Origin of the sequence: Nocardia sp. NPDC004568, from assembly GCF_040609955.1 — a bacterium.
GTDB lineage: Bacteria > Actinomycetota > Actinomycetes > Mycobacteriales > Mycobacteriaceae > Nocardia.
In genome coordinates this window covers 1-46,585 of sequence record NZ_JBEXLL010000058.1, presented here as the reverse complement: position 1 = coordinate 46,585, position 46,585 = coordinate 1, and the positions used below count along the sequence as shown (strand labels likewise).

The window sequence follows — 46,585 nt, the reverse complement described above, 5'->3', positions numbered from 1 at the left end:
ACGCCGTCCTGTGTTTTTTGCTGGGTCTTCCCGCGGGGCTCCCTCCGTACCCCCCCGGCGTGGGGCCCGCCCCCTACCCGCCCCCCCCCCCTCTCATTGCTCGATGCTCGGTGCGAGTCGCACCCGGAGGTGCGGCGCCGATCCCGCTCTCCGCGTCTCTGAGGAGCGAAGAGCGGGCCGACCGCTAGCTCGTCCGGATGCGCAGGCCCGGGTTGTCGGAGAGCACCACGCTCACCGGCTGCGCGAACAGCTGCGGGGCGTTACCGGTGAGCACACCCAGGATGTTGGGGATCTCGCAGATCGGATAGTCGGCCACCGAGGAGGCGCTGGAGATGCCCAGGGCCTGGCGTCCGGTCACGATCGGGCCGCCGCTGTCGCCGGGGAGGGCGCAGATATTGGCGGAGAAGCTCTGGGTGAGCTGCCGGTCGCCGACCTGGACGGTCTGGTCCACGGCGTTGACCACACCGCAGCTGAAGCCGGTCCGCGAACCCGACTTGCAGACCGGCGCGCCGACCACGGGGGTGGCGACGCCGTCGATCGCAATCGGCGCGGCGCCGGGCACCTTCACCTGGTTGTTCTGGAAGCGGCCCGCGGCCCCGTCCTCGATGCTCATGATCGAGTAGTCCTGGGCGCCGAGTACCGACTTCTGGTAGGTGGCGATCTGCGGGCCCACCTTGTTGCCGCCGAGGGATTCGTGCACGGTGGCGGCACCGACATCGTCCAGGTTGGGGTTGCAGTGCCCGGCGGTGATGTTCACGGTGTTACCGGCCGGGCCGGTCGCGTTGAAGCCGAAGGAGCAGCGCAGCGAGCTGTCTCCGGCGATGGCGGCGAAACCGTCACCGCCGCCCACCGCGGTGGTGGCCGCGTCGGCGACCGTGGCCGCCTGGGGCAGCGTTTCCGCCGCGACCGGCGGGGCCGTGACGATGACGCGGGCCGGATCGATGAAGTTCGGCATGGGCAGGCCGACCTTGTCGACCCGCACCGCGATGCTGTTGTTGACGGTATCGATCACGACACCGCGTACCAGTGCGGACACCGCTTCGGGCTGACCGTCGAGCCAGCGTTCGAAGGCGCTCTTCTCGCCGCGCAGTGTCGTTTCGCTCTTGGCGACATTGCGGACCACGAATCCACTCGATTCGGCCGCGCCGCGCGCCTCGTCGCCGCCGGGGCCGTTGGCCAGGGCCACCACTCCGCGGCCCTGCTCGTCGAGCCAGGCGCCACCGAACACCTGGGGGAACTGACGCTGGGCCGTGGTGGCGAACGCCGCCACCTGCTGCGCGGTATCGGCGCGCGCCAGGTACTCCTCGGGGGAGATGTGCAGATCCCGGTTCAGTGCCGCGACGAGGTCGGCGGGGAGGCCGATACCCGGGTCGGGGGCAGCCGAGGAGACCGCTGCGATCGGGCCGAACAGCAGGGCGGCCGCCGAGGCGGCGACCGCGGCACGTTGCATGCGTTTTCTGGTCGGCGCCGACCTTCGTTTACCTATGCGTGGCATGAGCATGGAGAGACTATATCGGGCTCAGCCGGCATTCGGCCTGGTTCGTACCGCGATACCGCTGCCGATGCCGCCTCCGGCGGCCGCGTCGGCGTGCGCGAGGATGCCGCGGATGGGAATGCCCAGCGTAGCGGTGCCGCCGTACTGCGCGAGGGCGATATTGGCCTTCTCGCAATCGGGCGCGTCGGCGGCATTGGAGCCGCTGGTGATACCCAGTGCCAGGGTGCCGCTGACGATGGCCCCGCCGCTGTCACCGCCCAGCGTGCAGGCCGAGCTGGCGAACCCCCGGATGACCTTCGCGTCGCCTTCGGTGGTGAACAGCTGGGTCTCGACCCGGTCGGCGACCACGAATCCGCAGGTGAAGGTGGAGGACTGTCCGGATTTGCAGACCGGGGCGCCGACCACCGGGTCGGCGGTGCCGGTGATGGTCAGGGTGGTGCCGTTGGCGCCGCGCACCGACGGCTGGTCCATGCCCGCGCCCACCGCGCGCTCGTTCAACTGGATCACCGAATAGTCCAGCGTGCTGGGGCCGCCCAGTTCCGACTGGACGAAGGTGCCGAGCTGCGGGCTCGCCGGGATATTGCGGATATTCGGCCCGTATACGGCGGCCCGTTCGTCGCCTTTGTCGATATTCGGATTGCAGTGGCCGGCACTGATGTTCAGCGCGTTACCGGCGGAATCGACACTGTTGAAGCCGAAGGAGCAGACGTCGACGCTCTTGAGTTCCGCGTCGTCGAGTGGGCCGGGGGCGCTGATGTAGGTGTCGCCGCCCATCGGGCGGTGTTCCACCGGGCCGCCGCCCTCGGGGGAAAGGACGACCTTGATGTTGGCGATCAGGGTCGGCAGGTTGATCATATGCGCCAGTGGCGTATTTGCGACGTTGACGACCAGCTGGCTGTTGAGGAAGTCGATCGCAATGGAGTTGATCACCTGCGAGATATCCCGGGGCTGCGCGGCGACCCATTGATTCATCTGGGTGAGCGAGGTTTCCAGCGCGGCCGCCGAGACCGGGGCCAGGCGCGTGGAATATCCGTCGTCGCTGGCCACCTTGGCGGCGTCCGGCGAGGTCACGGCGACGGTGGGCTTACCCTCCGGGGTCATCCACGCGCCGGCGAAGACGTCCGGGCGTTCGGCGCGGAATTCGGCCGCGTAGGTCTGCAACTGCTGGGCGCGCGCGGCGCGGTCCAGATATTCGGTCGGGGTCATATTCAGATCGCGGGACAGCGCTTGGACCAGTTCGGCCGGCAGGTCCTCGGCTTTTAGTTGTTCCGGTTCCGGCGCGGCGATCGCCGCGGTCGCGCCGAACAGGGGAGCCAGGAGAACGGTCGAGCCGATAACGGCAGCTTTGACCGCGGCGCGACGCGCCACCGACTTGCGCATGAAGTCCCTTCGTCGGCACTGTGTGCCGGATAATCCGTGGCCACGAGATCGAATCCATTGGCGCACAAGTTTGCTCGAGCTTCGACCGAGTTGCCGGGGTGGCCGGAATAACACCGGTCAGCGGATCACTCTAAGGCACAAAACGCTATCTGGCCTCTTCTTGACGACCTTCCTTGGATCCGGTGTCGGGAAGGTCCATATCCGGGTCCTCGGTACGGAACGGAACGGGGAAGGGGAAGATCCGCGGCCGGGTCCGGGTGGTCGTCGTCTCGGTCCCGGTGGTCGGCTCGGTGAGGGTCGGGCCGCTGGGCTCGGTGGTGGACGTCGAAGGGACCGTGGTGGGCGCCGGGGTCGTCTCGGTGACGGTGACCGGAGGCGGGGCGGGCAGCGGTTCCTCGGTGTAGGTCGGTTCCGGCTCGTAGGTCGGCTCGGGTGTGTAGGACGGGATCTCGGGGGCGGGGGCGACCGGCTGCGGCTGTACCGGGGGCGGCGGCGGAGGCGTCTCGGCCACCGATGTGGTGACCGGTTCGCCCGGCTCCGCCGCCCCGGGCCGCAGAATCGCGGTGACACCGAGGGCGCCGATCAACAGGCCGCCGAACGCCGCGGCCGCCACCAGCGCGGCCGTCCGCCGGTGGCCGCGCTCACGAGTGCCGCCGGTCGCCGTCGCTCCGGCCGCGGGCTTCTTCCCCTTGGTGGCGGTGGACACCGCGGCCGCGGTGCCGGTCGCGGGCCGGGGGGCGGCCGCGGGGCCGGAGCCGGTGGCCGGATGCGATCCGGTGGCGGGGGCCGGCCCGGCGGCTATGGCCGCCAGACTCGGTCCGCCGTAGGTGGCTTCGGGATCCAGGGCGGGCACCAGGGCGGAGTACGCCTTGGCCGGAGTGTCGCCGTCCCGCAGTTTCGGCATGACGACGGTGTCCAGCGCGGAGTTCTGCGCGGTCGAGGGGTCGGGCGGGGTGGCTCCGGCCGGGGTCTCCAGCACGACCGCGAGCGCCGCCCGGCCGGCGCTCTCGGCGAAATACCGGCTCGTATCCGCGGGGGTGAGATGGGCGGGTCCCGCCGGGAGTTCGTCCTCGCCGACCAGGGCCACCGATTTCAGGCCCAGGTAGTCGAGTGCGTCGCGCAGGGCCATCACCTGTCCGGGCGCCCAACCGGCGGGATGGGCGGCATAGAACTCAGCGGGGCCGTTGAGGTGTTCGGCAGTGAGGTTGATCAGGCAGAACAGGGCGGTGGCGAGCAGATCTTCACCGCGGTAGGCCTCGCCGTCGTCCACGGCGACACCCGCCGGATCGCCTACGGCCGCCACGAAACCGGTGATCGTGTGGGTGTGCCCGGGTGGGGCGACAGCGCCGCCGAGGACCGCGTCCCCGTCCTCGGACATGTGCAGCACCGGCTCACGGAGGACGAAATGCGGGTCTCCGTCGTCGTCGACGACCGCCGCGGTGCACGCGTACTCGGCGATGTGCAGGCCCACCCCAGTGGCCATTCTCGGATCCTCGCTTCGACTTCCTCATCCAAAAACAACGGTACGGGTTCACCCGCACGTCGCCGTACCGCGTCGCGGGGCGCCGCGGTCACCATGGGCGGAGCTTCGACAATAGCGCCGGCGAGCGGGTTGTGGGGATCGGGGAGCAGCCCGTAGTCGGGGCGCCGGCGCGATACAGCTGGGTCACGATGTCGCGTCGACCCGGTCGCCGCGGCGGGGCGCGGGAAGAATGGGGCGGGGCCCGGTATGAGGGGGCGGGAATACATCGCCGGTGCCGGGGGTTGAGCTGATCGACAATGTTGAGTGACATCGGCTCAAGTTTGACTTGACGACCTCTCCGAGGCGGGGCAGGATTGAGCCGACCACGCTCAGTATTGCTGGGACCGTGCTCTATGTTCTGCCTGGAGCTGGTCCACGCGGTGGGTCCCACAGACCCGCGGCGCAATGGGCACAGCGCCCGGACAGACACAAGCAGTCGAAAATGAGGAGGAAACAAATGGCTCGTGCGGTCGGAATCGACCTCGGGACCACGAACTCGGTCGTCGCCGTTCTCGAAGGTGGGGAGCCGGTCGTCGTCGCCAACTCCGAGGGTTCGCGCACTACGCCCTCTGTCGTCGCGTTCGCGAAGAACGGTGAAGTACTGGTCGGGCAGCCGGCCAAGAACCAGGCCGTGACCAACGTCGACCGCACGATCCGCTCGGTGAAACGGCATATCGGCACCGACTGGACCGTGGAGATCGACGGTAAGAAGTACACCTCGCAGGAGATCAGCGCGCGCACGCTGATGAAGCTGAAGCGCGACGCCGAGGCATACCTGGGCGAGGAGATCACCGACGCGGTGATCACCGTGCCCGCCTACTTCGAGGACGCGCAGCGTCAGGCCACCAAGGAAGCCGGCCAGATCGCCGGCCTCAATGTGCTGCGCATCGTCAACGAACCCACCGCCGCGGCCCTGGCCTACGGCCTGGACAAGGGCGACAAGGAACAGACCATCCTGGTCTTCGACCTCGGTGGCGGTACCTTCGACGTCTCGCTGCTGGAAATCGGCGAGGGTGTCGTGGAGGTCCGCGCGACCTCCGGTGACAACCACCTCGGTGGTGACGACTGGGACGAGCGGGTCGTGAAGTGGCTGGTCGACAAGTTCAAGTCCAGCTCGGGCATCGACCTGACCAAGGACAAGATGGCCATGCAGCGGCTGCGCGAGGCCGCCGAGAAGGCCAAGATCGAGCTCAGCTCCTCGCAGAGCACCTCGATCAACCTGCCCTACATCACCGTCGACGCGGACAAGAACCCGCTGTTCCTCGACGAGCAGCTGACCCGCGCCGAGTTCCAGAAGATCACCTCGGACCTGCTCGACCGCACCCGCGCGCCGTTCCAGTCCGTGGTGAAGGACGCCGGGATCAAGGTCTCCGATATCGACCACGTCGTGCTCGTCGGTGGCTCCACCCGTATGCCCGCGGTCTCCGAGCTGGTCAAGGAACTGACCGGTGGTAAGGAGCCCAACAAGGGTGTGAACCCGGACGAGGTCGTCGCCGTCGGCGCCGCCCTGCAGGCCGGTGTGCTCAAGGGTGAGGTCAAGGACGTCCTGCTGCTCGATGTGACCCCGCTGTCGCTGGGCATCGAGACCAAGGGTGGCGTGATGACCAATCTCATCGAGCGCAACACCACCATCCCGACCAAGCGTTCGGAAACCTTCACCACGGCCAACGACAACCAGCCGTCGGTGCAGATCCAGGTGTTCCAGGGTGAGCGCGAGATCGCCGCGCACAACAAGTTGCTCGGCTCCTTCGAGCTGACCGGTATCCCGCCGGCCCCGCGCGGGGTGCCGCAGATCGAGGTCACCTTCGATATCGACGCCAACGGCATCGTGCATGTGACCGCGAAGGACAAGGGCACCGGTAAAGAGAACACGATCAAGATCCAGGACGGCTCCGGTCTGTCCAAGGAGGAGATCGACCGGATGATCAAGGACGCCGAGGCGCACGCCGCCGAGGACAAGGCGCGCCGGGAGGAAGCGGAGACCCGTAACCAGGCCGAATCGCTGGTACACCAGACCGAGAAGTTCATCTCCGACAACGAGGACAAGGTTCCGGCGGATGTGAAGTCCAAGGTCGAGTCCGCGATCAACGAGGCCAAGGAGGCGCTGAAGGGCACCGACACCGCCGCGGTGAAGGCCGCGGTGGAGAAGCTGGCCACCGAATCGCAGGCGCTGGGTCAGGCGATCTACGAGGCCCAGGCATCCGAGAGCGCGGCCTCCGGTAACGGCGCCGCGGGCGCGGACGCCGGCGACGACCAGGTGGTCGACGCCGAGGTCGTGGACGAGCCGGTCGACACGGAGAAGAAGTGACGAATTCGGGAAACAAAGGAAATTCCGAGGAGCCGGTCAGCTTCGTCGACAAGCGCAAGATCGATCCGGAGACCGGTGAGGTCCGGGAACAGGCCGGGGCGGCCAACGGTGCCGCCCCGGCCGGGGCCGAGGAGGGTGTGGCCCCCCAGGCGCCCCAGGCCGGCCTCGAAGGTGACGGCGCCGACGCGGCACCCGCCGCGGCCCCGGGCTCGGACGAACTCGCCGAGCGCACCGCCGATCTGCAGCGGCTGACGGCCGAGTACACCAACTACCGGCGCCGGGTCGAACGCGATCGCAAGACCGCGATCGATTCCGCCAAGGCCGCCGTGGTCACCGAACTGCTCGGTGTCCTCGACGACCTGGACCGGGCCAAGGCGCACGGCGACCTGGAGTCCGGCCCGCTGCGCTCGGTGGCCGACAAGCTGATCGAGGCCCTGCGCAAGCAGGGGCTCGAGGAGTTCGGGTCCGAGGGCGAGCCGTTCGATCCGAATCTGCACGAGGCCGTGCAGCACGAGGGCTCCGGGCACGATCCGGTGATCGGCGTGGTGATGCGCAAGGGGTATCGCTTCGGGGAGCGGGTGCTGCGGCACGCGCTGGTCGGCGTCACCGACGGTGTCGGCGATCTCGGGGCGGACCAGGGTGCCGCGGATACCGCGGAACCCGCTCGGGCGGAGGCATCGGATGCTGATGCCGGCTCGGACAAGTAACGACTCCGCGGCGAAAGCCACGGACCGGGTGGTGCGGCGCGCGCACGGAGCGATCCGCGCGCGCCGCGCTCCCCTCACGCCGCGCGCGAGAGGCCCGGAGGCGGTAGGAAAGTACGACCACGCAGGGCCCCGCGCGGGCCGCGGAACAGTATCGAGAGGAGGAGATGCCCGGTGAGCCAGCGGGAGTGGATCGAGAAGGACTTCTACAAGGAGCTGGGTGTCTCCGCCGGCGCCTCCACCGAGGAGATCAAGAAGGCCTACCGCAAGCTGGCCCGTGATCTGCATCCGGACGCCAACCCCGGCGATGCCAAGGCCGAGGAACGGTTCAAGGCGGTCAGCGAGGCGCACACCGTCCTGTCGGATCCCGCCAAACGCGCGGAGTACGACGAGACCCGCCGGCTGTTCTCCGGCGGCGGGTACGGGCGGGGCGGCGGTTTCACCCCGGGCGCCGGCGGCGGGTTCTCCCAGAGCTTCGATCTGGGCGATATCTTCGGCCAGGCCGGTGGGGGCGCCGATGGTGGGCTCGGTGACCTGTTCGGCGGCCTGTTCAACCGGGGCGGCGGGGCCACCCGTGCCGGCGGCCGGCCGCGCCGAGGCGCCGATGTGGAGGCCGAGACGACCCTCGGGTTCCGCGAGGCGGCCAAGGGCGTCACGGTGCCGCTGCACCTCACCAGCCCGTCGCCCTGCACAACATGTCACGGCAGCGGGGCCAAACCGGGTACCAGCCCGCGGGTGTGCCCGATCTGCAACGGCAGCGGTGTGGTGAGCCGCAATCAGGGCGCGTTCGGCTTCAGCGAACCGTGCGACGAGTGCCGCGGCACCGGATCGATCATCGACGACCCGTGCGTGGACTGCCACGGCAGCGGTATCCAGAATCGCACCCGCTCCATCAACGTCCGGATACCCCCCGGTATCGCGGACGGGCAACGGATCCGGCTCGCCGGACAGGGTGAGGCGGGTCTGCGGGGCGCGCCCTCGGGCGACCTGTTCGTCACGGTCCACGTCAGCCAGGACAAGGTCTTCGGCCGGGCCGGCGACGACCTGACCCTGGCACTGCCGGTCAGCTACAGTGAATTGGTGCTCGGTACGACCGTATCGGTGCCCACTCTGGAGGGCCGGGTCGGCGTGAAGGTGCCGCCGGGTACCGCGGACGGACGGATTCTGCGGGTGCGTGGCCGCGGAGTGCCCAAACGTGGTGGCGGAGCCGGTGATCTGCTGGTCACCGTGAAGGTCGCCGTGCCGCCGAAGCTGGACGACGATGCCGTCGCGGCGCTGCGCGCGCTGCAGGAGGCGGAGAAGGCCAGCGGCTTCGATCCGAGAGCGGGATGGGCAGGTGCGTGATGGACCCGAAACGAGGACCCGAGGCACAATCGGCGCGCCCGGCGGCCCGAGCGATGGGCCCGGAGGCGGCAGCGCAGCGTGACCACGTAGGGCCCCGGGCGGGGCGCCAATCGAGCACCGAATATTTCGTGATCTCGGTGGCCGCCCAGCTGGCCGGTATGCACGCGCAGACGCTGCGTACCTACGACCGGCTGGGTCTGGTGACACCGCAGCGCACATCGGGCGGCGGCCGGCGCTATTCGGAACGGGATGTGGAGCTGCTGCGCGAAGTGCAGCGGCTCTCTCAGGACGAAGGCGTCAATCTCGCGGGTATCAAACGGATCATCGAACTCACCAATCAGGTGACCGAACTCCAGCAGCGGGTGGTCGAATTGTCCGCGGAGCTGGAACGGGAACGGGCCCGGCCGGATTACCGGCCGGAATTGATACCGCAGCAGCGCAATACCGCCTTGGTGGTGTGGCAGCCCCGTAACCGGCGGCAGCGTTGACGGCGGCAGTGTTCATTGGCCCCGCCTTCGGCGGGGCGGGTCGGGGGCCCTGTGACCCCGATTCTTCCCTCCTGCGCTCAGTCGCTGCGCTTCTCCGCTTCGTCGGTCCGGAATCGGGGGCGGGCCCCCGACCACTGAGGTAGACCATCCGGAATAGACACAGGTGCCTGCCGGCCGTGCGGCCGGACCGGCCTGGGAAGCCTCACGTCACTGTCGGTGCTGGTTGGTCCCCGTTCTCTGGACTGTCTGCTGCACATGCTCGGTCGCTCCAGAACGGGGACGGCCCCGATATCGACAGCGGCGCCTCCACCACGGTCGGGGCCGTCCTGACTCCGGCTCGATCGACCGGCGCCGGTTCAGGCTCCTTCGAACTGGATACGTTCGGCCGGAGTGCCCGCGTCGAGCAGCCGTTCCACGGTGGACCTGGTCATCGCGGGCGAACCGCAGACCAGTACCTGGCGCCGGTCGAACGAGCCGTAGGAGCCGACCACTTCGGCGAGGGTGCCCTGGAGCAGGTCGTCCTCGTCGAAACCTATGTCCACCCGGTGGCTCTCGTACCACCTGTCCGGCCAGGACGGATCGTCGAGCCGTTCCACCACCGGCACCACGGTGAGCCAGGGCAGATCGGCGGCGAGCAGGACGAGCATATCGGCGGCGTACAGGTCGCGCGGGGCTGAGCCGCCGAAGAACAGGTAGGTGGTGGGTGGGTTCGGATGGCGGGCCAGTTCCAGGATCTGGGCGCGCAGCGGGGCCAGCCCGGTGCCGCCCGCGATCATCACCACCTCGTCACCGTCGGGATCGACAGTGAACAGGCCCTCGGGCGCGGACAGCTTCCACCGGTCTCCGACCGCGGTATCGGCGACGATGCCGCCGCTGCACCAGCCGCCCGGCACGGTTTTCACATGGAATTCGAGCTTGCCGTCCAGCGACGGCGGCAGCGCGGGGGAGAACCGGCGGCGCATGCCCGGGAACTGCGGGACCTCGACCTGCACCGACTGCCCCGCATGGAACGGTACGTATTCGCCGATCAAACGGACGACCGCCATATCGTGGCGCAATCGGTGATGTTCGACGACATCGGCCAGCCAGTACGACCGCTGGGACGAATGGGCGGGGGACGCGCTCGGGTCGTTCGTCATACCTCACTCCGCTGACAGGCCGGGCCGGACGCCCATGCGTCCGGTGTCGATGTGCCGATACCGATCAGACCGGATCGGTACTGATGATCTCCTCCGGGGTGCCGACCGCGAGCAGCGCGCGCCGGGTGTCGGCGATCATCTTCGCCGAACCGGCGATCTGGATCTGCCGATCCTCCCATGCGCCGAAACTGGCCACCACGGCGCCGAGGTTGCCGACCAGGCGCCGGTGCATCCCGTAGGGCGCGTCCTCGGTGGGGTGCGGGTACCACCACGGGTTGGTCTTGTGTTCGCAGACCGGGACGATGGTGAGCCACGGGTTGCTCTGCGAAAGCTGCCACATGTTCTCCACGTCGTACAGGTCGCAGGGGTAGACCCCGCCGATGAAGAAATGTACCCGGGGGTTGATACCGCGCCGGCCCATCTCGATCAGCTGGGCGCGCAGCGGCGCGACACCGGTGCCGGATCCGATCATCAGCACATCGCGGCCGCTGTCCGGGTCGACCTGTAGGCCGCCGAGCGGTCCGCCGATGAGCCAGCGGTCGCCGACCTTGGTCTCGTTGACGATGGAAGGGCTCACCCATCCGCCGCGGACCTTGCGGACGTGGAATTCGATCTCGCCGTAGGGGTTCGACGGGATGGCGGGGGAGAGGTAGCGCCACATCCGTGGCCGCTGCGGGACGGAGACGGGGACGTACTGCCCGGCCAGGTAGGGGATCGGGTCGTCGGACTGCAATCGGACGATGGCGAGATCCTCGAGGACGTGCCGGTGCCCGACGACGGTGGCCTCCCAGTAGGGCGGCGAATCATCGGAGTTGGCCCCGATGGCCATGGCGGCGGAGATGAGCAGGCACACGTCGCGCCAACCCTCGGCGAGTTCTCTGGTCCAGTAGGGGCCGTTATAGGTCTGGAAGGCGGCGTAGAGGGCGGGGCCGGCCTGGTCGTAGTGGGCGGCCTCGACGCCGTACTTGCGGTGATCGCGAGCCAGTTGCTCGAGGAACTTCTGGGCGCGATCCCAGTCCTCGAGGTGATCGAGCATGTACTGGACCGCGGTGACGATCCGCTTCGCCTGCATATCCATGGCGGGCGGGAACAGCTCCCGCAGTCGCGGGTTCTCCGCGAACAGGTGACCGTAAAACGCGCTGACCAACCGCTCGGGACCACTCGGCGCATCGATCACCGACTGGAAATTGGCGCGGACCAGCGCTGCCGAACGCGCATCCACGGCGTGGAGCTTCCTTTCCCTGAATTCCGACCCGGAGGGACGTAGCCGTTACCGGCGGTCCTTCACCCGACCAGTATCCCCGAAAAAAGAGATGATGGTGGGTGTGAAATACGGTTACCGGGTTTGGCCGATCTTGTTCGCGGGTAACGACGCGTCGTTATGAGCCGTGACCCAGCACTTTCCTGGCAACCCGGTGGGTGGCGACAGTCGCAGAAAATTTCAAAGTTGAGCGGAACAGACTCAACCTTTCGAACGTTGAATCGGGCAGGACGGCACGAGACACCGGGATCGGTGCGGATGCCGGATGAGATATCGACTAGCAGGAAGGTGCTTCGTGGACTCGTTCAATCCCACCACCAAGACCCAGGCCGCGCTGACCGCCGCGCTGCAGGCGGCCTCGTCCGCCGGTAACCCGGAGATCCGGCCGGCCCATCTGCTGGTGGCGCTGCTGGACCAGACCGACGGTATCGCCGCGCCCCTGCTGAAAGCGGTGGGCACCGACCCCGCGACAGTGCGGCGCGAGGCCCAGGACATCGTCGACCGGCTCCCGCGCGCCACCGGCGCCACCACGACCCCGCAACTGGGCCGCGAAGCGCTGGCCGCGATCACCGCGGCCCAGCATCTGGCCACCGAACTCGGCGACGAGTACGTCTCCACCGAGCACGTCATGGTCGGTCTGGCCTCCGGCGACTCCGACGTGACGATGCTGCTGGAGAAATACGGCGCCACGGCCACGGCACTGCGCGAGGCGTTCACCACCGTGCGCGGCAACACCCGCGTGAGCAGCCCGGATCCGGAAGGCAGCTACCAGGCGCTGGAAAAGTACTCCACCGACCTCACCGACGCCGCGCGCGCCGGAAAACTGGACCCGGTGATCGGTCGTGATACCGAGATCCGCCGGGTGGTGCAGGTGCTGTCCCGGCGCACCAAGAACAACCCGGTGCTCATCGGCGAGCCGGGTGTCGGCAAAACCGCGATCGTCGAGGGCCTGGCCCAGCGCATCGTCGCCGGCGACGTTCCGGAATCGCTGCGTGGCAAGACCGTCATCTCCCTCGATCTGGGTGCGATGGTCGCGGGCGCGAAGTACCGCGGCGAATTCGAGGAACGGCTCAAGGCCGTCCTCGAGGAGATCAAATCCAGTGCCGGGCAGATCATCACCTTCATCGACGAACTGCACACCATCGTGGGCGCCGGCGCGACCGGTGAATCCGCGATGGACGCCGGAAACATGATCAAGCCGATGCTGGCCCGCGGCGAACTGCGGCTCGTCGGCGCGACCACCCTCGACGAGTACCGGCAGCACATCGAGAAGGACGCCGCGCTCGAGCGTCGCTTCCAGCAGGTGATGGTGGGCGAACCCTCGGTGGAGGACACCGTCGGCATCCTGCGCGGCATCAAGGAACGCTACGAGGTGCACCACGGTGTGCGGATCACCGACTCCGCCCTGGTATCGGCGGCCGCGCTGTCGGACCGCTACATCACCTCGCGATTCCTGCCCGACAAGGCGATCGACCTGGTGGACGAGGCGGCGTCGCGGCTGCGGATGGAGATCGATTCCCGGCCGGTGGAGATCGACGAGGTCGAACGTGCGGTGCGGCGGCTCGAGATCGAAGAGGTCGCGCTGACGAAGGAGACCGACGAGGCGTCCAAGCAGCGCCTGGAGCGGCTGCGCGCCGAACTCGCCGACGACCGGGAGAAACTCAACCAGCTCACCACCCGCTGGCAGAACGAGAAAACCGCGATCGACCAGGTCCGGGTGCTCAAAGAGCAGCTGGAGAATCTGCGCGGTGAATCCGAGCGCGCCGAACGCGACGGTGACCTGGGTAAGGCCGCCGAACTGCGATACGGCCGGATCCCGACGCTGGAGAAGGAACTCGCCGAGGCCGAGAAGGCCTCCGGTGCGGCGGCCGACGGTGAGGTCATGCTCAAGGAAGAGGTCGGGCCGGACGATATCGCCGAGGTGATCTCGGCGTGGACCGGTATTCCGGTGGGCCGGCTGCTCGAGGGCGAGACCGAGAAGCTGCTGCGGATGGAATCCGAACTCGGCCGGCGGGTTGTCGGGCAGCACGACGCGGTGCGCGCGGTGTCCGACGCGGTGCGGCGGGCGCGGGCCGGAGTCGCCGACCCCAACCGGCCGACCGGCTCGTTCCTGTTCGTCGGTCCCACCGGTGTCGGTAAGACCGAGCTGGCCAAGGCGCTCGCGGACTTCCTGTTCGACGACGAACGCGCCATGGTCCGCATCGATATGAGCGAGTACAGCGAGAAGCACGCGGTCGCCCGCCTGGTCGGCGCCCCGCCCGGTTACGTCGGCTACGACCAGGGAGGCCAGCTCACCGAGGCGGTGCGCCGGCGGCCGTACACGGTGGTGCTGTTCGACGAGATCGAGAAGGCGCATCCGGATGTCTTCGACATCCTGCTCGCCGTCCTCGACGAGGGCCGGCTCACCGATGGGCAGGGCCGGACGGTGGACTTCCGCAACACCATCCTGATCCTGACCTCCAACCTGGGCGCCGGCGCCGACGCCGAATTCGTGATGAACGCGGTGCGGGCCGCCTTCAAACCGGAGTTCCTGAACCGGCTCGACGATGTGGTCATGTTCCAGGCCCTCGACGAGGACCAGCTCGCCCATGTCGTGGACATCCAGCTCGATCAGTTGCAGCGGCGGCTCGCGCAGCGGCGGCTGACCCTCGAGGTGAGCGATTCGGCCCGCTTCTGGCTGGCGGTCCGCGGATACGACCCGGTCTACGGCGCCCGCCCGCTGCGGCGCCTCATCCAGCAGTCCATCGGCGACACACTGGCCAAGGAACTGCTGGCCGGGAAGGTCACCGACGGCGACACGGTCGAGGTGGGCGTCAGCCCGGACGGTGACGGGCTCGTCGTCGGGCCGCGCGATCGTGATCCCGCCGCGGTCACCGCGGGCCCGTAACCCCGTAACCGCACACCGGGTGCACCGCGAATGCGGCGCCGACCTCGCCGTCGGCGCCGCATTCCGGCATCGGTCCCGGACGCCCGCGCGAGCCCAGGGGTCGGTTCGGTCGAGGCCGGGGTCCGGGGCCGTGTTGTGGCGGATCGTTCTGTATCGGGGCGGATCGGCCGCATGTCGGCGCACATGGCCGGAGCGGGTGCGGAGGTACGCCTAGTCTGGGTGACATGACCAACCCGAACGATCCCTGGGCGAGGCGGCCGGACGACGATCCGACCCAGCACCTGGGTCAGCCGGGGGAATCGGCCACCGAGAAGCTGTCCACGGGTTACGGCTCGTCGGGTTACGGGGAGTCGACCACGGCCTATCCGGGCAACGATCCCTACGGGGGCTGGGGGGCGGGACCGAACCCGACCCGGGAGATGCCGCTCTATCCGGAGCCCTACCAGAACCAGTGGGGTGGCTATGGTCCGCCGGGCCAGGTGCCGCCGGGCCAGCTGCCGCCGGAACCGCCGCGGCCGCCGAAGAAGACCGGGATGTGGGTCGGTATCGCGCTCGCGGTCATCGTGTTGATCGGGCTCGCCGGTATCGCCGCCGGGATGCTCTTCGGCGGTGACTCGGGCACCACCGCGAGCGACACCACGACGAGTGCTCGTCCGACGAGTCGCGGCCTACCGGCCGATCCGGGCGACTCGGGTCCCGCGCTCCCCAGCCTGCCCGGACTACCGGATATGCCGGATACCGGCGATCCCGAGGCCGGTGGCACCACCATGGGCACCATCAGCGCGAATTCCGGCGGTACGCTTACGATCAGTACACTCACCGGCGCCGAGGTCACCGTGCACACCAGCCCGTCCACTCAGGTGATATCGCTGGCCGGGGCCACCGTCGACGCGCTGCCGACCGGTGACCTGGTGATCGTGCAGGGTCAGAAGAGTCCGGACGGATCAATTCAGGCCGATGTCATCATCAGCACCGCCCTCGAAGGGGGCGGGCGATGAGAAAACCGCGGCGCGCAGTGTGGGTGCCCGGCATTACGCCGGGCGGGTCGATAGGCTAGGCGACGATGACGGCAATGTGGTTCGGGCTGGCGGCAATCACCCTCGCGGGTGCGATAGTGCTGCTCTACTTCGACCGGCGCCAGCGGCAGCGGACCGGTCACGCGCGCCAGGTGTGGGCGAAAGCCCAGGGATACACCTATGTGTCGGTGGAACCGGCGCTCGCTTCGACGTGGCGGCGCGGTGCGCTGGCCAAGCTCGGGTACCTCACCGCGGTGGACGTGGTGACGGGTATCCGCAAGGGCGAGAAATTCGTGCTACTGGATCTGGAGGACTCCGCGACCCTGGTCGCTGTCCGCCGGCAGATCGGCTCGGATATCGACGTCGATATGCGGTTGAAGACGATGAATCCGCCCAAGGACGCCGATCTCGAACTGCTCGGCGCCATCGGCGACCGCGTCGTGTTCGCGACCAACCCCGAGATCGCGCGGCACGCGGTCGATCAGCGGATGGTCGCCTTCATCGAATCGCTGGCCGATACCGTGCAGATGCTGTGGAGTGAGGGCAACTGGACCCTCGGCATGCTTCCGGTCGGGTCCGCCGCCAAGGACTGGGAGACCGGTATCGATGCCGTCCTGCGGCTGTCGGGCCTGCTGCACGTGCTGCCCCCGGTCACCGAACCCCGCTCCGACGATCCCGAATCCGGTGCCCCGCACCCCCGCGCCCGGATCCGTTCGGCGGAATACGACGACCGGGACGAGGACTACGACGATTTCGCCGACGACCGCGAGGACGGTCGTTACGGGCGGTCGGCGCCCAATGTCCGGTACCGGCAGGACGAACCCGAGGATCTCGATGATCCGGGCCGGCGCGACTCCGATGCCGGTGACGTCCCGCCGCGGCGGCCGAGTCTGGCCGTGGTGCCCGACTCCCGGCCGGCGAACCGGCCCGCGCGGCCGGACTCCGACCGCGATTCCGGCCCGCGCGAGCGCCGTGAATCCGCCTCCGGTGACGATCAGGACCCGCCCCGGCCGGGTGGCCCGTTCCACCCGGGATTCCGCCCCTACCAGGGTCCGGTCCCGCAGTAGTTTTCCCCGATACGCACTCCGCGCGACCTGCGACAACTCCGCGCGGAGTGCCCCCGTATCCTGCTTCGCAGGGCGCCGCAGCGGGCGCCGGGACATTACTGCCGTGACTCGCCTACGTGGGCGGAAGGACACCGATGATCGACCAGGCAACGACCGACCGGGACGTTTTGGCCGGACTGGTGCGCGATTTAGCCGTCGTGCACGGCAAGGTGACGCTGTCCTCCGGTAAGGAGGCCGACTACTACGTCGACCTGCGCCGGGCGACCCTGCACCACCGGGCCGGTCCGCTGATCGGCAAACTGCTGCGTGACCTCGTCGCCGACTGGGACTTCGACGCCGTCGGCGGCCTCACCATGGGCGCCGACCCGGTCGCACTCGCGGTGATGCACGCTCCGGGCCGCCCGATCGACGCGTTCGTGGTGCGCAAGGCGGCGAAAACCCACGGGATGCAACGGCAGATCGAGGGCCCCGATGTGGTGGGCAGACGGGTGCTGGTGGTCGAGGACACGACCACGACCGGTAATTCTCCGCTGACCGCGGTGCGCGCGCTGCGCGACGCGGGCGCGACAGTGGTCGGGGTGGCCACCGTGGTGGACCGGGAGACCGGCGCCGACCGGGTCATCGCCGACGAGGGTCTCGAGTACCGTTCCATCCTGAGCCTCGGGGACCTCGAGCTCGGCTGAACACCGCTGCCGAAACACGGCGGCTGTTCACCGGTCCGTCCCGCTCGGTTAGCCTGAGAATCCGACAGTACTGCAAGTGAAGGGTCGTGGAGTCGTGGTGAGCATTGCCGGAAAGAAGGGGCACGACAACGTAGCAATGCTCGGCATCGGTGCCTACCGGCCGACGCGCGTGGTCAGCAATGACGAGGTGTGCGAGGTCCTGGATTCCTCCGATGAATGGATCTTCGAACGCAGCGGTATCCGGAACCGGCGCTGGATCAGCGGCGACGAGTCGCTGCGGTCCATCTCGGTGGCCGCGGGCCGGCGCGCGCTACGCAACAGCGGAGTGGACCCCTCGCGGATCGGCGCTCTCATCCTGGCCACCTCCAGCTGGCCGATGCTCACCCCGCACGGCGCCCCGATCGTCGCCAGCGACCTCGGTATGAACGGCATCGCCGCCTTCGACCTGACTTCCGGGTGCGGTGGTTTCGGGTACGGACTCGGGGTCGCCAGCGATATGATTCGCGCCGGTTCGGCCGAATACGTGCTGCTCATCGGCGCCGAGACCATGACCATCGGGATCGACCCGACCGACCGCGGTACGGCCTTCATCTTCGGTGACGGCGCGGGCGCGGTGGTGATCGGTCCGAGCGAGGAGAACGGGATCTCCCCGACGGTCTGGGGCAGTGACGGCGAGAACGCCGAAGCCATCAAACAGGACGTCAACTTCGTCGACTACATGCAGCGGGCCCAAGACCTGCAGGGCACCGATCCCAAGGTGGAGCCGGTGGGCCGGATGGCGCTGCGGATGGAGGGGCCGCGGGTGTTCCGGTGGGCCGCCGTGACACTGCCGCGGGCGCTGTCCACCGCGCTCGATGTGGCCGGGGTGTCCAAGGACGATATCGAGGTCTTCATCCCGCACCAGGCCAATGCCCGGATCAACGAGCTGATGAAGAAGAACCTGGGTCTGGCCGACGACATACCCATGGCGGGCGATATCGAGAACACCGGCAATACGTCCGCGGCCTCGATCCCGCTGGCCATGGAGGAGATGCTGGCCACCGGTAAGGCCAAGGGTGGTCAGCTGGGGCTGCTGCTCGGTTTCGGCGCGGGGCTCAGCTACGCGGGGCAGGTCGTCATCCTGCCGCCGGCGCCCGCCGAGTCGAGTCTCTGATATGCGCCCGCTGCGGGCCGGGTTCCTGGCCGCCACGGCGGTGACCGTGGCGGGTGCGCTGACCGGTCGGCAGCGGTGGCAGTGGGCCGCCAAACCACTGATGATGCCGCTGCTCGCGGCCGATATCGCCACCAGCAGAGCCGATATCGCGCCCGCCGACCGGACCTTGCTGCTGAGTTCGCTGGGTGCCGCGACCGTCGGAGATGTGCTGCTCATCGAGCCCGACGACGATCGCCGGCTCATCGCCGGCGCGTCCTCGTTCGCCGTGATGCAGACCGGATACGCCACGTTGTGGTGGCGCTACGGTGCGCGACCGTCTCCGGCTGTCGCCGTACCGAGGGTGCTGGCCTGGGCCGGCGCCGCCGTGTTGCTCCGCGCGAAGGCGCCCGCGCTCGCCGCACCACTGACCGCGTACGGCGCGACGCTGGGCACCGCGGCCGTACTCGCCTCCGATCCGGCCCTGTCCGCGGACGCGGACAATATTGCGGGCCTCAATATTCCGAACGCCGACCCGCGCAGCCGGCTCGGGCTGGGTGCGCTGCTGTTCACGGTCTCGGACGGTCTCATCGTGTTGCGGCGGCTCTTCGCGCGCGGTGAACGGTCGCGGTGGGTGCTCGAAGGGGTGATCCTGGCGACCTACGGCGCCGCGCAGTTCCTCCTCGCCGACCCGGCCGCGCACACCCGCACACCGCTCGGCGCCGATGCGCCCGAACGGATTTCCGCTGGTAGCGCCTAGGCTCTGCCCGATACGATCCACGCATGAGCTACCCGCCGCCCGCGTACGGCTATCCGGCGTACGGTCCGCCGCCGCCCGACCACCCGCAAGCGACCACCGTACTGATCCTGGGTATCGTCGGGATGATGTTCTGCCAGGTCTGCGCCCCGGTCGCGTGGATCATGGGCCGCCGGGCGCTCGCCGAGATCGATGCTTCCGGCGGCACCGTCGGCGGCCGCAGCAATGTGATGGTGGGCTACATTCTCGGCATCATCGGATCCGTGCTGCTGATCCTGGCAGTACTCGCGGTCATCGCCTACATCGTCTTCATGGTCGTGCTGATCAACTCCGCCTGATCGGGAACTTCGACCGGCCCGAGGGGTTGACGTCACTGTAAGTGCGCACTGGCCCCACTCTATGGACGGCAGACCGCACATCTCACCACGCGGCGGTGAGATCCGCGTGCTGGCGGATCCAGGCGTGCATGGCGATTCCCGCCGCCACTCCCGCGTTGATACTGCGGGTGGAGCCGAACTGGGCGATGGACACCGTGAGTACCGCTGCGTCCCGGGCGCTTTCGGTGACCCCCGGTCCCTCCTGCCCGAAGAGCAACAGGCAGCGCCGCGGCAGCCGGACGGTTTCCAGCGGTACCGAGCCCGGGACATTGTCCACCGCGACCACGCTCAAGTCCTCGGACCGGGCGAATTCGAGCAGGGCCTCGATATCCGGGTGGTGGGTGATGTGCTGGTAGCGGTCGGTGACCATGGCGCCGCGCCGGTTCCAGCGGCGGCGGCCGACTATGTGCACCGCGCCGGCGGCGAAGGCGTTGGCGGTGCGCACGACCGTGCCGATGTTGGCGTCGTGTCCGAAGTTCTCGATGGCGATATGGAACGGGTGGCGGCGGCGGTCGATATCGGCCACGATCGCTTCCCGGGTCCAGTAGCGGTAGGCGTCGACGACATTGCGGCGGTCGCCTTCGGCGAGCAGGGCCGGGTCGAGCCGGTCGTCGTCCGGTGGTGGCACGTCGTGCTCGGCCGCCCACGGCCCGACCCCGTTCGGGTTCTCACCCCATTCGGTCGGGCCGGGTTCGGGGTCCGGGTCGGGGTCGTCGGATTCCTGTCGCGCTGCCGGCTCCGGGTCCGGTGTACGCGCTGTGGCGACTCCGGATGTCCGGAGTCGGGCGGGGCCCGGATCGGCCCCTAGCGCTGGGTTGGTCACGGCATGATCGTAGTGGGGGCCCGAGCGGGGTGGTCCGGCTCGGTCCGGTCGCCCCGAAACATATTGTGCGCCCCCGAGTTCTGGCGTGAAGGCATTCATGCGCCGTGGCGCAGCCGTCGGAAGGTCGCGCGACACGCCCGGGCGTAAACCGGGCTATACGCGATGCGGGTTCCCGATCCGGGCGTTGTTCGGCAGTAATTCCACGAGGTCCGGACCGAATCCCGGCGGAGTCGAACGGTTGCGCGTCGAGTCGATAACAATTGAGCGGCGGAAAAGCCGATTCGCCTGGCAATATGGGTTTCATGACCCCGCCCAGCGACGATCTCGACGTTCCCCGGCGCTCGGCCGGGCAACAGCGCGGACCGCTGGGCGACCCCGCGACACGCTGGTCCGAGCGGGCCGACCGGGCCGAGGCCGCGATCCTGTCCCGTCATCTGCGGCCGGTGTGGCTGCTGCCGGGCACCGCGCTCGGCGTGGTGGGCTGGCCGTCCGTCCGGCGCGAGCGATTCTTCCTCACCTGGCACTACTGGTGGCAGGCCCATCTCATTGATTGCGCGGTCGACGCCGCGAACCGGGCACCGACCATCGAACGCCGCAAACGGGTGGCCACCCTGGTCCGGTCACATCGGCTCCGCAATATCTCCGGCTGGACCAACCGCTACTACGACGATATGGCCTGGCTGGCCATCGCCCTGGAACGCGCGGCCCGGATCCACGACAACGGGGAGGCGGTCGGCGCGCTCGGACCGCTCGAGCAGAAGCTGTACACGGCGTGGAACCCGGCGGTCGGGGGTGGCATCCCTTGGCGGGTGGGGGCGGATTTCTACAACGCTCCGGCCAACGGTCCCGCCGGTATCGCCCTGGCCCGGCTCGGCCGCCACGAGCGGGCAGCCGAGATAGCGGGCTGGATGGACGAGACGTTGCGCCATCCGGAGACGGGTCTGATCTTCGACGGTATCCACCTCCCCGCCCGGGAATCGGAACGCTCGATCTATACCTACTGCCAGGGTGTCGTCCTCGGTCTGGAGACCGAGCTCGCGGTCCACACCGGCGACTATGAGCATCTCGATCGGGTGCACCGCCTCCTGGACGCGGTGGAGGACCACCTGACCGTCGAGTGCGTGGTGCGCGGTGGTACCGGCGGCGACGGCGGCCTGTTCAACGGTATCCTCATCCGCTATCTCGCCCAGGTCGCGTTGATGCTGCCCGGCAACGAACACGAACAAATCGCCGACCGGCGCACGGCCGCGCGCATCGTGAAGGAGTCCGCGGCCGCGGCCTGGGAGAACCGGCTCGATCTGGAGGGCGAACCGCTCTTCGGGCATGACTGGTCGGTGTCTGCGCAATTGCCCAGCGGTAGCGGCGGCGCCGGCGGGCTCACCTCCAACGGCGCGGTCAGCTCCTCCCGGGTTCCCGAACGGGACCTATCGGTACAGCTGTCGGGATGGATGCTCATGGAAGCCGCCCATATGGTCACCGCGGCCGGCCTGTAGTTCGCGCCGGTCGTAACCGTGGCCGGGGTGATGACCCGCTCGCTCCGCCCGTCCCAGGTCGGGCAGCGGCATGGTGTCGGCCTCGGCGGACGCGGAATCGATATCGAAGTCCTCGATCGGCTGGGCCATCTCCTGCCGGTACTGCCTGACGCCGATGACGGTGCCCACGATCAGGCAAACCACCAGCGAACCGATTACGAGGGGCATGAGCCAGGAGATCCGCTGGATGAAACCGCCGGCGTAATACCCCATGAGCAGCAGGACCGGAGCCCAGATGACGGCGCCGATGGTGCTGGCGACGGTGTAGCGGCGATGGTCCATTCCGGCGGCGCCGGCCACCATCGGGCACAGAGTGCGCACCCACGGAATCCAGCGGGCGAGCAGGACCGCCACGAAGCCGTGCCGTTGCAGCATCTCGGCGACCCGGGCGAGGTTGCGGGTATTGATATAGCGCCCGTTCTTGCGGGCGACGAGCCGGTGGCCGGTTCGTTTCCCGACCATATAGCCCACCTGGTTGCCGGCGATGGCGGCGACCATCGCGCCCACCGCGAGCAGCCACACCTGGGTTTCGCCCGTGGCGTGCGAGGCCATCACGATTCCCGCGGTGAGCAGCATCGAATCGCCGGGCAGGAACAGTCCCAGAATGAACGCGCATTCCAGGAACACGAAGGTCAGGACCACGGTCCAGACAAGTGCCGGACCGGCGGAGATCAGGGGTTCGAAGCTGCCCATCGCATGGGGCACGACCTGGGCGCTCACCAGTTACCGAACAGGAGAATCGTTCGCGCCGGCCGGTCCGGCGTGGTGCACCACCGGCAGGGGCATGGTGCTGTCGACCTGGCCGGGCTGATCCATGGCCGGAAGCTCCGCGGTCGAGGTCAGGGCGCCGTCCGCGACCGCTTTGTCTGCTTTGCGGCCGAGCAGTTTCTTGGCGACCGCACTGATGCCCGGCAGGATCGAGATGAACACGATGAGCAGGAAGATGGCCTCGACGTGGTCGCGGATGAAGGCGACATTGCCGAGGAAGTATCCGAGTACCGTCACCCCGCCGCCCCAGGCGATGGCGCCGACGATATCGAAGGCGACATAGCGCTGGTAGCTCATTTTGGAAACCCCGGCCAGCACTGGCATGAAGGTCCGGACGATCGGGACGAATCGGGCCAGGATGATCGTTTTGGGGCCGTGCTTCTCGAAGAATTCGTGTGTTTCGGTGACATAGCTCTTCTTGAAGAAGCGCGTGTCCTCTTTGCTGAACAGCGCGGGACCGATGGCCCGGCCGATCCAGTACCCGCATTGATCACCGGCGAAAGCGATGAAGACGACGGCCGGGACCAGCACCCAGATCGATACCGGCGGATTCGGCTGGGCGGCCAGTAGACCACCGGTGAACAGCAGCGAATCACCGGGAAGCAGCGGGAACAGCAAACCCGTCTCGATGAAGATGATCACCAGGATGGCCGGTAGCACCGCGTTCTTCAGCCAGGTCTCGGTCAACAGGTGCATCGGGTCGAGCAGTTCGGTCAGAGCCAGATTGCTCGTCACCGCGTCGGTAGCTGCCAGCGCAATCACCCGGCCCACAGTACCGGTTACATCGACCGCTGTAGGGTGCGGCGGCGCAAACAATCCCCTTATACCGGAGGAAACCCGCCTGCCTTAGGGTATGTGCAGAAACAGACAATCCCACGTCTGCCGCACAACACGGAGGTCTTCACAGTGCCGATCGCGACTCCGGAGGTCTACGCCGAGATGCTCGGTCAGGCCAAGGCGAACTCTTTTGCCTTCCCGGCCATCAACTGCACATCATCGGAGACGATCAACGCGGCGATCAAGGGTTTCGCCGAGGCGGGTAGTGACGGGATCATCCAGTTCTCCACCGGTGGCGCGGAGTTCGGTTCCGGCCAGGGAGTGAAGGATATGGTCACCGGAGCGGTCGCGCTGGCCGAATTCGCCCACGTGGTGGCCGCGAAGTATGACATCACCATCGCCCTGCATACCGACCACTGTCCCAAGGACAAGCTGGACGGGTTCGTCCGGCCGCTGCTGGCCATCTCGCAGGAGCGGGTGGACGCCGGGCAGAATCCGCTGTTCCAGTCGCATATGTGGGACGGTTCGGTCGTGCCGATCGACGAGAACCTCTCCATCGCGCAGGAGCTGCTGTCCGCCGCGGCCGCCGCGAAGATCATCCTCGAGGTCGAGATCGGCGTCGTCGGCGGTGAAGAGGACGGTGTCGAGGCCGAGATCAACGAGAAGCTCTACACCTCGCCCGCCGACTTCGAGAAGACCATCGACGCGCTCGGCGCCGGCGAGAAGGGCAAGTACCTGCTCGCCGCCACCTTCGGCAATGTGCACGGTGTATACAAGCCGGGCAACGTGGTGCTCAAGCCCGAGGTGCTGGCCGAGGGCCAGCGGGTGGCCGCGGCCAAGCTGGGCTTGGCCAACGACGCCCAGCCGTTCGATTTCGTGTTCCACGGCGGTTCCGGGTCGCTGAAGTCGGAGATCGACGATTCGCTGCGCTACGGCGTGGTGAAGATGAACGTCGACACCGACACCCAGTACGCGTTCACCCGTCCGGTCGCCGCCCATATGTTCAGCAACTACGACGGTGTGCTGAAGATCGACGGCGAGGTCGGCAACAAGAAGGCCTACGATCCGCGCAGCTACCTGAAGAAGGCCGAGCTGTCGATGGCCGAGCGGGTCGTGCAGGCGTGCAACGACCTGCGGTCCGCCGGGCGCTCCATCAGTGCCTGATTCCCTCGTACCGTTCGTAGCCAGATGACACTCGATCTCCGGGTGCTGGGGCCCGTGCGTCTACTGGTCGGCGGTGAGCCGGTGCCGGTCGGCGGCCCCAAACCCCGGGCGCTGCTGGCCGCACTCGCGGTGAACCGGCGCCGGGCCGTGTCCTCGGCCACCCTGGCCGATATGGTCTGGAACGAGGAGCCGCCGGATGCCTACGCGGCCAGCTTGCAGGTGTTCGTCTCGAATATCCGCAAGGCGCTGCGCAATGCCGGTGTCGACCCGGCAGGTGTCCTGCGCACCGAATCCTCGGGCTACCGGCTCGAGATCACCGACGATGCCTGCGACCTGGGCCGGTTCGAAGCCGCCCGGGACGCGGGCGCCCGGGCCTCGGGGGCCGGCGATCACGCCTCGGCGTCCCGGCTGTTCGCCACCGCCCTGCGCGAATGGAACGGCCGGGCGCTGTCCGATCTGGTCGGGGTCGGTTTCGCCGACAGTTTCGCCACCGCCATGGAGGAGGAGCGGCTGCTGGCGGTATCGGCGCGGTTCGACGCGGAGATCGCGTGTGGCCGGGCCGCGGCCGTGATCGGCGAACTGGTCGCGCTCACCGGCGAGCACCCGCTGCGGGAGCCGCTGTGGGGTCAGCTCATCACCGCGCTCTACCTGTCCGAACGCCATGCCGACGCGCTGGAGGCGTGCCGGCGGGTGCGGGCGGTGCTGGCCGAGGAACTCGGTATCGACCCCGGGCCGGCGTTGGTGGAACTGGAACGACGGGTGCTGCGCCAGGAGCCGCTGAGCACCGTCGAGATGAAGAGCGTCGAGCGGATGGCCGCGGCGATGACCGATACGGTCACCGAGGTGCCCCGCACCGTGCGCAGCGGTCAGCTGCGGCTACCGGACGGGCGGACGGTGGTGGTCGCCCACGGTGGCTTCCGGATCGGCCGGATGACCGACAACGATCTGATCCTCGACGATCCGAAGGCCAGCCGGTACCACGCCCAGATCAAATTGGGCCGGGCCGGTCTGCTGATCGAAGATCTCGACTCGGCCAACGGGGTCTTCGTCAACGAGCAGCCGATCGATTCCGCGCTACTGACCGACGGCGACGCGATCCGGATCGGCAACACCGTGCTGGCCTTCCAGGCCGTGCGCTGAGGGCTCAGCCCAGGACTTCGCGGTGGACAACGGTTCATTCGCGGCCCGGCCCGCTGCCGTTGAAAAGCCATTTGGACTGGGCATGGTGTTGTGGTGCCCAACAGAACCGAGCTCCTCATGTCGTTCGATGGCACCAACCCGGCCCGCAACGCGTCGGTAACCACCTCGTCCCGCACACTCGAATTATGTTGAATGTGTTGCGGCTCAACGCAAGCCCTGTCGAACTTCAGCGCGAACCGATTCTGAGTAAGCGAATTTCTCTGGGCGACCACGGTTTCGGCCACGCATTGCAGCAATTCACATGTTCCATCAATGGAAAGTCAATGGAGTCAATATATTTCACGGCTGGGCGTCGCTGAATAGCCGCGAGTGCCTGTACATGCACCGGCGCAATGGCAGAATCGCCGGGGCGGGGCGTCGCATCGGGAGTTCATTGCATGGGCGCTCTCCAATCGGATTGATGGTGTAAGAAATCTTCTGGAAAAGGCTTGCACGGCCATGGGTGGCAGGCTATCGTTCTCGACACGAAATCATCTCCTCGGTGGCGGGGAGGTACTTGGATGAGGATTGCAGCACCTTTCCCGGGCTTCCCCGAGCAGGACGTCAGGGAGAATGTCCTTTCGGAGGGGTTACTGTGTCTTCCGATACCTCCGAAGGGAGAATTCAGCCATTTGCTCGGCTCTCGATATCGCGCCGTATGATCCCCAGTGCATCTTCTCGAGCCGAGACCGGCCAGCGTGAAGCTCAAGAGTATACGAATTTCACGTGCACACGACATGCGGCCGACGGGGGAGAGACTCGATCTTGAAATAGTGATCGAGGACCGCCCAGCGATGGATTCGACGAGAACGTAACTTATACGTTCTCTGTCCGGATCGGTCTGCTGCGGCGAGTGTCGCGCAACGTTCCCCGCACATGTGCAGCGGCGAAATGCGGCCGAATGCCTTCGGGCCGTGCACCCGGTAGTCACCACTTCGGGACGAGAAAAGCTTTGCGCTGCGCTCATACGCTGCCCGCGATTCCAAGATCAGGCAATCCAGGAACCAGGGCCTTGGTGACGAAAGAAAGAAATTGAAGGAAGTATCCGGACGCCGAGCCCGACCCGCAGTGAAGCACAGTTCATCTGAAAGTTATCGGTACACCACTCTGGCGCATATTCTACGCAAGGTCATATCGTCGATTCCAGACGTCGCGGAAATGTCAAACGATGCAAATGCCGCGACGAATATGGTCGATATGGCGATATGCGCATCGGGACTTTGCTTGCGGCGGGGAAGGGAATCGCTCGCTCTCGAGATCTTGAAAGAAGTTGTCGCCTTGAATTGTGACGAGTTGCCGGCTCGCTTTCTTGCCTGGCAGGCCGGTGGCGTATCTGCGTTGAAATATGTGGATACAGAAATTTCTGCACCACAGACAAAAGAATTCGTCAGGCGGCTGGAGTCCGGATACTACAAAACGCCCATGGAGGATCTGTCGCGGTTTCCCACAACACCGGAGGGGAAGCCTCGCCTGGTCGTAGTATTGTGCGAAAACCTACTTTATATGGACTTTTTCACCCTCCTGGAGGGTACGGTATACTTCCTCGGCAGAATCAACGAACCAGAACTGGCCGTATCCCTGGGGCAGGCGCGAAAAGAGTTTCTCCCGAGCGCATATGCGATGCTGGAGCATCTTGTAAAGCTGGGCAAGTCCATCCGATCTTTCTACTATAAAGATATCAAAATTCAGGTCTTCAACGATCTCGTCTTCGGGCCTGCGATCGACACCTTTTTCTTCATCAAGGTACTGCACAAATTCATCGACCGTCATGGGGGTTTGCCCCGGTCCGACTGTGTCCTTGAACTCGGCGCCGGGAGCGGTGCGATTCTCTACACGCTCACTCGTCGCCTCTCTAATGGCATTTCGCGGCAGAGAATACATGCTATTGCCACAGATATATCCAGTCACGCAATAGCCCACAGTCAAGAGTTGTTCTCCGATGTCGTCGAGAGCGGTCGAGCTCTGTTGACGACCATCACGGATCCCGACTCACTCAGGCGAGTGCTCGAGCAGTACGGACCAGGCTCGGTCGACATTTTGACAGTGAATCCTCCGTATATACCCAGGACGCTCGTCGAGCAACTGATCGCGGAGGGAAAGGACCTCATGAGCCCGCTCTTCGACGATGCGCTCGAAGAATATGTCCTTTCCGTTCGCCCCAACCCCCGACCGCCCAATAGTTCGGAGGACATTGCCCATCGCGCAACAGAAGATTTGGAGCTCTATGTCCAAGCATTGCTGACCGCAGGTCCCGAGTTGCTCGACTCACGAATGGGCATCATGTTCCTGCTGGTCAGTTCGACGTCGGAAGAGGTGGTCCGCTTGCTTTTCGATAAATCGCCGTTATGCGCTGTGAAGCTCGACCGCCGGGCTCGAGTGCCCTTGGAGATACCGGAGCTGACCAGCGGAGCGCTTCGGGCCGAGCTATTGGATCTTCCGGGCGTCGACTTCGACGTCACGGACGGCCGTTATCCGCTCCGGCACACGCTGACCGTCTACGCGCTGTTTCACCCACAGAGCGTTTGGTCCGAAGAACTCAATGGTTGAAGCGCGTTCCATGACAGGCGTTTGAAAACGTGGATTCAATCGTCCGTACTCCGAATCGAGCCGATGCATGTACGTCCATCCGGTTCATTTCCGGTTGCGAAGCCATTCAGGCAGGAAGGGGCCTCGTCGTGCAGGCACATCTAATTTGGGATTGGAATGGAACGCTCATGGACGATAGTGGTCTCGTACTCGCGGCAACCAACGAGGCTTTCACCCGCTTGCATTTCCCCGATTTCGCCCACGATTCACCTGCCGAGATCGCACCCGGTGTACTCCCCCTCACGCCGGCACGTTACCAAGAACTTTTCGATCGTCCGCTGAGAAAATTCTTCTACGCGGTCACGAGACGCAACATCACCGAGTCGGAATTTCATCGCTGGACCGCGCTGTATCTCGACGCCTACCAACGTATGTCACCCAACGCACGGCTCAACACCGAAGCACGTGCCGCATTACAGGAATGGCACAAGACAGGTGGGTCGCAATCTGTGCTGTCGTTGCACGAGCACGACAAGTTGATCCAGCAGGTCGAACGATCGGCGCTTACGCAGTACTTCGTACGAATCGACGGTCGATCCGGGGCTCACGGGAACCACGACGACAGTAAGCGCCGCCCGCTACAAAGGCATCTGAAGTTTCTCGTCGAATGCGGATTACCGCAGATATCCGCCGCAATCGCCGACAGGAAAGTGATAATGATCGGCGATACGTCCGATGACATATCCGCAGCGCACGCCGCAGGTGTGACATGCATTCTGTACAACAAATCACCGCAAATTCCGGGCCGGCCGCAGACCACGGGCGTCCCCACGGCGGCCACACTGCGTCGAGCGGTAGAGCTGGCAAAAGTCCTTGTGCAATAGTTCGGCTCGCCACCACGAACTCAGGAAGCGCCTACCGCAGGAATTGAACAACCGCCCCGGGGCACGGGTATTGCGGGAACCAGCGCGCACTCGCGTAATCGCGGAGAGCGATATCGCCGAGCAGGAAGGCAGCACGCTGGACTGCGGTTCCAGGTGGGAACGCGCGCTGGAACAGCAAAAAATCCCGCTGACCGAACATGCCGAGCGGCGCGCGCATCGACCCGATCTTGCCAGCGGGGAACGCGAGCTTATCGACCGGGGGCACAGTAGGCGGCCGGGAGCTGTCGCAGTAGCTCGGCACGGCCCGGATCGGTCTGGAGCTGGCACGCGAGACTCCACGGAATGGCGAAGGCCCTCGGGAGACCAGGACCCGGAACGCCGGCCCGAACGAGACGCCGTCGCGCGCAGCCGGGCCGGCGGAGAAATCGCCGTAACCTGCACGATCGGGAATCCGCCGCACTCGTAGCGAAGCGAGCCGGCCGACGCGGCGGAAGCCGGCGTGCTCGCCCGGCTGTCCTGACCTGCCGACGAACTCCGATCGATTCGTGAACGGCCTGCCGACGGCGATTCGATCCGGATCGGCACCACCGGGCTGGCCTTCCACGCCGTGCGCTGGGTCTCAGCCCAGGACGTCGTGACGGACGATGGTCTCCTCGCGGCCCGGTCCGACCCCGATACAGGAGATCCGGGCGCCCGAGAGCTCCTCCAGCCGCAGCACATAGGCCCGAGCGTTGGCGGGCAGCTCCTCGAAGGTCCGCGCGCCCGAGATGTCCTCCCACCATCCCGGCATCTCCTCGAAGATGGGCTTGGCGTGATGGAAACCGGTCTGGGTGGCCGGCATCTGCTCGACCCGTTCGCCGTCCACCTCGTAGGCCACGCAGATCGGCACCCGGTCCAGGCTCGACAGCACGTCGAGTTTGGTGAGGAAGTAGTCGGTGATGCCGTTGACCCGGGTCGCGTAGCGGGCGATGACCGCGTCGAACCAGCCGCAGCGGCGCGCCCTGCCGGTGGTGACCCCGACCTCGCCGCCGGTCTTGGCCAGATAGGCGCCCGATTCGTCGAACAGCTCGGTCGGGAACGGACCCGAGCCGACGCGGGTGGTGTAGCACTTCAGGATGCCCAGCACCGTGCCGATCTGGTTGGGTCCGATTCCCGCGCCCACCGCGGCGCCGCCGGCGGTCGGGTTGGACGAAGTGACGTAGGGATAGGTGCCGTGATCCACGTCCAGCAGGGTGCCCTGGGATCCCTCGAGCAGCACGGTCTCGCCGCGTTCGAGGGCCAGGTTCAGTTCCAGCCGGGTATCGCTGATGCGGTGCGCGAACCGCTCGGCCTGGCCGAGCACCTCCTCGACCACCTGCTGAGGGTCCAGCGCGCGCCGGTTGTAGATCTTGACCAGCACCTGATTCTTGAACTCGAGCGCCGCCTCCACCTTCTGGGTGAGGATCTTCTCGTCCAGTACATCGGCGACGCGGACCCCGACGCGCGCTACCTTGTCCTGGTAGCAGGGGCCGATGCCGCGGCCCGTGGTGCCGATCTTGTTGTTGCCGAGGAACCGTTCGGTGACCTTATCGATGGCCACGTGGTACGGCATGATCAGATGCGCGTCGGCGGAGAGCATCAGACCAGAGGTGTCGACATCGCGATCCTCCAGCCCGGCGAGTTCGTCGAGCAACACACCGGGGTCCACGACCACGCCGTTGCCGATGACGTTCTTGACGCCGGGCGTCAGGATGCCGGATGGAATGAGGTGCAGCGCGAAGTTGTCGCCGCCCGGCAGCACCACGGTATGGCCGGCATTGTTACCGCCCTGGTACCGCACCACCCACTGCACGCGGCCCCCGAGTAGATCGGTGGCTTTGCCCTTGCCCTCGTCACCCCATTGGGCGCCGATGAGGACGATTGCCGGCATGGTCGTGTCTCCTACGGTTCGACGCGCAACACGTGAGTGCTGCAGCTACCTGCCGTAATGCGGAGGAAGCCGGGAGCACAGTCTAGCCGAGACCGCGCGGGCGCCGGGGAACGGTCGCTGGGGCCGGGCCGTTGCGCGGGTTGTCACCGGGCACCCTTTACACTCATGGGTGACCGGTCCGAGGGAGGGTGTTGGGCGTTTGAGTACCCAGGTTCTCCGCTGTGCCGACGCACCGGTACCTATCGCCCTCGCTGCGCAGCCCACCGCGCAGACCGGGGCCATACCGGCCACCGGGCTGATCGACGAGCTCCTGCCGGTGTTGGCGGCCGACAGCCTGCCGCGTCTGATCGTGCTGGGTGGCGACGCGGCGCTCGCCGCTGTGCTCACCCACCTGATGCGCACCGAGCGGTTGCACGTGGAAGTCGGCTATGTACCCCTCGAGCGGACCTATGCCGCCCAGGCCTATGACCTCGACACCGGAAACGCCGCGGCGAAACGCGCGCTGGAGGGTTCGGCCTCGGAGACCCCGCTGGTACGCGACGACACCGGTACCGTCCTGGTGGGCCGTGCCAAGATCACCGGCCCGGAGGGCGGCCAGCTGACGGGTGAGGCCTACGTCGACGACACCCGCCTGTTCTCCGGCACGGTCCGGGCCATGTTCGTCACCCCCACGCTGGAGTTGCCGGGAGTCCGGGCGAGTTACCCGCGTCGGTTCCGGCGCCGCCGCTGGACCCCCGGGCGCGCCGCGCAGCTCGGCACGCCGGGCGCGGTGATCAACCGCGACGGTATCCAGAGCGACCGGGTGGTGCCGCGGTCGACGTTCTACCGGCATCACGAACCCTGGCTGCTGGTCCGCTGATGCGATACCCCCGCTCGCGCGCCGGCCTCCGCCGTTCGGGGGCTACCCGGTTCGGGCCGACTGTGCTCATGGGGCATGGACGACGCCCCCGCCGACGCTCCGGCCTCCGCTGTGCGGGGGTCGCTCGGCCGGGCCGGTTCGAGCCTGCTGCGGCGGAGTGGGAACGGTGCGTGCGTCGTCGGCGGGCCGGGTTCGGAGTAGCTGAGGGTGGGCGGCCGTGACCCGCGGCGTCCCGGCCCTGAGGCGCGGTGCGATACGTCCCAGCCCGGTGTTCCTGCTGGTCGTGGCCCTCGCGGTGGTCGGCGGCGTGCTCTCCTGGGGCGCGGACCTGGATTCGGTCCGGGCAAAGGCCGGGGTTTTCGTGCTGGTGGTGTTCGGTTGGGTGGTGAGCCTGTGCCTGCACGAGTTCGCCCACGCCTATATCGCCTGGCGGGCCGGGGACCGTGAGGTGGAACTGCGCGGCTACCTGACCTTGAATCCGCTCAAATACAGTCATCCGCTGCTGTCGATCGTGCTGCCCATGGTGTTCATCGCGCTCGGCGGTATCGGCTTACCCGGCGGGGCGGTGTATGTGCACACCCATCAGGTGCCGCCTCGGACGCAGCGGCTGATCAGTGTGGCGGGCCCGGCCGTGAACGCGGTATGCGCGGTGATACTGCTGCTGGTCGTGCGATTCTTCGGCAGCGCGCAGGAGCATCCGGCGTTCTGGTTCGGGCTCAGCTTCCTGGCCTTCCTGCAGGTGACCGCGACCCTGCTGAACCTGCTGCCCATACCGGGCCTGGACGGCTACGGCGTCGTGGAGCCCTCCCTGAGCTACCAGACCCGGCGCGGGCTGGAGCAGTTCAAACCCTTCGGCATGCTCATCCTGTTCGCCCTGCTCTTCACCCCCGCGATCAATCAGGTCTTCTTCGATGCCGTGTACGCGCTCTACGACCTGTCCGGGGTATCGGAGCAGTGGTCGCGCTACGGCGGATATCTGACGAGGTTCTGGGCTTAGCCGCGGGGCGGCCGATCCGAGAGGGCCCGCCCGGCGCGGCGCCGGCCGGACGGGCCCGGATTCCCCGCCCGGGCCGGCGTCCGGGTATCCGAAACATTCGGCGCTGACGCGCCGTCCGTCGGCGACGTGGCGCACGAGAGGGGTCCGACCGAACCGGCTGTGGGCCGGTGCGGTCACGTTTCACATTAGTGGAGACCGGCCACCGCGGTACAGGTAGTCGACTACTCGAATAGCGGCTGTGGCCGGGCGGCGAGGTGTCCGCGACCCGCGATCGCGAGTATGGGCGGCTCGGCCAACCCGGCAGCGAACGATACGCGCCTGCGGTACCTAACCGACCGTGTCGGCGGGCCGATCGGTCGGTGTCACGTAGGGATTGGGCACGGTGGGCGGGAGCAGGGCCAGTGCGGAAACGCGCTGGACGCCGCACACCTGCAACAGGTCTACCAGCGTGGACCGGATCTGGGCGAAGACCACATGCGCCGACAGCCCGGCCCCCGCAACCAATTCCGGGCGCGCCTGTTTGGCCACCGAACGCAGCACGCGGGCGGCCTCCGCGCGGTCGGGTTGTTCGCCCGGATCGGTGAGTATCATCCGCCGGACCACCTCGACCGCGGCGGCCAGCTGCTCCACTTCCTCGATCAGGCCCGGATTGAGGATCTCGTCGTCGCGCACCAGCGTCAGCGAGCGGCGCAGCAGAACCCGGATGTTGCGGACGGCGTTGTCCAGCGGGTCGGCCGCGGCGCGCAGGCGTTCCAACCGGCCGCGCGAATTCCAGTACAGCGGAGAGATCCGGCTCACCTCGCGGCCGCCTTCGAGCGATTTGCGCAGTGAATCCAGCTGTCCCTGGGTAGCCCGGACCGAGGTGAGCGCGGTGTGCACTTTGCCGGGATCCTGTTCGAGCAGTCCGTGGGCGCCGTCGGTGAGAGATTTCGCCATCACGCCCAGAATCGCCGCCGCCTGCTCCCGGGCCCGGCGCACCGGATGCAACGGCAGCGCGGCGACGACCACCACGCCGACCAGCCCGCCGATCAGCGCGTCCACCATGCGCGACAGACCGGCGCCGGTGTCCGGCGGCATGAGGGTGGCCACCAGCACGGCCGAACCCGAGGCCTGGATACCGATGATGGCCCCGCCGTCGAGGAATACCGCCAAGGCCATGGCCACCGCCACCACCAGGGCGATCTGCCAGACCCCCGTGCCCACTCGTGAGATGAAAAGATCGCCGACGCCGATGCCGACCGCGACTCCGACCACCAGTTCCAGCGAGCGGCGCAGCCGCGCGCCGAAGGCGGTGCCGATGGACACCACCGCGGCGGTCGGCGCGAAGAAGGGCAGTGCGTGGCCGACCACGTCCTTGGCCAGGAACCAGGCCAGTGCCGCCGCCAGAGAACACTGCAGGATCGGGATCGCCGAGAGGCGGAGCCGCTTCCAGGACCGCCGCATCCGGTCGGTACCCCTGGCCCGGGCCCGGCCCATCGGGGATTTCTGGTCGATCAATGCTCAGGGTTCGTTCAGCCCAGACCCAGTTCCCCGGCCGCTCGGGGATCACAGTCCTCGAGCAGGTCCAGGCAGCGGGCGTATTCGTCGGATTCCCCGATGGCCTTGGCCGCCCGGGCCAGTGCGGCGACACTGCGCAGGAAGCCGCGGTTCGGTTCGTGCTCCCACGGGACCGGACCGAAGCCCTTCCAGCCGTTGCGGCGCAGCAGGTCCAGTCCGCGGTGGTAGCCGGTACGGGCGAACGCGTAGGCGGCGACGACATCGTGGTTGACCGGTTCCGCGGCCTGTTCCGCGCGTTCCAGCGCGGCTTCGGCCAGGGTCGCCCAGGCTATCGACGCGGCAGGATTGTCGGCGGCGACGCGCACCGGATCGGTGCCGGCGTCGAGCGCGTCCTCCGCGTCGTGTAGTTCAGGAAGGAGTACCGGTTGCGGGCCGAGCAGATCACCGAACGAGGTCATGGGCTTCATTGTGCACGGGTATCGGGAATGCTCGATAGGCTGGCCATCTACGTCACATTCTGTTAGCCAGCAACGAGGGGTATAGGTGTCGCACCCGACCGACGACAAGGAACCGATCCGCTCCGAATCCGACTCCGGTGCCGGGGGCGGGGGCGACTCCCGCGCGGGTTCTGCCGCCGGGGAGAAGCCGCAGCCGTCCGACGCCGGATCGCAGCCGTCGCGGGCAGCGGATACGGCGAGCGGTGGGGACGCGACCGAGAACGCGGAGGCGACCGGCGAAGCGGACTCCGGCGGGAACGCCACCGCGCCGACGGAGGCGCTCGCGCGTACCCCGCGGGATTCGGGCGGGGAGCCGGCCGACGGTGACGCGAAGGTCGCGGAGAGTCCGGTGGCGGAGGACGGCGGCCCGGACCGCGCGGACGCCGCTCCCGTGGCGGCGACGGCTCGGGCCGCGGACACCGAGCCCGCGGCGCCGGTCGCGGACGGCGGGGCGGGCTCGGACGAGGAGACCACGCCCGGCGAAGATGCCGGAGACGAGACGGTGGCCCCCGCCGCGGCCGATCCGGGCGCCGAAGCGGCTTCCGCCGACCGAGCCGGTACGCAGGCACCCGTGACCGGCACGGCACCGGAACAGACGGCTGCCGACAGTCGGCCCGGGGTCGATTCCGGGCAGGCCGGCGACAGCGCTCCCGACGACGCGACCACCGAGGTCGCGGCGCCGCCGACCGAGGAGGATGCCGAAGCGACACCCGGCGTGACGGTACCGACCTCCGAGAAGGGCAGTGACGGGCCCGACGGCGCGGACGCTTCCACCGAGACGACCGAGCAGACCACCCGGGCCACGGCGGTCGACGCCGAGGGCGGCCCTTCCGCGGTAACCGCTGCGGAGAAGGCGGATTCGGCCGGCACGGCCGCATCGTCGGAGACCGACGCCGAGGTCGCCGAACCGGTCGACGGCGCGGCGGAGGCACCGGTCGCATCCACCGGGGACGCGGAGAAGGCTGCCACGTCGACCGGTGGAGCGGAGGATGTCGCCGCGTCGACCGGTGCCGCCACGCCGGCGGGAGACGCGGAAGCAACCGACACCCCGGCCGGTGACGGCGCGGAGATCGCTCCGTCGGACGATATTGCCGGTGTCGTGGAGGATGCTGCCGCCTCGTCCGGTGTCGCGGAGGAGACCGCCGCGCCGGTCGGTGACGTGGAGAAGCCTGCCGTCTCGGCCGGTACCGCGGGGGAAACCGCCGCGTCGGCCGATCGTGCGAAGACGGCTGCCCGGTCCGACGCGGCGGTCGGCGCCGGCGAGGATGCCACCACCGAGATCACCGCGCGCGCAGACGAGCCGGGCTCCGACGCAGCGGAGGCGCCCGCCGGCCCGGGCCGGGATGCCACCGCCGCGGAAAGGGCCCCGGCCGAATCCGCGGCGCCGGAAAGCGACGAGAGCGCGGTCACCGACCCCACGGTCGAATTCGAGACGCCGACCGGCGCCGAGGCGAAGACAGTGGTGATCCCCCGGCCGCAGCGGCCGGAGGAGGCGCCGACGGAGTCCATCTCGGTGCGCAAGCCCGACCCGAACGCCACCGAGCGCATCGATATGAGCCAGGTGCGCACCCCTGGCCGGCCGGGGACGAAACCGCCGAGCGGTCCGCAGGGCCCGGCCCGCACCGACCGGGTCGGGCCGGGTATGGCGGGGCCGCTGTCGAAACCGCCGAACACGCCGCGTCCGCAGCCGGGGCCGAAGCGGCCCGGTACGCAGGCCCCGAGCCGGCCGGACCAGTCCGCGCCGCAGCGGCCGGGCGGACCGGCACCCGCACCGCAGGGCGCCGGCGGGCCGCAGGGCGCTCCCGATCCGGCCGGTGGCCCGGGGCGGCCGCACTCCGCGGGGCAGCGTCCGGCCGGCGCGCCGTCACCGGCCGATATGAAACCGACTGTGGCCGAACACCGGATCGCACCGCAGCCGCAGTACGGTGCGCCGGGGCAGATCGCGCAACCGCAGCGGGTGGAGCCGGCGGCCGCACCGGCGGGGTCCACCGGTAACCGGAAATGGCTGATCGCCGCGGGCGCGGCCGTGGTGGTTGTGATCGCGCTCATCGCGATCGTGGCCGGCCTCGGTTCCGGTGACGATTCCCCGCAGGCCCGGATCCGTACGGCCATCGGCGATTACACCGGTGCGCTGGAGAGCGGCGATCTGGCCGGCCTGCGTGACACCACGTGCGGTGGTCTGCACGACTACTACCAGAGGTTGTCGGAGGAGCAGTTCGCCGCGGTGCACCAGCAGGCCGTGGACGGGGGCACCATTCCCGACGTGACCGGCGTCGACGCCGTGCAGATCACCGACCGGACCGCGCTGGCCCAGGTGACCGTGCAGACCGAGGCGGACGCGGAGCAGACCACCCGGACCTTCGATCTGCAGGAGACCGACGAAGGCTGGAAGGTCTGCGATCCGCCGGCGGGCACCCCGTAACCTGTCGGTCCACGCGGTGGCCGGCGCCCCGGGAGGAACTGTCGCCGGGCCGGCCGCCGCGGCGATCCGGGCCGGGATCGCCGCGGCCCGGGCCTGGCGCCTCCGCCCGACCACCCGGCGGCCGCGCCGGATTGCCATACGTGCGGGTAGACGGGCGAAAACAAGGGTCTTTCGCAATCGGCGGGTCCGCGTGAGGATGGTGGTATCACCTCGCTACAAGGACTTTCGCTATGAGAACTCGAAGAACCCTGGCCCGCCTCGTGATCGCCGGATGCGCACTGTCTGCGCTCGCGGCCGCGCCGGCGGCCGCCGATACCCCGCAATCGTCCAATCGGAGCCAGGATTCCCATCCACTACCCGCCGACCGGGCCGAAGCCGAACCGGAAAAGGACGGGCAGCCCTACTACATCGACTGCGCGCATGCCCGCCGGGAATCCGATACCCCGCTGCTGGGCGGTCAGCCCGGTTACTCCCGGCAACTCGACGCCGACGGCGACGGCGTGGCCTGCGAGGTGGGGGAGTACTGATACCGCGAGGCGCGGAACCGTTACCGCCGTGCGGTTTCCGCGAAGTCGCCGGGTAATGCGGGCTCTACAGTAGACCTATGTCTCGGAACTGGCCGACTGTCGAACGGGCAACCGAGTTCGAGGCGATTCGCGCGGCGCTCGCCGGCTCCGGCCACGGCGGCGCCGTACTCATCGGCGAGCCGGGCGTCGGTGAGACCACCCTGGCCCGCCGGGCCGCGACCACCATGGGCGGCAAGATCCGCTGGGTCGCGGGAACCGAATCCGCGCGCAGTATTCCGCTCGGGGTGTTCGCCCATATGGTCGGTGTGTACACCGCGCACGATCCGGTGACCTTCATGGGCGCCGCCCGCGAGGCCCTGCTCGCCGACGGGCCGGGCTGACCAATCGGCAGATCGCCGACAGGCTGACCGTTTCGGTGCGGACGGTGGAGGGCCACCTCTACCGGGCGTGCGCGAAACTGGACGTGACCGACCGGGAATCCCTGGCCGCTTTCCTGGGCGCAAAACCGTCCTGCTGACGGACGCACCGCGTTCTTCCCGCGGTTTCCCTACCTACCGGGCCGGGAAGCGCGCCGCCCGGGGGTATCCATCGGTCCGGGTATCGGTTACGCTGGCCGCTCGTCGAACGCTCCGGGGGAAGTGGAGGTGCGCATGGTTACGAAATCAGCTGGTCGATTCGCCGCCGTGGCGGCGCTGTGCACCGGAACGCTGCTGCTCGGGGCGTGTGCGGACAACCAGGGCAGCGCGGCCCCGGTGGCCCCGGCCGCCACCTCGTCGCAGCCGGAGAGCCCACAGGAACGCAACCTGCGGGTGCGCGACGAACTGGCCCGGCTGGGGTGCGATACCAATTCCTGTATCCAGACCTATTTCGCCTGTGAGGACGGTCTGCTCTCCGGGCAGGCGTGCGAGTTCTACCGCGCCCATCCGCTGAAGTGACCAAAGACCAGTCCAGTTGCGTAACTGGACTGGTCGGTCCCGCGTCGACCGCCTCGCTCGGCCCCGGGTCAGGCGGCGTCCCGTTCCCGGTAGGAACGGGCGGCCTCCAGATCCCGGTACATCCGCTCGAGATCGTAACGGTTCGCCGCGTCCTCGGTGACGGAACCGAGTGGCCGGTATCGTTCCAGCAGTTCCGCGATCCTGGATTCGTGCACGACGTAGTCGTACGCGATGAAGCCGAACGTTCCCACTCCCACGAGTGCCACAAAGAGTGTCATATCTTCAGCATCGGGCAACTGGACTTGCCGCGAAAGAGCCAATCCATTAATACTGGACCCCATGGCGACACGGGTGATCGGCGCGACAGGTCTGGCACGCGATCTCGGGCACTGGCGCAGTGCCGACGCGACGGCCGACGGCAACGGCCGCAAATCGGCCCGGCCGGCCTACCTCGCCCTGGCCGAGGGCATCCGCCTGCTGATCCACGACGGGCGCGCTCCCCTCGGGATCGCCCTGCCCAGCGAACGCGATCTGGCCACCACGCTCGGTGTCAGCCGTACCACGGTCACCTCCACCTACGCCCTGCTGCGCGAGCACGGCTATCTCATCACCCGCCAGGGTTCGCGCAGCACCGTCGCGCTGCCGCCGGCCGTCGCGCACGACGGCACCCGGGCGGCCCGCGGCATCCTCGCCACCATGTCCACCGGCGCCGCGCCCGCCGTGGACCTGACCTACGCGGCGATGACCGCGCCGCCGGAGATGCAGGAGGCGTACTCCGTCGCGCTGCAGGGCATCCCGTCGTATCTGGGGACCCACGGGATGGATCCGGTGGGCATCCTGCCGTTGCGGGAAGCCCTGGCCCGCCGCTACACCGAACGCGGTCTGCCCACCGGCGCCGACCAGATCCTGGTGACCCTCGGCGCCCAGCACGGACTCCGGCTGCTGCTGAACGTACTGGCCCCGACCGCGGGCCGGGTCCTCATCGACCACCCCACCTATCCCAACGCCATCGAGGCCATCCGGGATGTGGGCGCGCGCCCGGTCCCGGTTCCGCTGCGCCTGGAGGATGCGGCGGCCGCCTGGGATCTCGACGGGCTGCGCAGCGCCGCCCGGCAGACCGCCGCCTCGCTGGCCTACCTCGTCCCCGACCACAACAATCCCACCGGTTTCCTGATGGACGATCAGGCCCGCGCCGAACTGGCCGCCATCGCCCGGGACACCCGGATGACGCTGATCATCGACGAATCCATGGCCGATCTGTCCCTGGGCGCACAGGAGCCGGTATCGCCGGTCGCCGCGTTCGCGAAGGGAGCGGAGGTCGTCACCATCGGCTCGGCCTCGAAATCGTTCTGGGGCGGTCTGCGGGTGGGTTGGATCCGGACCTCGGAATCGCTGATCACCCGGCTGCTCGGTATCCGCGCGACCGTCGATCTGGGCACACCGGTGATGGATCAGCTGGCCGCGGTCCATCTGCTGGAGCACGCCGAGCCCATCCTCGAGCGCCGGCGCGCGCAGTTGCGCAGCCAGCGGGAGGCATTGCTGGCGGCGATGGCCGAGGAACTGCCCGGCTGGTATGTGCTGCCCGGAGTCGGCGGAATGTCGGTGTGGGCGCAGCTGCCCACACCGGTGTCCACGGCGCTGGCCGCCACCGCGCCGAATCACGGAGTACTGCTGGCGGCGGGTCCCCGATTCGGGGTCCAGGGCGCGTTCGAACGGTTCCTGCGGTTGCCCTACACCAGCCCCGAACCCGAATTGCGGCGTGCGGTATCCGCCATCGCGACGGCCTACGCGACACTGGGACCGCAGGCCGGTGATTCGCTGCAGCCGCTCACCTGTTACTGAAACGCGGCGCGCTCAGGCCTTTTCGATCGACGCGGCGGCAGCGCGGGCGATGGCGAGTTCCTCGTTCGTCGGCACCACCAGGACATCCACCTTCGCGTCCGGCGGGGAGATCCGCCGCGCTGTCCGCTCCGGCGCCGTATTGCGGTCGCGGTCCACCGCGATCCCGAACCCGGACAGGCCGGCCAGCGCGTCGGCGCGTACGTCCGGGTTGTTCTCGCCGACCCCGGCCGTGAACGTGATCGCGTCGACCCCACCGAGTTCGATCAGGTAGGCGCCGAGGTAGTGACGGAGGCGGTGCACGTAGACGTCGTAAGCCAGGCGGGCCGCCTCGTCGCCGTCGCCGATCAGCCTGCGCAACTCCCGGAAATCGTTCACCCCGGCCATCCCCCGCAGGCCCGAACGGCGGTTGAGGAGGCGGTCGACACCGTTGACGTCCAACTGCGCGGTGCGCATGAGATGCAGGATGATGCCGGGATCCAGGTCGCCGGGCCGGGTCCCCATCACCAGGCCCTCCAGCGGAGTCAGGCCCATGCTGGTGTCCACCGGTCGCCCGCCCCGCAGTGCGGAGACGGACGCGCCATTGCCGAGGTGGAACACGATCTGTTTCAGCGATTCGGCCGGCCGCCCCAGGAATTCGGCGACGACACCCGATACGTACTCGTGCGAGGTGCCGTGGAAACCGTACCGGCGGATCCCGTGCGCGGCCGCGACCTGCGCATCGATCGCGTAGGTCTTGGCGGCGTCGGGCAGCCCGTGGAAGAACGCGGTATCGAACACCGCGACCTGCGGAACCTCGGGCAGCAGAGTGCGCACCGCCTCGATCCCGCGCACGTTCGCCGGATTGTGCAGCGGCGCCAGCGCCGACAGCTCGTCGATGGTGGCCAGCACCCGGTCGTCGACGAGTGTGGGCCGGTAGAACACTTCACCGCCGTGCACGACCCGATGCCCGACCGCGGTCACGCCCGCCGCCGCCAGGTCGTGTCCGGTTTCGGCGAACTTCTCGAACGCCAGGCGCAGTCCCGCCGTATGGTCGGGAATGGTGATCTGTTCGGACAGGGTCCGGCCGTCGGTGGTGTGTTCGATCGCCCCGGCGTCCTCCCCGATCCGCTCCACCAGTCCGGCCGCCACCACCCTGCCCGACTCCGGCACGAGCAGTTGATATTTGATCGAGGACGAACCGGAATTGACCACCAGCACCAGGGTGCCGCCCACCGCCGTCTCCTTCTCCCCGGATCGTGGCGCGGTCACTGCTGCTGCGCCTGGATAGCGGTGATGGCCACCGTGTTCACGATATCGGTGACCAGTGCGCCGCGGGACAGGTCGTTCACCGGTTTGCGCAACCCCTGCAGCACCGGGCCGATCGCCACTGCGCCCGCGCTGCGCTGCACCGCCTTGTAGGTGTTGTTGCCGGTATTGAGGTCGGGGAAGACGAACACCGTGGCCCGGCCGGCTACTTCGGACCCCGGGAGTTTGGCGTCGGCGACGGTGGGTTCGATGGCGGCGTCGTATTGGATCGGCCCCTCCACGGGCAGTTCGGGCGCCCGCTCCCGGACCAGTCCGGTCGCCACCCGCACCTTGTCCACATCCGCGCCGCTACCGGACTCACCGGTCGAATAGGAGAGCATGGCCACCCGGGCTTCGATCCCGAACCGGGTCGCGGTGGCGGCCGAGGACACGGCGATATCGGCGAGTTGCTCGGAAGTCGGATCGGGCACCACCGCGCAGTCACCGTAGGCCAGGACACGGTCGGCCAGGCACATGAGGAACACACTCGATACTGTCGATACCCCGGGCACCGTCTTGATGATCTCGAACGAGGGCCGGATCGTATGCGCGGTGGTGTGCGCCGCCCCGGACACCATGCCGTCGGCAATTCCCCGATGCACCATCATGGTGCCGAAATACGAGATATCGGCGATCGTCTCCCGCGCCCGCTCCAGGGTCATCCCTTTGTGTTTGCGCAATTCGGTGTACTCGCGGGCGAAATCGTCGAGGTGTTCGGAGGTCCGCGGGTCGAGCACCTGCGCGCCGGCGATATCCACGCCCAGCTCCGCGGCCCGGGCCCGGATCGTCGTCTCGTCGCCGAGGATGATCAGATCCGCGATCTTGCGTTGCAGCACCCGGCCCGCCGCCCGCAGCACCCGGTCGTCGTCGCCCTCGGGCAGCACGATCGTCTTACGGTCGGCCCGGGCACGTTCGATGAGCTGGTACTCGAACATCTGCGGGGTCACCACGCTGGTCAGCGGAACCTCCAGCCGGCGCAGGAAATCCGCGGCATCCACATGGGTTTCCATCAGCGCCAGCGCCGTATCCACCTTGCGCGGGTTGTGCGCCGACATCCGGCCGCGGGTGCGATGCGCCACCCCGGCGGTCTCGTAGGTGCCCAGATCCGTGGTCAGGATGGGTAATCGGGGTTTGAGCCCGGTGATGAGCCGGGCGACCGACGGATGCGGGAGCAGGCCGCCGTTCATGATGATCCCGGCCAGTGAGGGGAAACTCTCGGCCTCGTGCGCGTTGACCACACTGAGCAGCACATCGGAGCGGTCGCCCGGGGCGATCACCACCGCACCGTCGAACAGGCGTTCCAGGATGTGCTCCGCGGTCATCCCGCCGACCATCACCCCCAGCGCCTCCCGGTCCAGCAGTTCGGGGTCGCCGCTGTACATCTCACCGTCCAGCGCCTCGCACAACTCCGCCATGGTGGGCGCGATCAGCAGCGGCACCTCCGGAAGGCTCCACGACGGCACCCCGAAGGGCACCAGCGCGTCCCGGACCGCCGCGAGTTCGCCGGGCGCGCAGCGGTTGGCGACGACGGCCACCAGCTGCGCGTGCTCGGACTTCAGTTCCGCGGTGCACAGTTCCACCAGTTGCTCGACCTCCGCGGCCGACCGCTGCGCCCCCCGTACCACCAGCAGTACCGGCGCCCCCAGATTCACCGCGATCCGGGCGTTGAACCGCAGCTCGCTCGGACTGGCCACATCGGTGTAGTCGCTGCCCACGATCACCACCGCGTCACAGACCGCGGCCACCTCGTGATACCGCATGACGATCTCGGAGATGGCGGCATCCGGGTCGGCGTGCACCTGCTCGTAGCCGACCCCCACCGCCTGCTGGTACTCGATATCGGCGGTGCTGTGCTCGAGCAGCAGCTCGAGAATGTAATCCGGGTCGGTGGCCGAACGAGTGATCGGCCGGAACACCCCCACCCGCGCGGTGGTCGCGCACAGCATCTGCAGAACGCCGAGCGCCACGGTCGATTTACCGGTATCGCCCTCCGGCGACGCGATGTACACACTGGACGCAGCAACCTCGGCCATGGTTGAAGAGCCTAGCTGTGTTCGTGGCGGTGCCACCGGCGGCGCATGTGCGGGTCCGTACGCGACAATTCCCGAGCGAGCGCACCGCCCGGATCGCCCGCCGGGGACCGCCACCGGATTGTCGAGTGGTGAGCGGCCGTCCACCGCGACCGATCGCCCACGGTCGGACCGGCCCCCGGCCGGCGTTCCCTAACCCAGTTTCCGCAACCGTGGCGCCAGGTCGCGCTGGAACAGGTCCAGAAAGCGCTTCTGGTCGTGTCCGGGCGCGTGGAAGACCAGGTGATTGAGCCCGGCGTCCACATAGGGCTTCACCAGTTCGACCGTTTCGTCCGGGTCGCTGGCCACGATCCAGCGTTTGGCGATCTGCTCGATCGGCAGTGCGTCGGCCGCCTCTTCCATTTCGATCGGGTCGTGGATGCTGTGCTTCTGTTCGGGGGTCAGCGACAGCGGCGCCCAGAAGCGGGTGTTCTCCAGCGCGAGTTCGGGATCGGTGTCGTAGGAGATCTTGATCTCGATCATCCGGTCGATCGTGCCGATCTCGCGGTCCACCTTCGCCGCGCCTTCGGCCACCGCGGGCATCAGTTTCTCCGTGTACAGGTCCATACCTTTACCGGAGGTGCAGATGAAGCCGTCGCCGGCGCGACCCGCGTACCGGGCCACCACCGGACCGCCCGCGGCGATGTAGACCGGGATCCCGCCCTCGGGGACGTCGTAGATGGAGGCGCCGACAGTCTTGTAGTAGGTGCCGTCGAAATCGGTGCGGGCGCCGGTCCACAGGGCGCGCATCAGATCCACCGATTCGCGCAGTCGCGCGAAGCGCTCCTTGAACTCCGGCCATTCCCCGGAGTAACCGGTGGCGATCTCGTTGAGCGCCTCACCGGTGCCCACACCCAGCATCACCCGGCCCGGATACAGGCAGCCCAGGGTCGCGAACGCCTGGGCGATCACGGCGGGGTTGTACCGGAAGGTGGGGGTGAGCACGGAGGTACCGAGCAGGATGCGCTCGGTGCGCTCGCCCGCCGCGGCCAGCCAGGCCAGCGAGAACGGCGCGTGGCCGCCTTTGTGCCGCCACGGCTGGAAATGATCGCTGACCGTGGCGCTGTCGAGGCCGTGTTCCTCGACCAGTACCGCCAGCTCCACCAGTTCACGGGGACCGAATTGTTCCGCCGATGCTTTGTATCCGAGCTTCAGTTCACCCATTTGCGCCCACTCCTGTCGCTTGTGGTCGGACCGTTTCCGGCCCGGATCCGACACTAATAGGCGCTCTCGGGCGAAGCCCACCCGCAGCCCGTGGACGCCCGGGGGGAATGCCGAGGACCGCCCCGGCCGAGCCTGGTGCCCGGGCGTCGGTATGCGGACGCACAGCTCCCCGGCGGTCTCGTTCCCGCCTCGCGTCGCCCGCCCCGTGCGCGGCAGACCCGACCCACGCGCCGCGCAAGGGCACAATCGTTGGGGTGAGCACAGACGACCGGATTCTGTCCTACCTCACCGATATGGACGGGGTATTGGTGCACGAGGACCATATGGTGCCCGGCGCCGACGAGTTCCTCGCCGAACTACGGGCCGAGGAGATCCCGTTCCTGGTTCTGACGAACAATTCGATCCGCACTCCCCGTGATCTACAGGCCCGGTTGCGACAGACCGGACTGGAGATCCCGGAACATTCGATCTGGACCTCGGCGCTGGCCACCGCCAGTTTTCTCGACGAGCAGCGGCCCGGCGGCACTGCCTATGTGGTGGGCGAGTCCGGACTCACGACCGCGCTGCACGAGATCGGCTACGTGCTGACCGAGGTGGACCCCGACTATGTGGTGCTCGGCGAGACCCGCACCTATTCGTTCGAGGCGATCACCACGGCCATCCGGCTGGTCGAGCGTGGGGCGCGGTTCATCGCCACCAATCCCGACCCGACCGGCCCGTCCCGTGACGGCGTACTGCCCGCGACCGGTTCGGTGGCCGCCCTGATCACCCGGGCCACCGGCCGCGACCCCTACTACATCGGCAAACCGAACCCGCTGATGATGCGCTCGGCGCTGCGCCGCATCGGCGCCCACTCGCAGACCAGCGTCATGATCGGCGACCGGATGGACACCGATGTGATCTCGGGGATGGAAGCCGGTATGCGGACCATCCTGGTGACCTCCGGCATCTCGACGAAGAAATCGGTCGAGCAGTACCCCTACCGGCCGACCTCGGTGCTGGACTCGGTCGCCGACCTGGTCGGGCGGGTACGCATACCGTTCGCCGAGGTGGTGACCCCACCCATCTGACCGGTCGTATCCCGGTGGCGACAGGAGCCGGTGTCGGAAGTCGGCGACGGGTTCTTTCTGACGGCATCCGCGCTCTGAACTGCAGAATCTGCTGCGCTATCGAACTGTTTGCGGCGCGGCCCGAGCATTTATAGGCGGTGGAGACCAGGGGGATTCAACCCTGACGTCGGCGGGTCCACTGAAACTGTTCGGCCTTACTCGTCTAGACGTCGCCTGATTCTCGGTCAGGGCTCGGCGATCACCCCGGTACGGGGGGAGCCGAGGACTCTGGTGGCGAAGTTCGCCAGCTGTGCCCGTATTTTT

General features: G+C 67.9%; 37 protein-coding genes and 3 pseudogenes. 25 read left to right on the top strand and 15 right to left on the bottom strand.

Going from position 1 to position 46,585, the window contains the following annotated elements; all coding sequences use genetic code 11:
* Nucleotides 1-184 precede the first annotated feature (184 nt).
* From ABZV91_RS23420 to ABZV91_RS23410, 3 genes are all read right to left on the bottom strand, one after another.
* Nucleotides 185-1,450 (bottom strand): S1 family peptidase, encoded by a 1,266-nt coding sequence (locus ABZV91_RS23420; RefSeq protein ID WP_355245407.1) that lies wholly within the window; start codon nt 1,448-1,450, stop codon nt 185-187.
* A 69-nt stretch (nt 1,451-1,519) separates the two neighbouring features.
* Nucleotides 1,520-2,875 (bottom strand): S1 family peptidase, encoded by a 1,356-nt coding sequence (locus tag ABZV91_RS23415; protein ID WP_355245404.1) that lies wholly within the window; start codon nt 2,873-2,875, stop codon nt 1,520-1,522.
* A gap of 145 nt (nt 2,876-3,020) precedes the next feature.
* Nucleotides 3,021-4,358 carry a hypothetical protein gene (locus ABZV91_RS23410; protein WP_355245401.1) on the bottom strand — a complete coding sequence of 446 codons (1,338 nt, stop codon included), beginning with the start codon at nt 4,356-4,358 and terminating at the stop codon, nt 3,021-3,023.
* Nucleotides 4,359-4,854: 496 nt separating this feature from the next.
* Here ABZV91_RS23410 and dnaK point away from each other — a divergent pair, with 496 nt between their 5' ends.
* From dnaK to ABZV91_RS23390, 4 genes are all read left to right on the top strand, one after another.
* Nucleotides 4,855-6,705, top strand: coding sequence for a molecular chaperone DnaK (gene dnaK / locus ABZV91_RS23405; protein WP_355245398.1), 1,851 nt, complete (start codon nt 4,855-4,857; stop codon nt 6,703-6,705).
* Nucleotides 6,702-7,412, top strand: a complete 711-nt coding sequence (gene grpE / locus ABZV91_RS23400; protein WP_355245395.1) for a nucleotide exchange factor GrpE — start codon at nt 6,702-6,704, stop codon at nt 7,410-7,412. The genes dnaK and grpE overlap by 4 nt, the downstream gene beginning before the upstream one ends.
* Nucleotides 7,413-7,583: 171 nt before the next feature.
* Complete coding sequence (gene dnaJ / locus ABZV91_RS23395) at nt 7,584-8,753, top strand: molecular chaperone DnaJ (RefSeq protein ID WP_355245391.1); 1,170 nt, start codon at nt 7,584-7,586, stop codon at nt 8,751-8,753.
* A 53-nt stretch (nt 8,754-8,806) separates the two neighbouring features.
* A complete protein-coding gene (locus tag ABZV91_RS23390; RefSeq protein WP_355245428.1) occupies nt 8,807-9,241 on the top strand; it encodes a helix-turn-helix transcriptional regulator in 435 nt (144 codons plus the stop codon).
* A 356-nt stretch (nt 9,242-9,597) separates the two neighbouring features.
* On the opposite strand, the gene ABZV91_RS23385 is transcribed toward ABZV91_RS23390, so the two are convergent.
* A complete protein-coding gene (locus tag ABZV91_RS23385) occupies nt 9,598-10,380 on the bottom strand; it encodes an FAD-binding oxidoreductase (RefSeq protein WP_355245388.1) in 783 nt (260 codons plus the stop codon).
* Between the two features lie 64 nt (nt 10,381-10,444).
* Nucleotides 10,445-11,602, bottom strand: coding sequence for a globin domain-containing protein (locus ABZV91_RS23380; RefSeq protein WP_355245385.1), 1,158 nt, complete (start codon nt 11,600-11,602; stop codon nt 10,445-10,447).
* 334 nt (nt 11,603-11,936) lie between these two features.
* On the opposite strand from ABZV91_RS23380, the gene clpB reads away from it, so the two are divergent.
* From clpB to ABZV91_RS23345, 7 genes are all read left to right on the top strand, one after another.
* Nucleotides 11,937-14,528, top strand: coding sequence for an ATP-dependent chaperone ClpB (clpB, locus tag ABZV91_RS23375; protein ID WP_355245382.1), 2,592 nt, complete (start codon nt 11,937-11,939; stop codon nt 14,526-14,528).
* Nucleotides 14,529-14,752: 224 nt separating this feature from the next.
* Complete coding sequence (locus tag ABZV91_RS23370) at nt 14,753-15,526, top strand: DUF5666 domain-containing protein (RefSeq protein ID WP_355245379.1); 774 nt, start codon at nt 14,753-14,755, stop codon at nt 15,524-15,526.
* A gap of 74 nt (nt 15,527-15,600) precedes the next feature.
* Nucleotides 15,601-16,611 carry a hypothetical protein gene (locus tag ABZV91_RS23365; RefSeq protein WP_355245425.1) on the top strand — a complete coding sequence of 337 codons (1,011 nt, stop codon included), beginning with the start codon at nt 15,601-15,603 and terminating at the stop codon, nt 16,609-16,611.
* 134 nt (nt 16,612-16,745) lie between these two features.
* Nucleotides 16,746-17,294 carry an orotate phosphoribosyltransferase gene (gene pyrE / locus ABZV91_RS23360; protein ID WP_355245376.1) on the top strand — a complete coding sequence of 183 codons (549 nt, stop codon included), beginning with the start codon at nt 16,746-16,748 and terminating at the stop codon, nt 17,292-17,294.
* 94 nt (nt 17,295-17,388) lie between these two features.
* The gene (locus ABZV91_RS23355) at nt 17,389-18,447 is read left to right on the top strand and encodes a beta-ketoacyl-ACP synthase 3 (RefSeq protein ID WP_355245422.1); all 1,059 of its coding nucleotides are present in this window, start codon (nt 17,389-17,391) and stop codon (nt 18,445-18,447) included.
* A 1-nt stretch (nt 18,448) separates the two neighbouring features.
* Nucleotides 18,449-19,183, top strand: a complete 735-nt coding sequence (locus ABZV91_RS23350) for a lysoplasmalogenase (RefSeq protein WP_355245373.1) — start codon at nt 18,449-18,451, stop codon at nt 19,181-19,183.
* A gap of 23 nt (nt 19,184-19,206) precedes the next feature.
* Nucleotides 19,207-19,518, top strand: coding sequence for a DUF4190 domain-containing protein (locus ABZV91_RS23345; RefSeq protein WP_355245370.1), 312 nt, complete (start codon nt 19,207-19,209; stop codon nt 19,516-19,518).
* Between the two features lie 82 nt (nt 19,519-19,600).
* On the opposite strand, the gene ABZV91_RS23340 is transcribed toward ABZV91_RS23345, so the two are convergent.
* Nucleotides 19,601-20,380, bottom strand: a complete 780-nt coding sequence (locus ABZV91_RS23340) for an RNA methyltransferase (RefSeq protein ID WP_355245367.1) — start codon at nt 20,378-20,380, stop codon at nt 19,601-19,603.
* 302 nt (nt 20,381-20,682) lie between these two features.
* Here ABZV91_RS23340 and ABZV91_RS23335 point away from each other — a divergent pair, with 302 nt between their 5' ends.
* Entirely contained in the window at nt 20,683-21,873 is a 1,191-nt protein-coding gene (locus ABZV91_RS23335) for a glycoside hydrolase family 76 protein (protein WP_355245364.1), read from the top strand.
* Nucleotides 21,874-21,969: 96 nt separating this feature from the next.
* Here the strand turns inward: ABZV91_RS23335 and ABZV91_RS23330 are convergent.
* Nucleotides 21,970-22,605: pseudogene (locus ABZV91_RS23330) on the bottom strand (DedA family protein); the annotation flags it as partial.
* Between the two features lie 216 nt (nt 22,606-22,821).
* Nucleotides 22,822-23,376: pseudogene (locus tag ABZV91_RS23325) on the bottom strand (VTT domain-containing protein); the annotation flags it as partial.
* Between the two features lie 210 nt (nt 23,377-23,586).
* Between ABZV91_RS23325 and fbaA the strand changes: the two are divergent.
* The 4 genes from fbaA (at nt 23,587) to ABZV91_RS23305 (ending at nt 29,210) form a co-directional block, all read left to right on the top strand.
* Nucleotides 23,587-24,621 (top strand): class II fructose-bisphosphate aldolase, encoded by a 1,035-nt coding sequence (fbaA, locus tag ABZV91_RS23320; protein WP_355245419.1) that lies wholly within the window; start codon nt 23,587-23,589, stop codon nt 24,619-24,621.
* 24 nt (nt 24,622-24,645) lie between these two features.
* A complete protein-coding gene (locus ABZV91_RS23315; protein WP_355245361.1) occupies nt 24,646-25,761 on the top strand; it encodes a BTAD domain-containing putative transcriptional regulator in 1,116 nt (371 codons plus the stop codon).
* A 1,071-nt stretch (nt 25,762-26,832) separates the two neighbouring features.
* A complete protein-coding gene (locus ABZV91_RS23310) occupies nt 26,833-28,347 on the top strand; it encodes a hypothetical protein (RefSeq protein WP_355245358.1) in 1,515 nt (504 codons plus the stop codon).
* Between the two features lie 29 nt (nt 28,348-28,376).
* Nucleotides 28,377-29,210, top strand: coding sequence for an HAD hydrolase-like protein (locus ABZV91_RS23305; RefSeq protein WP_355245355.1), 834 nt, complete (start codon nt 28,377-28,379; stop codon nt 29,208-29,210).
* A 619-nt stretch (nt 29,211-29,829) separates the two neighbouring features.
* On the opposite strand, the gene ABZV91_RS23300 is transcribed toward ABZV91_RS23305, so the two are convergent.
* On the bottom strand, nt 29,830-31,119 hold the full coding sequence (locus ABZV91_RS23300) for an adenylosuccinate synthase (RefSeq protein WP_355245352.1): 1,290 nt from the start codon (nt 31,117-31,119) through the stop codon (nt 29,830-29,832).
* A gap of 199 nt (nt 31,120-31,318) precedes the next feature.
* On the opposite strand from ABZV91_RS23300, the gene ABZV91_RS23295 reads away from it, so the two are divergent.
* The gene (locus ABZV91_RS23295) at nt 31,319-31,978 is read left to right on the top strand and encodes a hypothetical protein (RefSeq protein WP_355245349.1); all 660 of its coding nucleotides are present in this window, start codon (nt 31,319-31,321) and stop codon (nt 31,976-31,978) included.
* A gap of 217 nt (nt 31,979-32,195) precedes the next feature.
* On the top strand, nt 32,196-32,975 hold the full coding sequence (locus ABZV91_RS23290; RefSeq protein WP_355245346.1) for a site-2 protease family protein: 780 nt from the start codon (nt 32,196-32,198) through the stop codon (nt 32,973-32,975).
* Between the two features lie 327 nt (nt 32,976-33,302).
* Here ABZV91_RS23290 and ABZV91_RS23285 read toward each other — a convergent pair whose 3' ends face one another.
* Both ABZV91_RS23285 and ABZV91_RS23280 read right to left on the bottom strand, forming a co-directional pair.
* Complete coding sequence (locus ABZV91_RS23285; RefSeq protein WP_355245416.1) at nt 33,303-34,451, bottom strand: FUSC family protein; 1,149 nt, start codon at nt 34,449-34,451, stop codon at nt 33,303-33,305.
* A 35-nt stretch (nt 34,452-34,486) separates the two neighbouring features.
* Nucleotides 34,487-34,930: a DUF3151 domain-containing protein gene (locus tag ABZV91_RS23280; protein WP_355245343.1), complete on the bottom strand. Its 444-nt coding sequence runs from the start codon at nt 34,928-34,930 to the stop codon at nt 34,487-34,489.
* Nucleotides 34,931-35,015: 85 nt separating this feature from the next.
* On the opposite strand from ABZV91_RS23280, the gene ABZV91_RS23275 reads away from it, so the two are divergent.
* The 5 genes and pseudogenes from ABZV91_RS23275 to ABZV91_RS23255 all read left to right on the top strand — a co-directional run bounded on the left by ABZV91_RS23275 (nt 35,016) and on the right by ABZV91_RS23255 (nt 38,853).
* Nucleotides 35,016-37,391: a hypothetical protein gene (locus tag ABZV91_RS23275; RefSeq protein ID WP_355245340.1), complete on the top strand. Its 2,376-nt coding sequence runs from the start codon at nt 35,016-35,018 to the stop codon at nt 37,389-37,391.
* A 230-nt stretch (nt 37,392-37,621) separates the two neighbouring features.
* Nucleotides 37,622-37,918 (top strand): excalibur calcium-binding domain-containing protein, encoded by a 297-nt coding sequence (locus ABZV91_RS23270; RefSeq protein ID WP_355245337.1) that lies wholly within the window; start codon nt 37,622-37,624, stop codon nt 37,916-37,918.
* 77 nt (nt 37,919-37,995) lie between these two features.
* Nucleotides 37,996-38,333 (top strand): annotated as a pseudogene (locus ABZV91_RS23265) (helix-turn-helix transcriptional regulator); the annotation flags it as partial.
* Nucleotides 38,334-38,435 (top strand): hypothetical protein, encoded by a 102-nt coding sequence (locus ABZV91_RS23260; RefSeq protein ID WP_355245413.1) that lies wholly within the window; start codon nt 38,334-38,336, stop codon nt 38,433-38,435.
* 133 nt (nt 38,436-38,568) lie between these two features.
* Nucleotides 38,569-38,853 carry a hypothetical protein gene (locus ABZV91_RS23255; RefSeq protein WP_355245334.1) on the top strand — a complete coding sequence of 95 codons (285 nt, stop codon included), beginning with the start codon at nt 38,569-38,571 and terminating at the stop codon, nt 38,851-38,853.
* A 68-nt stretch (nt 38,854-38,921) separates the two neighbouring features.
* Here ABZV91_RS23255 and ABZV91_RS23250 read toward each other — a convergent pair whose 3' ends face one another.
* On the bottom strand, nt 38,922-39,131 hold the full coding sequence (locus tag ABZV91_RS23250) for a hypothetical protein (RefSeq protein ID WP_355245331.1): 210 nt from the start codon (nt 39,129-39,131) through the stop codon (nt 38,922-38,924).
* A 61-nt stretch (nt 39,132-39,192) separates the two neighbouring features.
* On the opposite strand from ABZV91_RS23250, the gene ABZV91_RS23245 reads away from it, so the two are divergent.
* On the top strand, nt 39,193-40,695 hold the full coding sequence (locus ABZV91_RS23245; RefSeq protein ID WP_355245328.1) for a PLP-dependent aminotransferase family protein: 1,503 nt from the start codon (nt 39,193-39,195) through the stop codon (nt 40,693-40,695).
* 12 nt (nt 40,696-40,707) lie between these two features.
* On the opposite strand, the gene ABZV91_RS23240 is transcribed toward ABZV91_RS23245, so the two are convergent.
* The 3 genes from ABZV91_RS23240 to fgd form a co-directional block, all read right to left on the bottom strand.
* Nucleotides 40,708-41,943, bottom strand: a complete 1,236-nt coding sequence (locus ABZV91_RS23240) for an acetate kinase (protein WP_355245325.1) — start codon at nt 41,941-41,943, stop codon at nt 40,708-40,710.
* Nucleotides 41,940-44,012, bottom strand: a complete 2,073-nt coding sequence (gene pta / locus ABZV91_RS23235) for a phosphate acetyltransferase (protein WP_355245322.1) — start codon at nt 44,010-44,012, stop codon at nt 41,940-41,942. The genes ABZV91_RS23240 and pta overlap by 4 nt, the downstream gene beginning before the upstream one ends.
* Nucleotides 44,013-44,201: 189 nt before the next feature.
* The gene (gene fgd, locus ABZV91_RS23230; RefSeq protein WP_355245319.1) at nt 44,202-45,212 is read right to left on the bottom strand and encodes a glucose-6-phosphate dehydrogenase (coenzyme-F420); all 1,011 of its coding nucleotides are present in this window, start codon (nt 45,210-45,212) and stop codon (nt 44,202-44,204) included.
* Nucleotides 45,213-45,505: 293 nt separating this feature from the next.
* Between fgd and ABZV91_RS23225 the strand changes: the two genes are divergently transcribed.
* Entirely contained in the window at nt 45,506-46,282 is a 777-nt protein-coding gene (locus ABZV91_RS23225) for an HAD-IIA family hydrolase (RefSeq protein ID WP_355245410.1), read from the top strand.
* The last annotated feature ends 303 nt before the right edge of the window (nt 46,283-46,585 follow it).

Bases quoted from the DNA above. Each gene is read 5' to 3' on its own strand.
- ABZV91_RS23365 (WP_355245425.1), top strand. From the start codon at position 15,601: ATGTGGTTCGGGCTGGCGGCAATCACCCTCGCGGGTGCGATAGTGCTG.
- ABZV91_RS23390 (WP_355245428.1), top strand. From the start codon at position 8,807: ATGGGCCCGGAGGCGGCAGCGCAGCGTGACCACGTAGGGCCCCGGGCG.
- ABZV91_RS23350 (WP_355245373.1), top strand. From the start codon at position 18,449: ATGCGCCCGCTGCGGGCCGGGTTCCTGGCCGCCACGGCGGTGACCGTG.
- ABZV91_RS23385 (WP_355245388.1), bottom strand. From the start codon at position 10,380: ATGACGAACGACCCGAGCGCGTCCCCCGCCCATTCGTCCCAGCGGTCG.
- ABZV91_RS23335 (WP_355245364.1), top strand. From the start codon at position 20,683: ATGACCCCGCCCAGCGACGATCTCGACGTTCCCCGGCGCTCGGCCGGG.
- ABZV91_RS23270 (WP_355245337.1), top strand. From the start codon at position 37,622: ATGAGAACTCGAAGAACCCTGGCCCGCCTCGTGATCGCCGGATGCGCA.
- ABZV91_RS23370 (WP_355245379.1), top strand. From the start codon at position 14,753: ATGACCAACCCGAACGATCCCTGGGCGAGGCGGCCGGACGACGATCCG.
- ABZV91_RS23255 (WP_355245334.1), top strand. From the start codon at position 38,569: ATGGTTACGAAATCAGCTGGTCGATTCGCCGCCGTGGCGGCGCTGTGC.
- ABZV91_RS23300 (WP_355245352.1), bottom strand. From the start codon at position 31,119: ATGCCGGCAATCGTCCTCATCGGCGCCCAATGGGGTGACGAGGGCAAG.
- ABZV91_RS23245 (WP_355245328.1), top strand. From the start codon at position 39,193: ATGGCGACACGGGTGATCGGCGCGACAGGTCTGGCACGCGATCTCGGG.
- ABZV91_RS23250 (WP_355245331.1), bottom strand. From the start codon at position 39,131: ATGACACTCTTTGTGGCACTCGTGGGAGTGGGAACGTTCGGCTTCATC.
- ABZV91_RS23415 (WP_355245404.1), bottom strand. From the start codon at position 2,875: ATGCGCAAGTCGGTGGCGCGTCGCGCCGCGGTCAAAGCTGCCGTTATC.
- pyrE (WP_355245376.1), top strand. From the start codon at position 16,746: ATGATCGACCAGGCAACGACCGACCGGGACGTTTTGGCCGGACTGGTG.
- ABZV91_RS23420 (WP_355245407.1), bottom strand. From the start codon at position 1,450: ATGCAACGTGCCGCGGTCGCCGCCTCGGCGGCCGCCCTGCTGTTCGGC.
- dnaK (WP_355245398.1), top strand. From the start codon at position 4,855: ATGGCTCGTGCGGTCGGAATCGACCTCGGGACCACGAACTCGGTCGTC.
- fgd (WP_355245319.1), bottom strand. From the start codon at position 45,212: ATGGGTGAACTGAAGCTCGGATACAAAGCATCGGCGGAACAATTCGGT.
- ABZV91_RS23280 (WP_355245343.1), bottom strand. From the start codon at position 34,930: ATGACCTCGTTCGGTGATCTGCTCGGCCCGCAACCGGTACTCCTTCCT.
- ABZV91_RS23345 (WP_355245370.1), top strand. From the start codon at position 19,207: ATGAGCTACCCGCCGCCCGCGTACGGCTATCCGGCGTACGGTCCGCCG.
- ABZV91_RS23225 (WP_355245410.1), top strand. From the start codon at position 45,506: ATGGACGGGGTATTGGTGCACGAGGACCATATGGTGCCCGGCGCCGAC.
- ABZV91_RS23285 (WP_355245416.1), bottom strand. From the start codon at position 34,451: ATGGGCCGGGCCCGGGCCAGGGGTACCGACCGGATGCGGCGGTCCTGG.
- pta (WP_355245322.1), bottom strand. From the start codon at position 44,012: ATGGCCGAGGTTGCTGCGTCCAGTGTGTACATCGCGTCGCCGGAGGGC.
- ABZV91_RS23315 (WP_355245361.1), top strand. From the start codon at position 24,646: ATGACACTCGATCTCCGGGTGCTGGGGCCCGTGCGTCTACTGGTCGGC.
- ABZV91_RS23410 (WP_355245401.1), bottom strand. From the start codon at position 4,358: ATGGCCACTGGGGTGGGCCTGCACATCGCCGAGTACGCGTGCACCGCG.